This is a genomic window from Rhizobium leguminosarum (assembly GCF_004123835.1).
Lineage (GTDB): Bacteria > Pseudomonadota > Alphaproteobacteria > Rhizobiales > Rhizobiaceae > Rhizobium > Rhizobium leguminosarum_M.
This window is the reverse complement of the sequence record NZ_MZMU01000003.1, coordinates 902,624-957,508: the sequence shown is the minus strand read 5'-3', so window position 1 is coordinate 957,508 and position 54,885 is coordinate 902,624. Positions and strand designations below refer to the sequence as shown.

Annotated in this window: 56 protein-coding genes, 1 tRNA gene and 5 pseudogenes (1 of these 62 running past the window's edge); 28 read left to right on the top strand and 34 right to left on the bottom strand. The window is 62.0% G+C overall.

What is annotated here, in order from left to right; all coding sequences use genetic code 11:
• Positions 1–173 precede the first annotated feature (173 nt).
• Together B5P46_RS35515 and B5P46_RS34320 are read left to right on the top strand one after the other, a co-directional pair.
• Positions 174–491, top strand: a pseudogene (locus tag B5P46_RS35515) (aldehyde dehydrogenase family protein); the annotation flags it as partial.
• Positions 476–645, top strand: a pseudogene (locus tag B5P46_RS34320) (IS481 family transposase); the annotation flags it as partial. The pseudogenes B5P46_RS35515 and B5P46_RS34320, both read left to right, overlap by 16 nt.
• 227 nt (positions 646–872) lie before the next feature.
• Here the strand turns inward: B5P46_RS34320 and B5P46_RS08420 are convergent.
• The gene (locus B5P46_RS08420) at positions 873–1,466 is read right to left on the bottom strand and encodes a TetR/AcrR family transcriptional regulator (protein WP_129418274.1); all 594 of its coding nucleotides are present in this window, start codon (positions 1,464–1,466) and stop codon (positions 873–875) included.
• A 155-nt stretch (positions 1,467–1,621) separates the two neighbouring features.
• Between B5P46_RS08420 and B5P46_RS08415 the strand changes: the two genes are divergently transcribed.
• The 3 genes from B5P46_RS08415 to B5P46_RS08405 all read left to right on the top strand — a co-directional run bounded on the left by B5P46_RS08415 (position 1,622) and on the right by B5P46_RS08405 (position 3,287).
• Positions 1,622–2,020 carry a RidA family protein gene (locus tag B5P46_RS08415; protein WP_129418273.1) on the top strand — a complete coding sequence of 133 codons (399 nt, stop codon included), beginning with the start codon at positions 1,622–1,624 and terminating at the stop codon, positions 2,018–2,020.
• A gap of 335 nt (positions 2,021–2,355) precedes the next feature.
• On the top strand, positions 2,356–2,673 hold the full coding sequence (locus tag B5P46_RS08410) for a PepSY domain-containing protein (RefSeq protein WP_129418272.1): 318 nt from the start codon (positions 2,356–2,358) through the stop codon (positions 2,671–2,673).
• 17 nt (positions 2,674–2,690) lie between these two features.
• Positions 2,691–3,287 carry a general stress protein gene (locus tag B5P46_RS08405; RefSeq protein ID WP_129418862.1) on the top strand — a complete coding sequence of 199 codons (597 nt, stop codon included), beginning with the start codon at positions 2,691–2,693 and terminating at the stop codon, positions 3,285–3,287.
• A gap of 122 nt (positions 3,288–3,409) precedes the next feature.
• On the opposite strand, the gene B5P46_RS08400 is transcribed toward B5P46_RS08405, so the two are convergent.
• Positions 3,410–4,273: a ferritin-like domain-containing protein gene (locus B5P46_RS08400; protein WP_432431468.1), complete on the bottom strand. Its 864-nt coding sequence runs from the start codon at positions 4,271–4,273 to the stop codon at positions 3,410–3,412.
• A 158-nt stretch (positions 4,274–4,431) separates the two neighbouring features.
• Complete coding sequence (locus B5P46_RS08395) at positions 4,432–5,154, bottom strand: RNA polymerase sigma factor (protein ID WP_129418271.1); 723 nt, start codon at positions 5,152–5,154, stop codon at positions 4,432–4,434.
• 766 nt (positions 5,155–5,920) lie between these two features.
• On the opposite strand from B5P46_RS08395, the gene B5P46_RS08390 reads away from it, so the two are divergent.
• The 5 genes from B5P46_RS08390 (at position 5,921) to B5P46_RS08370 (ending at position 9,816) form a co-directional block, all read left to right on the top strand.
• The gene (locus B5P46_RS08390; RefSeq protein ID WP_129418270.1) at positions 5,921–6,970 is read left to right on the top strand and encodes a sensor histidine kinase; all 1,050 of its coding nucleotides are present in this window, start codon (positions 5,921–5,923) and stop codon (positions 6,968–6,970) included.
• 73 nt (positions 6,971–7,043) lie between these two features.
• Entirely contained in the window at positions 7,044–7,430 is a 387-nt protein-coding gene (locus tag B5P46_RS08385) for a response regulator (RefSeq protein ID WP_129418269.1), read from the top strand.
• Positions 7,431–7,524: 94 nt separating this feature from the next.
• Complete coding sequence (locus tag B5P46_RS08380) at positions 7,525–7,929, top strand: hypothetical protein (RefSeq protein WP_245456117.1); 405 nt, start codon at positions 7,525–7,527, stop codon at positions 7,927–7,929.
• A gap of 168 nt (positions 7,930–8,097) precedes the next feature.
• Complete coding sequence (locus tag B5P46_RS08375; protein WP_129418268.1) at positions 8,098–8,748, top strand: pyridoxamine 5'-phosphate oxidase family protein; 651 nt, start codon at positions 8,098–8,100, stop codon at positions 8,746–8,748.
• Positions 8,749–9,024: 276 nt separating this feature from the next.
• Entirely contained in the window at positions 9,025–9,816 is a 792-nt protein-coding gene (locus tag B5P46_RS08370) for an aldolase (protein WP_129418267.1), read from the top strand.
• Between the two features lie 15 nt (positions 9,817–9,831).
• On the opposite strand, the gene B5P46_RS08365 is transcribed toward B5P46_RS08370, so the two are convergent.
• The gene (locus B5P46_RS08365; protein WP_129418266.1) at positions 9,832–10,182 is read right to left on the bottom strand and encodes an AraC family ligand binding domain-containing protein; all 351 of its coding nucleotides are present in this window, start codon (positions 10,180–10,182) and stop codon (positions 9,832–9,834) included.
• A 233-nt stretch (positions 10,183–10,415) separates the two neighbouring features.
• Entirely contained in the window at positions 10,416–10,868 is a 453-nt protein-coding gene (locus B5P46_RS08360) for a hypothetical protein (RefSeq protein ID WP_129418265.1), read from the bottom strand.
• A 200-nt stretch (positions 10,869–11,068) separates the two neighbouring features.
• Here B5P46_RS08360 and B5P46_RS08355 point away from each other — a divergent pair.
• Together B5P46_RS08355 and B5P46_RS08350 are read left to right on the top strand one after the other, a co-directional pair.
• Positions 11,069–11,747 (top strand): annotated as a pseudogene (locus B5P46_RS08355) (winged helix-turn-helix domain-containing protein).
• A gap of 69 nt (positions 11,748–11,816) precedes the next feature.
• Positions 11,817–13,217 (top strand): sensor histidine kinase, encoded by a 1,401-nt coding sequence (locus B5P46_RS08350; RefSeq protein WP_129418264.1) that lies wholly within the window; start codon positions 11,817–11,819, stop codon positions 13,215–13,217.
• Here B5P46_RS08350 and B5P46_RS08345 read toward each other — a convergent pair.
• Complete coding sequence (locus B5P46_RS08345; RefSeq protein WP_129418263.1) at positions 13,214–14,017, bottom strand: glycosyltransferase family 25 protein; 804 nt, start codon at positions 14,015–14,017, stop codon at positions 13,214–13,216. The genes B5P46_RS08350 and B5P46_RS08345 overlap by 4 nt on opposite strands.
• A gap of 552 nt (positions 14,018–14,569) precedes the next feature.
• Between B5P46_RS08345 and B5P46_RS08340 the strand changes: the two genes are divergently transcribed.
• Both B5P46_RS08340 and B5P46_RS34840 read left to right on the top strand, forming a co-directional pair.
• Positions 14,570–14,884, top strand: coding sequence for a hypothetical protein (locus B5P46_RS08340; RefSeq protein WP_129418262.1), 315 nt, complete (start codon positions 14,570–14,572; stop codon positions 14,882–14,884).
• Between the two features lie 28 nt (positions 14,885–14,912).
• Positions 14,913–15,064: pseudogene (locus B5P46_RS34840) on the top strand (copper resistance protein); the annotation flags it as partial.
• A 7-nt stretch (positions 15,065–15,071) separates the two neighbouring features.
• On the opposite strand, the gene B5P46_RS34315 reads toward B5P46_RS34840, so the two are convergent.
• Positions 15,072–15,236 carry a hypothetical protein gene (locus tag B5P46_RS34315; RefSeq protein WP_164986461.1) on the bottom strand — a complete coding sequence of 55 codons (165 nt, stop codon included), beginning with the start codon at positions 15,234–15,236 and terminating at the stop codon, positions 15,072–15,074.
• Between B5P46_RS34315 and B5P46_RS08330 the strand changes: the two are divergent.
• The 3 genes and pseudogenes from B5P46_RS08330 to B5P46_RS08320 all read left to right on the top strand — a co-directional run bounded on the left by B5P46_RS08330 (position 15,235) and on the right by B5P46_RS08320 (position 18,736).
• Positions 15,235–16,228, top strand: a pseudogene (locus B5P46_RS08330) (LacI family DNA-binding transcriptional regulator). The gene B5P46_RS34315 and the pseudogene B5P46_RS08330 sit on opposite strands and share 2 nt — an antisense overlap.
• Before the next feature lie 366 nt (positions 16,229–16,594).
• Entirely contained in the window at positions 16,595–17,944 is a 1,350-nt protein-coding gene (locus tag B5P46_RS08325) for an NfeD family protein (RefSeq protein WP_129418261.1), read from the top strand.
• Between the two features lie 27 nt (positions 17,945–17,971).
• Positions 17,972–18,736, top strand: coding sequence for a slipin family protein (locus tag B5P46_RS08320; protein WP_129418260.1), 765 nt, complete (start codon positions 17,972–17,974; stop codon positions 18,734–18,736).
• A 204-nt stretch (positions 18,737–18,940) separates the two neighbouring features.
• Here B5P46_RS08320 and B5P46_RS08315 read toward each other — a convergent pair whose 3' ends face one another.
• The 4 genes from B5P46_RS08315 to B5P46_RS08300 form a co-directional block, all read right to left on the bottom strand.
• Positions 18,941–20,515 carry a carboxylesterase/lipase family protein gene (locus tag B5P46_RS08315; RefSeq protein WP_129418859.1) on the bottom strand — a complete coding sequence of 525 codons (1,575 nt, stop codon included), beginning with the start codon at positions 20,513–20,515 and terminating at the stop codon, positions 18,941–18,943.
• Between the two features lie 1,127 nt (positions 20,516–21,642).
• Complete coding sequence (locus tag B5P46_RS08310) at positions 21,643–22,266, bottom strand: ATP-dependent Clp protease proteolytic subunit (protein ID WP_129418259.1); 624 nt, start codon at positions 22,264–22,266, stop codon at positions 21,643–21,645.
• 45 nt (positions 22,267–22,311) lie between these two features.
• Complete coding sequence (locus B5P46_RS08305) at positions 22,312–22,671, bottom strand: SRPBCC family protein (protein ID WP_129418258.1); 360 nt, start codon at positions 22,669–22,671, stop codon at positions 22,312–22,314.
• Complete coding sequence (locus tag B5P46_RS08300; protein ID WP_129418257.1) at positions 22,668–22,982, bottom strand: ArsR/SmtB family transcription factor; 315 nt, start codon at positions 22,980–22,982, stop codon at positions 22,668–22,670. The genes B5P46_RS08305 and B5P46_RS08300 overlap by 4 nt, the downstream gene beginning before the upstream one ends.
• A 535-nt stretch (positions 22,983–23,517) precedes the next feature.
• Between B5P46_RS08300 and B5P46_RS08295 the strand changes: the two genes are divergently transcribed.
• Positions 23,518–24,339 carry a phosphotransferase gene (locus B5P46_RS08295; protein ID WP_129418256.1) on the top strand — a complete coding sequence of 274 codons (822 nt, stop codon included), beginning with the start codon at positions 23,518–23,520 and terminating at the stop codon, positions 24,337–24,339.
• A gap of 1,044 nt (positions 24,340–25,383) precedes the next feature.
• On the opposite strand, the gene B5P46_RS08290 is transcribed toward B5P46_RS08295, so the two are convergent.
• The 6 genes from B5P46_RS08290 to B5P46_RS08265 are packed head-to-tail and all read right to left on the bottom strand — an operon-like array spanning position 25,384 to position 27,521.
• Positions 25,384–25,977 carry a hypothetical protein gene (locus B5P46_RS08290; protein ID WP_129418255.1) on the bottom strand — a complete coding sequence of 198 codons (594 nt, stop codon included), beginning with the start codon at positions 25,975–25,977 and terminating at the stop codon, positions 25,384–25,386.
• Positions 25,978–25,990: 13 nt separating this feature from the next.
• Complete coding sequence (locus tag B5P46_RS08285) at positions 25,991–26,188, bottom strand: response regulator transcription factor (protein WP_129418254.1); 198 nt, start codon at positions 26,186–26,188, stop codon at positions 25,991–25,993.
• The gene (locus tag B5P46_RS08280) at positions 26,185–26,484 is read right to left on the bottom strand and encodes a GcrA family cell cycle regulator (protein WP_129418253.1); all 300 of its coding nucleotides are present in this window, start codon (positions 26,482–26,484) and stop codon (positions 26,185–26,187) included. The genes B5P46_RS08285 and B5P46_RS08280 overlap by 4 nt, the downstream gene beginning before the upstream one ends.
• Positions 26,481–26,879, bottom strand: coding sequence for a hypothetical protein (locus B5P46_RS08275; RefSeq protein WP_129418252.1), 399 nt, complete (start codon positions 26,877–26,879; stop codon positions 26,481–26,483). The genes B5P46_RS08280 and B5P46_RS08275 overlap by 4 nt, the downstream gene beginning before the upstream one ends.
• Complete coding sequence (locus B5P46_RS08270; RefSeq protein WP_129418251.1) at positions 26,845–27,210, bottom strand: hypothetical protein; 366 nt, start codon at positions 27,208–27,210, stop codon at positions 26,845–26,847. The genes B5P46_RS08275 and B5P46_RS08270 overlap by 35 nt, the downstream gene beginning before the upstream one ends.
• Positions 27,211–27,242: 32 nt before the next feature.
• Positions 27,243–27,521, bottom strand: coding sequence for a sigma-70 family RNA polymerase sigma factor (locus B5P46_RS08265; RefSeq protein ID WP_129418250.1), 279 nt, complete (start codon positions 27,519–27,521; stop codon positions 27,243–27,245).
• Between the two features lie 3 nt (positions 27,522–27,524).
• On the opposite strand from B5P46_RS08265, the gene B5P46_RS08260 reads away from it, so the two are divergent.
• Entirely contained in the window at positions 27,525–27,740 is a 216-nt protein-coding gene (locus tag B5P46_RS08260) for a hypothetical protein (RefSeq protein ID WP_129418249.1), read from the top strand.
• A 3-nt stretch (positions 27,741–27,743) separates the two neighbouring features.
• Here the strand turns inward: B5P46_RS08260 and B5P46_RS08255 are convergent, their stop codons facing one another.
• Both B5P46_RS08255 and B5P46_RS08250 read right to left on the bottom strand, forming a co-directional pair.
• Positions 27,744–27,962: a hypothetical protein gene (locus B5P46_RS08255; RefSeq protein WP_129418248.1), complete on the bottom strand. Its 219-nt coding sequence runs from the start codon at positions 27,960–27,962 to the stop codon at positions 27,744–27,746.
• Positions 27,959–28,150, bottom strand: coding sequence for a hypothetical protein (locus B5P46_RS08250; protein ID WP_018240998.1), 192 nt, complete (start codon positions 28,148–28,150; stop codon positions 27,959–27,961). The genes B5P46_RS08255 and B5P46_RS08250 overlap by 4 nt, the downstream gene beginning before the upstream one ends.
• A 142-nt stretch (positions 28,151–28,292) precedes the next feature.
• Between B5P46_RS08250 and B5P46_RS08245 the strand changes: the two genes are divergently transcribed.
• Positions 28,293–28,940 (top strand): S24 family peptidase, encoded by a 648-nt coding sequence (locus B5P46_RS08245; protein ID WP_011650846.1) that lies wholly within the window; start codon positions 28,293–28,295, stop codon positions 28,938–28,940.
• Positions 28,941–29,223: 283 nt separating this feature from the next.
• Here B5P46_RS08245 and B5P46_RS34310 read toward each other — a convergent pair whose 3' ends face one another.
• On the bottom strand, positions 29,224–29,382 hold the full coding sequence (locus B5P46_RS34310; protein WP_164986449.1) for a hypothetical protein: 159 nt from the start codon (positions 29,380–29,382) through the stop codon (positions 29,224–29,226).
• A 415-nt stretch (positions 29,383–29,797) separates the two neighbouring features.
• Between B5P46_RS34310 and B5P46_RS08240 the strand changes: the two genes are divergently transcribed.
• Genes B5P46_RS08240 through B5P46_RS08230 form a run of 3 tightly spaced genes read left to right on the top strand, consistent with a single transcriptional unit; the run spans position 29,798 to position 30,530 of the window.
• Entirely contained in the window at positions 29,798–30,061 is a 264-nt protein-coding gene (locus B5P46_RS08240; protein WP_129418247.1) for a hypothetical protein, read from the top strand.
• 11 nt (positions 30,062–30,072) lie between these two features.
• A complete protein-coding gene (locus B5P46_RS08235) occupies positions 30,073–30,309 on the top strand; it encodes a hypothetical protein (RefSeq protein ID WP_129418246.1) in 237 nt (78 codons plus the stop codon).
• Entirely contained in the window at positions 30,306–30,530 is a 225-nt protein-coding gene (locus B5P46_RS08230) for a hypothetical protein (RefSeq protein ID WP_129418245.1), read from the top strand. Before B5P46_RS08235 ends, B5P46_RS08230 begins: the two co-directional genes overlap by 4 nt.
• 26 nt (positions 30,531–30,556) lie before the next feature.
• On the opposite strand, the gene B5P46_RS08225 is transcribed toward B5P46_RS08230, so the two are convergent.
• Positions 30,557–30,796: a DUF982 domain-containing protein gene (locus B5P46_RS08225; RefSeq protein WP_012756410.1), complete on the bottom strand. Its 240-nt coding sequence runs from the start codon at positions 30,794–30,796 to the stop codon at positions 30,557–30,559.
• A 247-nt stretch (positions 30,797–31,043) separates the two neighbouring features.
• On the opposite strand from B5P46_RS08225, the gene B5P46_RS08220 reads away from it, so the two are divergent.
• Positions 31,044–32,165 carry a nucleotidyltransferase family protein gene (locus B5P46_RS08220; protein WP_245456140.1) on the top strand — a complete coding sequence of 374 codons (1,122 nt, stop codon included), beginning with the start codon at positions 31,044–31,046 and terminating at the stop codon, positions 32,163–32,165.
• A gap of 450 nt (positions 32,166–32,615) precedes the next feature.
• Here the strand turns inward: B5P46_RS08220 and B5P46_RS08215 are convergent.
• Positions 32,616–32,692, bottom strand: a tRNA-Pro gene (locus tag B5P46_RS08215).
• A gap of 262 nt (positions 32,693–32,954) precedes the next feature.
• Between B5P46_RS08215 and B5P46_RS08210 the strand changes: the two genes are divergently transcribed.
• Positions 32,955–33,362: a hypothetical protein gene (locus B5P46_RS08210; RefSeq protein WP_129418244.1), complete on the top strand. Its 408-nt coding sequence runs from the start codon at positions 32,955–32,957 to the stop codon at positions 33,360–33,362.
• A gap of 232 nt (positions 33,363–33,594) precedes the next feature.
• Here B5P46_RS08210 and B5P46_RS08200 read toward each other — a convergent pair whose 3' ends face one another.
• The 9 genes from B5P46_RS08200 to B5P46_RS08160 form a co-directional block, all read right to left on the bottom strand.
• On the bottom strand, positions 33,595–35,673 hold the full coding sequence (locus tag B5P46_RS08200) for a hypothetical protein (RefSeq protein WP_129418242.1): 2,079 nt from the start codon (positions 35,671–35,673) through the stop codon (positions 33,595–33,597).
• Entirely contained in the window at positions 35,670–36,830 is a 1,161-nt protein-coding gene (locus tag B5P46_RS08195) for a VWA domain-containing protein (RefSeq protein WP_129418241.1), read from the bottom strand. Before B5P46_RS08195 ends, B5P46_RS08200 begins: the two co-directional genes overlap by 4 nt.
• On the bottom strand, positions 36,827–39,346 hold the full coding sequence (locus B5P46_RS08190) for a DUF5682 family protein (RefSeq protein ID WP_129418240.1): 2,520 nt from the start codon (positions 39,344–39,346) through the stop codon (positions 36,827–36,829). Before B5P46_RS08190 ends, B5P46_RS08195 begins: the two co-directional genes overlap by 4 nt.
• Entirely contained in the window at positions 39,347–40,438 is a 1,092-nt protein-coding gene (locus B5P46_RS08185; protein WP_245456116.1) for an ATP-binding protein, read from the bottom strand.
• A gap of 11 nt (positions 40,439–40,449) precedes the next feature.
• Positions 40,450–44,310 (bottom strand): DUF4132 domain-containing protein, encoded by a 3,861-nt coding sequence (locus B5P46_RS08180; protein ID WP_129418238.1) that lies wholly within the window; start codon positions 44,308–44,310, stop codon positions 40,450–40,452.
• Positions 44,311–44,632: 322 nt separating this feature from the next.
• The gene (locus tag B5P46_RS08175) at positions 44,633–45,697 is read right to left on the bottom strand and encodes a dipeptidase (protein WP_129418237.1); all 1,065 of its coding nucleotides are present in this window, start codon (positions 45,695–45,697) and stop codon (positions 44,633–44,635) included.
• 255 nt (positions 45,698–45,952) lie between these two features.
• Positions 45,953–49,348 carry an acyl-[ACP]--phospholipid O-acyltransferase gene (locus B5P46_RS08170; protein WP_129418236.1) on the bottom strand — a complete coding sequence of 1,132 codons (3,396 nt, stop codon included), beginning with the start codon at positions 49,346–49,348 and terminating at the stop codon, positions 45,953–45,955.
• A gap of 93 nt (positions 49,349–49,441) precedes the next feature.
• Complete coding sequence (locus B5P46_RS08165) at positions 49,442–49,723, bottom strand: YiaA/YiaB family inner membrane protein (RefSeq protein ID WP_003569708.1); 282 nt, start codon at positions 49,721–49,723, stop codon at positions 49,442–49,444.
• A gap of 49 nt (positions 49,724–49,772) precedes the next feature.
• Positions 49,773–50,459: a PspA/IM30 family protein gene (locus tag B5P46_RS08160; RefSeq protein WP_129418235.1), complete on the bottom strand. Its 687-nt coding sequence runs from the start codon at positions 50,457–50,459 to the stop codon at positions 49,773–49,775.
• A gap of 112 nt (positions 50,460–50,571) precedes the next feature.
• On the opposite strand from B5P46_RS08160, the gene B5P46_RS08155 reads away from it, so the two are divergent.
• Entirely contained in the window at positions 50,572–51,189 is a 618-nt protein-coding gene (locus B5P46_RS08155) for a TetR/AcrR family transcriptional regulator (protein ID WP_129418234.1), read from the top strand.
• A 521-nt stretch (positions 51,190–51,710) separates the two neighbouring features.
• A complete protein-coding gene (locus B5P46_RS08150) occupies positions 51,711–52,493 on the top strand; it encodes an SDR family NAD(P)-dependent oxidoreductase (RefSeq protein WP_129418233.1) in 783 nt (260 codons plus the stop codon).
• Between the two features lie 28 nt (positions 52,494–52,521).
• Here B5P46_RS08150 and B5P46_RS08145 read toward each other — a convergent pair whose 3' ends face one another.
• Positions 52,522–53,145, bottom strand: coding sequence for a hypothetical protein (locus B5P46_RS08145; protein ID WP_129418232.1), 624 nt, complete (start codon positions 53,143–53,145; stop codon positions 52,522–52,524).
• A 139-nt stretch (positions 53,146–53,284) separates the two neighbouring features.
• Between B5P46_RS08145 and B5P46_RS08140 the strand changes: the two genes are divergently transcribed.
• Positions 53,285–53,530: a hypothetical protein gene (locus B5P46_RS08140; RefSeq protein WP_129418231.1), complete on the top strand. Its 246-nt coding sequence runs from the start codon at positions 53,285–53,287 to the stop codon at positions 53,528–53,530.
• On the opposite strand, the gene B5P46_RS35510 is transcribed toward B5P46_RS08140, so the two are convergent.
• A complete protein-coding gene (locus tag B5P46_RS35510; RefSeq protein ID WP_164986460.1) occupies positions 53,522–54,628 on the bottom strand; it encodes a DNA (cytosine-5-)-methyltransferase in 1,107 nt (368 codons plus the stop codon). The genes B5P46_RS08140 and B5P46_RS35510 overlap by 9 nt on opposite strands.
• Positions 54,628–54,885: the end of a hypothetical protein gene (locus B5P46_RS08130; protein ID WP_129418229.1), read on the bottom strand. 447 nt of this gene lie beyond the right edge of the window; the window shows 258 of its 705 coding nt (coding positions 448–705); the start codon falls outside the window, past its right edge — the gene reads right to left on this strand; it ends in the stop codon at positions 54,628–54,630. The genes B5P46_RS35510 and B5P46_RS08130 overlap by 1 nt, the downstream gene beginning before the upstream one ends.

Sequence of the window (54,885 nt, the reverse complement as noted above, 5' to 3'; positions counted from 1 at the left end):
TAGAGCAGAAAGAACTGGAAGAACTAGGAGGTGTAGGTTCCCCGAGGTTTAGATGGATGCGGCGGCATCTTCTTCTCCAGTCGCGCGGCGAACTCGATCTCTTCGGGTGCGATCAGGTCATCTATCGGTCTGACATTCTTCAGGAGTTCCGGATGCTGACGGATCCAGCCATGCTGACCTGCAAGGTGGCCGCCGCGCTGGACCGGGTGCACGATGGTGTTGAAGCCCTGAAGCATCGCCCTTCTCGGTGACGATCTTTACCGAGATCATGTACGACTCCGGGGTGCCGCCGGTGTGTTCAACCTGGCGCACGGCGATAGAAATGGTGTTGGTAACGCGCTGACCGGCCATCCTAATGTTGACCTCGTCTCGTTTACCGGTTCGACACCAGCGGCATTCAGATGGCGCGCAATGCGGCGCTGACGGTGAAACGCGTCCATCAGAAACTGGGCGGCAAGTCACCCAACATCCTGCTGCCAAGCGCCGATCTCATCTTGCCGACTTCATCGACGCCTACAACTCGGGCGAAGATTGAAGACATTCAAGGGCCTTACGCCCTACAAGTTCATCTGCAAGCAGTGGACATCCGAGCCAAAACGATTCAGGTTAAATTCAATCCATGAAATGCCGGGACTGAACACCTAGCAGGTATGTTCCGGCGGTGTTTTGCGCGCCGCCGGAATCCCCCGGGAGCAATCAGGCGGCGCACTGCTCACGAGTCCATGGCTCCCTCGACTGGGTCGGAGGGCGGGTGAGCTTTGGAGCAAATGCAGCAACGGCGGATGGGATATGGGTGAATTTCGCTTCCGTCCCTTTATGGAGTCATTCGAAGTCAAAGACTTCACCATAAGGCTTGCAATCCAGCTCCCGGATCACAAAGGCTCCACCAGCAGACCTGCCGCCAGGGCATGGAAAGCCTCGACCGCCTTCGGCAGCACGCCCTGCGGATCTTCGCTGGCGGCGATCCAGAGGGCGGCATTGAGAGCGGCGCCACTCAGCAATCGGGCGGCCGCCTCTGCGTCAAGCGGCTTGAGGATGCCTTGTGCGATCAGGCGCTCCACCGTGCCCTTGGTCACCTGCAGACAGTTGTTCTGGCTCGGCCACTGCGAGGGATCACCCAGCACCGCAGGTCCGTCGAGCAGGACGATGCGCTGGACTTCCGGATTGAGCGCCATCTCGATATAGGCCGCCCCCTCGGCAAGCAGGCCCTGCCAATCGTTGCCCGCGCGCGCCCCGATCTCTTGCGCGCGCACCGCCATTTCCGTGTCGATCTGATCGACCACCGCCGCCAGCAGCCCGCGCTTGTCTTGGAAGTTGTGGTAAAGCGCGCCCCGTGTCAGACCGACGTCAGCCGTCAGTTCGTCCATCGATGCCGCGGAATACCCCTTTTCCGCAAAGGTCTTGCGCGCCGCCGCGATCAGCTTGACGCGGTTTTCCTGCATCGTTTCGCTGCGTTTCCTAGCCATTCAATCCCTCAATTTCATATACGAGGCGTATATGGACTTGACATGCGCGACGCATGCCATACATTTCATATACGAACCGTATATCAAATTGGGCGCAAGATGTGAAGCGAAACGCCGCGCTCAACGGTCGTTGTCAACAATGAAGAGAGACCAGAATGACCCAACGCGAAGCAATCTTTCCTGCCAACCGGCACGCTCTTTACGAGGAGCACGGCTATTCCGCCGCCATCCGATCCGGTGATCTGTTGTTTGTGTCTGGGCAGGTCGGCAGCCGTCCGGACGGAACACCCGAACCCGATTTCGAGAGCCAGGTGCGGCTGGCCTTTGAAAACCTGAAGGCCACGCTGAGTGCCGCGGGCTGCACGCTGGATGATATCGTCGATGTCACCAGCTTCCACACGGACCCTGAAAACCAGTTCGGAACGATCATGGCGGTCAAGCAGGAGATGTTCAGCAAGCCACCCTACCCGAATTGGACTGCCATCGGCGTAAACTGGCTCGCCGGCTTCGACTTCGAGATCAAGGTTATCGCCCGCATTCCGGGAAGTCACTGACATTGCCGGGGCCGCGTCTGTCACCGCATGAAGTGCCGGCAGGAGTGCGGCCCCGCGCTACCACCCCCTGGAGTTTTAAACGGCAGTACAACCTTAGGAGTTAAAGGTCCGACCTCACTCCGAGAGGCTTCCTTGAAGCGCGCCCGCGGATCATCGGTTACCCTCTGTTATTGTCTGCTTACATTGGCCCTGGCGCCGCAGAGAATAACCCCGCAACGCGCCGCGGTGCCATATATTTAGAAAAATCAACCGCATAATCTTGGGGAACAAAGATCTCCTCTGCGTGTTTTGACCGCATGGATCGTCATCTGATCCGCAAAATGGAGAAAACACCTATGAAGAAGATCGTCTTTGCGGCGGCAATTCTCGGCGCATCTGCCTTTGCAGCCCTTGCTCAAACAACACCGGCTCCATCTCCGGATGGAAATACACCTGCGGTTGCAACCCCAGACACCAAAAATCCGACTGCGCCCGTTGAGGGCGCCAACAGCTTTACCGAAGCTCAGGCGAAGGATCGCATTGCGGAAGCGGGTTACACCGACGTCAAGGATCTCAAGCTCGACGACAAGGGGATCTGGATGGCCGCCGGCATGAAGGACGGCAAAGCCGTCTCCATCGCCCTCGATTATCAAGGCAACATCGTCGCCAAGTAACCCCAAGGAGAAGCATGATGAAAACTGTAACCGGACTATTCGACGACTATTCGGACGCTCGCTCCGCCGTCAGCAAATTGGAAGCGGCAGGCATTCCCTCAAACGACATCAGTATCGTCTCCAACAAGGCTGGCCGCATCGATCGCGACAATGACGTTGCCGAGGATGCAGCGACGGGGGCTGGCATTGGCGCCGCCGTCGGCGGCGCTGGCGGCCTGCTTACCGGACTGGGCCTGATGGCTATTCCCGGTGTCGGGCCGGTGGTTGCCGCAGGCTGGCTTGCCGCGACTGCGGCGGGGGCTGTCGCCGGCGCCGTCGCTGGCGGTGCCGCTGGTGGCCTGATCGGTGCACTGACCGACTCCGGCGTCCCGGAAGATGATGCTCACCTTTATGCCGAAGGTGTCCGCCGCGGCGGCAGCCTGGTCACGGCCAAGGTCGACGACGCCCGTGCCTCCGAGGCGCAGGCTATTCTCCAGGGTTCAAACTGGGTCGACCCGGTCGAACGTCGGCGTGCCTATAACGAGCAGGGCTGGACCCGCTTCGACGACACGCTCGATCCGTACGCCCCCGAGCAGATCGAGCAGGAGCGCGACCGGTATCGCCGGACGATCTAACCGGCCTTGAGTTCAACCCTCCTTGCACGTCGCAAGGAGGGTTGAAGCGTTGATCTCACACAGAGCAGCGGATACCAATCCGCTCAGTTTCCGGTGGCCAATCGTCACTCGTCGCAACTGGCTCAGGTGGTCTTGAGCGTGCCGTTCATCCCTTCCGGATAGAAGCCGCCCTTGCTCACTCCGTCCTTGTCAGTGAGGTAGACGATCCGGAGCACCTCCTGCGGCGTTCTGGTGAACGCGATCGCATCGGGCGTCGAGGGAACGATGTTGGCTTTTCCGTCCCCCTGGATCCCCTGGTCCTTATCGTCTGATCCGTCGATTTTGTCTCGGGCATCGGAGACAGCGTTGGCGGCCTTCCAGGCTTCCTCTCCCTTTCGGTAGAGCGTAGATCGCGCCATTCCCATGTGATAGGCCTCGACCGCCAGGATGCCTGCGGCTGCGGCGAGGAAGTCCTTGTTTTTCAGAACTGTCGCCGCACCGGCATAGGCGGTGACGCCGACATCCTCGAACACCATCCCGCCGAGAACGAAGTTCGTCTCGTTGCCGAAGGGGTCGAAGTCCGGCCCGAGGCCCGCTGCTTCCGCGACGGCTTTGAAGCCCGCACCGAAATCGATGGCCGGCCTGTCAACCGCGTTGGTTCCAAGCGTCTTGCGGTAGAAGCGGACGTGCGCGAGTTCGTTTTCCGCGACTTCCTGCATGAATTCGCCGATGGCCGGCGTCTCGAACGAGACTTGCTTTCCACCAACGACGTCGCCGGGTTTCGAACCGGCATCGGCTGCGTCGATGCCCATTCCGGTGGTGCCGCGGAGGTAGTATTCAGCCTCCATATATTCGAGGTTGAGCGCAAAGCGGAAAATGTCCTCGTCCGATATGTCCTGTGCCAATACCGGCGAAGGCCGCGTAATTCCGCTGAGTGCCACTCCGGCACCGAGTACGATAAGTCCCTGAAGCGACTGACGCCGGGATAGGTGAAGTGCGCCCTGCATGGCGGTCTCCTATGTTTGTTGATTCAACACCGCTGTCAGCACCGCGGCACCGAATGCATTTGCCTGACGATTAGATGGTCCGGGCCGCCAAAATATTCCCGTGTCCCGCTACAAAGGCCCTGCGAAAGGAGCCGGCGTAATCTCGGCGTGGACGGCGTCTAGGCGCGCTCAGTCGCCGCGTTCAACAGATGAGTAGCCTTTCGAACCAGGCGAATTGCGAGCCGATCGAGGACTGATTGCGCGAGGCGGTCACAACGAGCGCCAGCGAAGAGAAACGTATCCGTGAACACGGTGGCGAGCTTGTCCCGCAGCGTTTCGCGGAGCAGCCGGCGTGCGCGATAAAGACGGGTGCTCACTGTCTGAGGTCGCAATGCCAAAAGAAAAGCCGTTTCCTCAATGCTCATTTCCTCGACGTCCCGCAAGACAAAGACGATGCGAAAGGGCTCTGGCAAGTCACTGACGGCTCGCTCCAGCAGGCCGCGGATTTCAGCGAGAGCGGCCGCCTCTTCGGGATCAGGCTTGTGTGCGCTGAACGGAGCGACCATGCCTTCGATGGCTTTCGCGTCTACGGTGGGTCGCCTTTTCCGGCGGCGTCCCAGCGCCTCGTTCAGCGCGATCCGGGTGAGCCAGGTCGACAGCCGCGCCTCCGCGCGGAATTCGGCCAGATGGGTGAAGGCGTGGATGTAGGTTTCCTGAAGTACGTCCTCCGCCTCGGTGTCGTCATTCAGGACGGCGCGGGCGACCCGGTGAAGCCGCTGATTGTGACGCTTGATGATTAGCCAGAATGCGGCGGGGTCAAGCTGTCGCGCGTGTTCAACCAACCCCGCGTCGTCAAGGTCCTCGATCCTCACTGCCTCGGTGGATCCGCTCGGCTTCATCATGGGCGCTCCAGATGCATCAGCTTACTATGAGATGGGCGTTTTCCGGCTTTTCGGTCTGCGGCCAGGTGGAGACTTGGGACTCTACCGGACCAGAGGTCTGCTGACCAAGTAAATCGGACTTGTTACGAAGCAGTTCTATCTTCCGGTTTTGGTGCAACTGAGACTTCCAGCGTGGTCGCCGGCGATGCCTGCTTTCAGGAAGCGGCAAAGATGATCTCTACGGCCGACATGAGGGCGCAAAGCAGCCTTATCCTTCGATAACCAAAAAAGTCCGCTCTTAGGGCTGAAGGCGGACCGACAGTTTTCGCCTCCGAGGCGCAGCCTATTCTCCAGGGGTCAAACTGGGGCGACCCGGTCGAACGTCGCCGTGCCTATAACGAGCAGGGCTGGACCCGCTTCGACGACACGCTCGATCCATACGCCCCTGAGCAGATCGCGCAGGAGCGCGACCGGTATCGGCGGACGGATCTAACCGGCCTTGAGACCAACCCTCCTTGCACGTGGCGAGGAGGGTTGAGGTGTTGCCCCCCGCATCAATCGAGGCTGGGATCCACGGGGACAAGATCCTTTCAGAGACTCGCTCCCAAACAATGAATATTCGTCATCATCGGCTCATCGCCTCGACATGGCAGCCGCGATATTTAGCGTGAAGGGATTACCTGTCAGGCGTGTTACAGTCTCTTTGTCCAGTTGAGCCTCCGGCCGGTTGGCGTTGTTGCCGAGTGATGACTTGCTCCGTGAGTCTCCGGCCCATGAGGGCCTCCCTATGCAAACGATCCCCATCGTACATTTCGAAGCTGCGAGCACTCTTGCCGTGGTGGTATCATCCAACGAGCCGCTGCTGTTCCTATCCGACGACCTGAAGGTCATCGCGGCGAGCGCGTCGTTCTGCCGGGCCTTCGACATCGACCCCAAGACCGTTTGCGGCCAACGCCTCAGCGAAATTGGCAACGGCGAATGGGCGATGCCCAAGCTTGCATCACTGCTGAGGGCTACGGCCTCTGGAAGTGCCAACATCGAAGCCTACGAAATCGACTTTCAACGGCCGAACCAGAAAACACGGCACTTGGTCGTCAATGCGCGCACGCTCGATGACGGCGATATCGATCATATTCGCCTGCTTCTGGCCATCACCGACGTGACCGATGTTCGCGCCGAGGCTCGGCTGAAAGATGATCTCGTTCGCGATAATGCGATCCTGCTGCAGGAGGTCCAGCACAGGGTCGCCAACAGTCTCCAGATCATTGCCAGCGTTCTCATGCAGAGCGCCCGCCGGGTCCAGTCGGAAGAAGCGCGCGGGCACCTCCACAACGCCCATCACCGGGTCATGTCGATTGCAACCCTGCAACGCCAACTCTCGACGTCCAACGGCGGCAAGGTCGAACTCCGCACCTATCTGACTCAGCTTTGCCAAAGCCTCGGCGCATCGATGATCGCTGACCCGGACAGGCTCTCGATTCAGGTGACGGCCGACGACAGCGCCGTGGACGCGGACGTTTCCGTTCGCTTGGGGCTTATTGTGACCGAGCTTGCAATCAACGCCCTCAAGCACGCCTTTCCCGATGAGCGAACGGGCACAATCGTCATCGACTATCGATCATCCGGCGACGACTGGGCCCTCTCCGTTACCGACAACGGCATCGGCATGCCTGCGGGTCGCGAAGCACCAAAGGCCGGCCTGGGGACTGGCATTGTGGAGGCGCTGGTAAAGACCCTGAATGGCGAAATTCAGCTGAGCGATGCGGGTCCCGGCACCGCCGTCACCATCAGCAACCAGGAAAGCGCCGGTTCCCGCGAGATTTCTACGGCCGCGTAGGAACCGAATGGCTTCCTACACGCTATCCCATCGGAGCCTGCGAGGCTCACACCTCCAATGGACCGAGTGAGCGATGAGAAATGGCAAGGCGGTCGTCCTGGTCGTCGAAGACAGCACGATCATTCGGATGGGTGCCGTCGATCTGGTGCTCTCTGCGGGATACGAAGCGCTTGAGGCCTGCGATGCGGACGAGGCAATCGGCATCCTCGAGTCCCGAGACGACGTCGATCTGGTTTTCACCGATGTTCAGATGCCTGGCACGATGGACGGCATCAAGCTCTCCCATTACATCAGGGATCGGTGGCCACCTGTCAGGTTGATTGTTGCATCCGGCGAAGCAATCCTCGAAGAGAGCAATCTCCCCACGGGAAGCCGGTTCTTCTCGAAACCCTACGACGACCACGCGATTACTGATGCAATGGCCCATCTGCTGTCGATCGGGAATAGGACTGGCTGGTAAGCTAAGGGTCTTTCGGCTGTGGGGCTCTGGGCGCGTAGCGTCCTTCTCGAGGAGTACGGCGCGCCGTCTGAAACGTAACCGCAGGAACCGAACATTGACACAACCCGCAGCCGATAAGGTCCGCTTCAAATTTGTGACGCAATGTCCAAGGGATGATGGCTGCGGCGTTTTCGTCCTGCAGATGCTGACGGGCAAACCCTACGACCAGATTGCCAGCATGATCGATTGGGGCGTTCAGACCAATCATTACACGACGTGGAAAGAACTGCGCGACGTGCTGACCGAGTTGGGCTGGCGGACTGGCGGATTACGCAAGGCAGACAGCTGGGGCGATGTTCGCGGGGTAGCGGTCGTCCATGTCGAAGGAGACCACTTCATCCTCTATGACGCCGATAACGGCGTCTTCTATGATCCGGGGCAACCCGATGGCCCCGATCTGCATAGCCGCCTCGTTCCTATGAGCTACATTGCAGTGCAATCGCCGGAGAACGGTGTGTAAATCAAGAGGCGGTCCTATTCCGCGCTATCGGATCTTGACAGGACGTGACATTTTGAGGTACGTACATCATCATACCGACCAAGCCAAGACCTGCGCTGCACCAACAATCAAGCCGAACCCTCAAGCGGGGCTGATCAAGCCAACAACAGAGCTTCGAAAGGCAATGGAATGAAGGAGTTCAAGGTCAATCCAGACTTCGCCATAACAGATGAACAATCTCTTCGAAGTCTGTTTGACGCGACACATGCGCTGGCCATACAGAAGTGTCAGGACACGCTTAGCAAGCATGCGCAAGCCTTTATCCGGCGTTCGCCATTCCTGTGTATCGGCACCCAGAATCTGGATGGACAGGCCGACGTCAGTCCCCGCGGCGACCCTGCCGGCTTTGTCAAAATTCTCGATGAGCGCACGCTGGCGATACCGGATCGACCCGGCAATAACCGCCTCGATACGCTGGTCAATATTCTCGCCAATCCCACCGTTGGACTATTGTTCATCATTCCGGGATTTGACGACACATTGCGGGTGAATGGGCGCGCCACTCTGACGACCGACCCCGAACTTCTCGGGAGCATGAGTGTCAATGACCGCGCTCCCAAGCTCGCAATCGTGGTCAAGGTGAGCGAGGTCTTCATGCACTGCGCCAAGGCATTTCGGCGCTCTCACTTGTGGAACCCAGATCATTTCCAGGATCGCACTCAGATGCCGTCAATTGTAAAGATCATTCTGGATCAGACAACCGGCGCGCCAAGCGACGAGGATGCGATGCGCAAAATCGATGACGATCTCGAAGATGAATACAAGAGGACGCTTTACTAGAGCAATTCCAGGAAAAGTGCGAAGCGGTTTTCCGTCCGGAATTGCGTAAAAACAAAAGGATAGAGCGGTTCTGCGCTTCCGTTAAAAGCTGAACCGCTCTAACTCAACGGCCGACCTCGACCGCCAACCATCTCACCCTCAGAGCAGCCTACCCACCCCAAATATGCAAATGAAGCGAACCTTGTTTGCCTCCAGCCGGCTTGATGCGAAGCTGATCCGGGCGTAGTTCAGGATACATAGCCACCCTCTCCTTCGACACCGATCTGAAACGAACCCATGGCGCACTCCCTCAATACAGCCCCCTCGCCCGCCGGCGGCCCCAACCAGCCCAAACTCGATACGGACGACATCTGGCAGGCCCGCGTCGATCTTGCCGCCTGCTTCCGGATGGCGGCAAGGCTCGGCATGGAGGAAGGGATCTGCAACCACTTCTCTGCCGTCGTCCCTGGATATGACGACCTGTTCATCGTCAACCCTTACGGCTACGCTTTTGCCGAACTGACGGCCTCGATGTTGTTGATCTGCGATTTTCACGGCAACGTCGTGTCGGGCAGCGGGCAGCCCGAGGCCACCGCTTTTTACATCCACGCCAGGATTCACAAGAACATTCCCCGCGCCAAGGCGGCGTTCCACACCCATATGCCCTATGCCACCGCCCTTTCGATGACGGAGGGCGATCCGCTGATCTTTGCCGGGCAGACCGCCTTGAAATTCTATGGACGCACGGCCGTCGACCGCAACTATAACGGCTTGGCGCTCGACGCGCGCGAGGGCGATCGCATCGCGGCGGCGATCGGCGATGCCGACATCGTCTTCATGAAGCACCACGGCGTGATGGTCTGCGCACCGAATATCGCCGAGGCCTGGGACGACCTCTATTACCTCGAGCGCGCCTGCGAAGTGCAGACGCTCGCCCTGTCGACCGGACGCGAAGTCCTTGCCGTCGCGCCTGAGATTGCGGAAGCGGCGTACCGGCAAATGCGCGAAGGAGACCCGGAGTCGGCCCGGCTCCATCTGGAGTCCGTGAAGCGCGCGCTTGATCGCAGCGAGCCCGAATACAAGCGCTGAGCCGCAGACCGCGGTTTAGGCGTGTGCCGGCCGCCAATGCGGATAGGTGACATAAGCGGTGAGCGCGCCCTCCTCATGCGAACGGATGGTCACCGCCTCGCCCTTGGGCATGTAAACGATCTCGCCTGGCCCGGCGGTGACCGTTCCCCCGTCCGTCGAGACCGAAAGCCGTCCTTCCAGAACGATCATCACATCGTCAACCGCCATCGTCTCGGTAAGGCTCTGGCCGGGCGCGTAGCGTCCATAGCCGATAGTGATCGGCCCTCCATGCCGCTCGTCGACCAGATTGCCGACGGAGATGTCTGCCTCCTGTCCGGGGGAACGCTCCAACGACGCATCGGCGATCGTGAACTTACGCATCTTCATCGTCTTCCTCCATTGCCGCATGCAGAGGTAGCGCGGAAATTTCACACGCCAAGACGGATTGCAAACGCTCGAGGAGGAGGTTCCCGGTCTTGTGGTTTCCTCGCCATAGAGAACGGCGGGTGGAGCATGGCAACACGCTTCCCCCCACCCTCCGTCATCCCAGGCCTTGAGCCTGGGATCCATGCCCGTTGCCAATGGTTGGATCTAGGGCAAGCCAACTTCAACAGCAGAAATCATGTTTGGCAAAAGCTCATCTGATAATCTGGGAAGTCATCTGCCCGTTCCGGCTGAACAAACTCTACAACGAATGTCCGATCAGGAAATTGCCACCCAAGCTTGGCCATGTAGATTTCGCGCAGCCGTTCGCCCAGGATCGCCAGCTTGTCGCCCGCCATATCCGTGCATGCCGAGTGCTGAATGTCGGCGATGTGAAAATGGTTCATCACCCATTCGATAGACTGGCGCGTTGCCTCAGGATTTTGTTCGAACGATCGCAAACCCTCAATATTGAAACCATCAACGAGAACATATTTTTCAAACGCTACGAAGCGCGGCCAGAATATCTCTGAATAGCCTACGGCAAGTGAGAAATTTCCGCTGTTGGCGGTCCAGTCCCGGAGGCTGATCCCTCGACCATCATTCCAGGCTGCGAGTTCTGATTTCATACTATTTGGAATGTTTCCCAATCGTCCCCTCCTTGTCATCTAAGCTTGTCGAGACGAGAGAAGCCTAACGCATCACTTCTTTCCAAGGAACGGCGGAAACTCCTGGCGCCCGGTTGCGCCTGAAGCCACTCCCCGCCCGTCACCTTACGAATCCGTAAGTTGCGGCCAAGCCGTCCTCTCGGTTAGATCTCGCCCCAGCCATGCCGGGAACGATCGGGCTGATGCGAATCCTGCTTATCGAGGACGATACCAAGACGTCCGATTATATCGCCAAGGGCTTTTCCGAGGCCGGACATGTCTGTGACGTGGTTAGCGATGGCCGCGATGGGCTGTTTCAGGCGCAGCGCGAGGCCTATGACGTCATCGTCGTCGATCGCATGCTTCCGGGCCTCGATGGGCTGGCGATCGTGCGTTCACTGAGGGCTGCCAAGGTCGGCACATCGGCGCTGTTCCTGACGTCGATCGGCGGCGTCGACGATCGGGTCGAGGGGCTGGAGGCGGGCGGTGACGATTATCTCGTCAAACCCTTTTGCCTTCTCCGAGCTCATGGCGCGCGTCAATGCGCTTGGCCGGCGGCCGCCGGTGCAGGAGCAGAGGACGGTGCTGAAGGTTGCCGATCTCGAACTCGATCTGATCCGGCGCGAGGCCCGCCGCGCCGGCCAGGTGATCGAGCTGCAGCCGCGCGAATTCACCCTGCTCGAGGTGCTGATGCGCGGCGAAGGCCGGGTCATCACCAAGACGATGCTGTTGGAGCGGGTCTGGGATTTCCACTTCGATCCGAAGACCAGCGTCGTCGAGACCCATATCAGCCGGCTCAGGGCAAAAGTCGACAAGCCATTCCAGGTCCAGCTTCTGCATACGGTCCGCAACACCGGATACAGCCTGCATGCGCCTCGTTAGAACAGGATGATTTCAGGCCCCATCGGCCTGAAAATCTCAAATCCTGTTCGCAATTTAAAGAGTAAGAGCATGATGTCGTCCGAAAACCGCGCACACTTTTCGGCATCATGCTCTAGCCTGCGCAGGAGCACGCCGTTCCGGCTTGCCGTCACCTTCGGCGTGCTCTTCGTCGTCACCTTCATCTTGAGCGGCGCGATCATCTATCACATGCTGCGCTTCGGCCTTGCGCATGATCTCGAACAGTCGCTCAACGAGATGAATTCGCTGATCGTTTCGACCTACGAGCCCAACGATACCGAGGATCTGGTCAACACGCTGAACAATTATGCAAGCTTCCAGTCGACCTCCGATGGGCTCTATTCGCTGACGGATGCAGGCGGGCGCAAGCTTGCCGGCAATTTCGCCGCACCCCGCATCCCGAACGGCGTCTACACCGTCACCTCTAGGGATGTCGGGCTGAAGGGGCATGAACGCTACCGGATGGAGGTCTCGACCATCGGCCCCTACAGCCTGGTGGTGGCGGAAAACTTCAACGATGTCGACGAAATGCTGCGGATCGTGCTGGTGAGCTTCGAATGGGCGGCTGCGATCGTCGTCGCGACCGCGATCGGCGGCGGCGTCTTTCTCGCCGTTCGCGCCCAGGCGCGGCTGGACAGGGTCGCGCTGACCATGAACGACGTCTCGCACGGGGCGCTCGACGCCCGCATTCCGATCACCGGAAACGGCGACGATCTCGATACGGTGGCGATCCAGATCAACGCGGCGCTGGAGCGGCTGCAGAGATTGGTCGAGAGCATGCGGCAAGTGAGCGCCGATATCGCCCACGATCTGAAGACGCCGCTCAACAGGCTGCGCCTGACGCTGGATGCCGCGGTGGCTGGAAACGACCAGCAGGCGGATGTTTCGGCGCTGCTTGACGAAGCGAGACACGAGAGCGACCGGATCAACGCCACCTTCGAGGCGCTGCTGCGCATTTCCCAGATCGAGGCCGGCGCCCGCAAGGAGCGCTTCCAGGCAACCGATATCGACGCCGTGCTTGCTGTCATTTCCGAGGTCTATGTCGATGTCGCGGAAGACGCGCTGATGGCGTTGAGGATCGCGGAGCGCTGTCCCGCACTCATCCGGGGCGATCGCGATCTGCTGACGCAGATGATCGCCAACCTGGTGGAGAACGCGATCAACCACTGCCCGGCCGGAACCGGCATCACCGTTTCGCTGCGCTGTCAGGGCGGCCGCGCCATCGTCTCGGTCGCCGATACCGGTCCGGGTATTCCCGCCGATGAAAGGGACAAGGTCTTCCGACGTCTCTACCGGCTCGACAAGAGCCGCGCGACGCCGGGAAGCGGCCTCGGGCTCAGCCTCGTCAAGGCGATCGCCGACCTGCATTCGGCTGAGATCACCATGGCGGACAATCATCCCGGCCTCATTCTCTCGATCGCCTTTCCGCTCATCTCGGCTGAGAAATCCTAACCGCTCATTCGCCAGGCCGCGAGCCGGCGGAAGCGGCGAGCAAAGCGGCGCACTTCGGCCGCCGTGCGATAGGGCAGGACGCTCCACGGCCGGCGGCGGCCAAGCCGGTATGCCGACAGCCCTGCCTGGATCTGGGAACAGGGATCGGCCCTTTGGCTCACCGGCGCCGGATCGACGAAACAGGCGCTCAGCCCATCATCGAACTCCAGATCGAAGGCGAGATCATAGGGCAGGCGCATGGGGACAAGCGCACCGGCGATCCACCCCGCCGCCTTGCGGTTGATCAGATAAGCGCCGGACCCCTTCTCGCGGGTCAGCGCGATGGCAAGCGAGCGCGACGCGGTCAGCGGCTCCACCTTGTGCTTTCGCCCGGAATTGACCGTCGACAGCCGCAGGATGTCCCAGCGCGCCTGGTGCTCGAGGGCGGCATCGAGCAGCTCGGCCAGATCGTCATCGAAATCGAGATCGTCTTCCAGAATGAGCGCGAACTCGGCATGGCTGGCAAGGAAGCGCTTGGCGCATTCGACATGGCTGAGATAACAGCCGATCTCGAAAGGGTTCGGCCGGCGGCCGTGCCGGCTGAGATAGGCTGCTTCGTCAAAGCCCGGATGCGGCAGGCTTAGCCCCGCGCCATCGACCGCCGCCACGCGCTCGAAGGCCAGGCCGAGGCTTGCCAGCAGGCGCTCCATTCGAAACCGGCGCAATGGCGCTCGGTCGAGATTGATCAGGTAGGTGTTGACCCGCAGGCTGACCGGATGGATCGCCGGCATAAGGGCGGCAGGTGTGGCGCGCATGTTCATGAGAGCTGGCCTCGACTTGACAATGATGGCGCCAAGCCTGCGCTCCAAACCTCACGGGGACCTCGCCCCAACCATACATTTTGGTAAGCTGCGAGGGTCGAACGGCCGGGGCTGCATTCTTACGGATTGGTATGATCCCGGCAAAGTGCGCGCAAGAATGGCGCGCTACCAGCTCTCCTGCGGCATGCAGTGGACGCCTCCCTTCCCGCGATCGAAACCGACAACCAGCGCGCCTTCGATGACGACAGCGACCCACTGCGTGCCGCGCCGGATGACCCTTGGCAACGGAGTCCTGGGGATCCGGCTAAGACGGCCCCAACCTCCGTCATTCCAGGCCTTGAGCCTGGAATCCATGCCACGGCTGACGGAGGCGAGAGTGGATCCTCGGGTCAAGCCCGAGGAGGACGGAGCGGGGGGGTGAGCTTTTGGAGCAAGGACAGCGACGCATCCGGACATGATCGACGGGCATCGCCGATCCTTGCCTCGTAACTATCATCATCGTTGGTGTCTCGCCCAGTTGTGTCGGCAGCGTTTATCGAGAAAAGTTGCGACATGAGTGAACACATCAAGATCGACATTGACGCCCTCCGCAAAATTGGGTGGGATCATTGGGACCCTATCGGAATTCGTCAGCTCGATGATTCAGCTTGGCGAAACAACGCAGCCGATGAATACGACACCTATCTCCTTCAGGCCGCCCACATGATCCTGCAGGGCTCGACATGCGAAACAGTTGCTGCCTACCTCGATGACATCACTTCCGATTCGATGGCACTCGGACCTCCAAGCGAGGCCGTTCATCGCGCTTCCCTGCGTACCGCTGAAGCAATCTCGGCCTATTTGCAGGTCGATCGAGCAAGTTTTTGACGCGCAGGCTTCTTCGAACAGTCTTCGCAAAGGAGAAAATCTTGGGGAGGTTTCCGATCTGAAGCCAGGGGCCAGCGGCAAGCTGAATGCCAGGCTGGTCCTGGGACCTACCTGCTATTTTGCAATATGAAGGGACACTACGAAGCCGGGATGGAAGCCAAGCTGACGGTTACGCCGTAGGGGCGCCTCAAAGAAAGTGGGCGACCAGCCATTGGGCTACGGGGATCGCCAAAGTGAGATTGGAGAAGACGAACTTCGCGCGGGTGAAGATGCTCGCCGCACGCACGGTGGCGTCGGCGCGAGCGGGCAAGGCGCCGAGAACGCGCATCAGGAGGATGTTGGAGACGGTCATGCGCAAACGGGCGACAGCGAAAGAGATGGCGGAGGCTGCCGGCGTATCGAAGTGGACCGTTATCCGTGCATTCACACCCGGTGCCTCCATTACCGATGCCAGCCGACAAAAGGTGCTTCAGGCTGCCGAGGCCCTGAATTATTCGCCCAATCTTCTCGCCCGCAGCCTTGCGACCAACACCACCCATCAGGTCGCCGTCTTCGTCGACGACTTCGCCAATCCGCACAAGCTTCCGGTTCTGGAGATGTTGACCGAGCGCCTGCAGGCGGAGGGTCTGCTGACGGTACTGATCAACATAAACCGCCATTTCGATCACGTTCACGCGTTGATCAATGCCGGCCAACGACAATTCGACGCCGTGATCCTCTTCGGCACCGCCTTTCGCGAGGAAACGCTGGGCGATCGACGGCTTGGCCCAGGTTTCCCGCCGATGTTCGTTCTTGCAAGAGACAGCCAAATCCCTGGCGTTCCCGCGATTGCCTGCGATGCAGAATTCGCTCTCAGCGAGATCGTCGACTACCTGTTCGACAAGGGCTATCGCCGTCCCGGCTTTATGACGGGAGCGAGGACCCTGTCGACGGCGCTTGGCAGGCGCCATCACTATGCAAATTTCTGGCGACGGAAAGGCGTCGAAGGCGTCGCAGAACTGGCTGCGGAAAGATACAGCGCCCAGGCCGGGGCCGAAGCAGCACGGGCCTATTTGAGCGCGACTCCGCCCGTATCGCGCATCGACGTGTTGATGTGCGAGAATGATATTTTGGCGCTCGGAGCGATGGATATCGCCCGGAGCGAATTTGGGCTTGGGATTCCGCAAGACCTGGCAGTCGTAGGCTTCGACAATCGAACTCGGCGGGGCTCCGGCCTACCAACTGACCAGCTACGAACAGCCCACCGACGAGATGATAAACGCCATGGTCGCAATGATAACGGGCAAGCGCGACGCTGAAATGGTTGTCATGCAAGGGCGGCTTGTGCCGCGGTCATCGGCATGAAATGTCCCAAGGCTTGCCCGAGAAGCACCCTCACGTCGCATTTCCGACCACGATCGCATGGCGTCGAAAGGGTCGCCTTGAAAGGAGTTGAACCTCAGACCCCCTCGTCCGCCTTCCAGCGTCACTGAAAATTCCGCCTCTTGATCTTCAGCGTGTCGATATGAAGATCCGGCACGGCTGTCCCTTACGCCCGGCATGCGGCGGTTTGTTCTTTTGTCACCTCATTTAAAGCCGCGAATGTTTCCAGCCGCGCTCGACGCGGCGCAGAGAAAGGACTTGTCTCTTACCGTTTCGCAGTTCTGCCATATATTTCAAAATATGAGAGTCCGGCGGACGATTGTGTGGCGTTTGGAGCTTTGGCGGCGGATGCCGTCAATCCTTGCTTTGCTGCTGACGTTGTTCTCGGCTTTGGGCCTGGCGACGCCCGCATCCGAAGCTGAGCGTGTCGCTATAGTCCTGAAGATGAACGGGGCGATTGGCCCGGCGACGGCCGACTATGTAAGACGCGGCCTTCAACGGGCCAATGAACGTGGCGCCAGCCTAGTCGTCCTGCAGATCGATACGCCCGGCGGTCTCGACACGTCGATGCGCGACATCATTCGGGCGATTCTTGCCTCGTCGATACCGGTCGCGAGTTTCGTTGCACCCAGCGGAGCACGAGCCGCCAGCGCCGGCACCTATATTCTTTACGCAAGCCATATCGCGGCAATGGCCCCGGGCACCAATCTGGGTGCGGCGACGCCGATCGCACTTGGCGGCCGGCCATCCGATGGTGACCGAAACGACAGCCCTGATACGACCGGCAAGCAGCGGCAAGTGCCGCGCGATGCCGGCGAGGCGAAGGCGATCAACGATGCGGTGGCCTATATCCGCGGGCTTGCGGAACTGCGCAATCGCAACGCCGACTGGGCGGAGCGCGCCGTGCGCGAGGCCGCGAGCCTTTCCTCCGCCGCAGCTCTGCGTGAGAAGGTCATAGATTTCACGGCGGCCGATATAAACGATCTCCTGGCACAGGCGCAGGGCCGGGTCGTGCGGGTCGGTCAAACGGATGTCCGGCTCGAAGCATCGGGTCTCATCGTCCAGGAACTTGAACCGGACTGGCGAACCCGCCTGCTTTCGGTGATCACCGATCCGAACATCGCGCTGATCTTGATGATGGTCGGTATCTACGGCCTGATCTTTGAATTTCTGACGCCCGGGACGCTGGTGCCGGGAACGATCGGCGGCATCTGCCTGCTGCTTGGTCTCTATGCTCTGGCCTTACTGCCGGTGAGTTTTGCGGGCCTGGGGCTGATCGTTCTCGGCGTGGGTCTGACGGTGGTCGAGGCGCATTCGCCGTCCTTCGGCGCACTCGGCGTCGGCGGCGGCATCGCACTGGTGCTCGGCGCTACCATCTTGTTCGACACGGATATACCCGGGCTTAAGGTTTCCTGGCCGGTGCTTGGCGCAATCGCCGTCGCCTGCCTCGGTCTTAGCCTTATCATTGCCCGTCTCGCCTTCATCTCGCGCTCGCACGATGTCGTCACCGGCGGCGAGCAGATGATCGGAATTTCAGGCAAGGTCGATAGCTGGACGGGCATCTCGGGCTACGTCATCACTCATGGCGAGCGCTGGAAGGCCGTTTCAACTGAGCCGCTTGCCGCCGGTGACCGCGTGAAAGTGACCGGTCGGGATGGGTTGACGCTCGAAGTGGTCCGCAGTTCGCAGGAGGCCTAGCGGCCTTCAGATGCAGGAGGAAAAGTCATGGGCGTGTTTGCAGATCTCGCCTTCTATCTTGTGATCATCTTTATTCTGCTCGTCGTCGTCGCATCTGCGATCAAGATCCTGCGGGAATACGAACGCGGCGTGGTTTTCACGCTTGGCCGTTTCACCGGTGTCAAGGGGCCCGGCTTGATCCTGCTCATCCCCTATGTCCAGCAGATGATGCGGGTCGACCTGCGCACGCGGGTGCTCGACGTGCCCGGCCAGGATGTCATTTCGCATGACAATGTCTCGGTCCGCGTCAGCGCGGTGATCTATTTCAGGGTCGTCGATCCCGAGAGGTCGACGATCCAGGTCGAGGACTTCATGATGGCGACGAGCCAGCTCGCCCAGACGACACTGCGCTCGGTGCTCGGCAAGCATGACCTCGACGAGATGCTGGCGGAACGCGACAGGCTCAACATCGACATTCAGGAAATCCTCGACGCCCAGACCGATGCCTGGGGCATCAAGGTCGCCAATGTGGAGATCAAACATGTCGACATTAACGAATCGATGATCCGCGCAATTGCCCGTCAGGCGGAAGCCGAGCGCGAGCGGCGCGCCAAGATCATCAATGCCGAAGGCGAGCAGCAGGCTGCAGCCAAACTGCTTGAAGCAGCCGAAATCCTCGCCAGGCAACCCGAGGCCATGCAACTTCGTTATTTGAGTACATTGAACGTCATCGCCGGCGAAAAGACCTCGACGATCATATTTCCTTTTCCGATGGAGTTCGGCAATTTGATGCCGCCCAAACCGGACCGATGACGACGCCTTGAATGCGTGGTTTTTGCCGATGGAGCGATGGTCCTGCGGTCAAGGTGCCAGCTAAGAAGCGCGTTTGAAATCTTCATCCGGGTTCCTGTTCTTCTCGGCGGTGAAAGCCTGAGGACGTGGATGACGAGAGCCTGTCTGTTACGGCCGCGACCGCAGTCCTACGGATGGCGGGCTAAACGACAGGCGCCGACCCCGTCATTTCTTTTCCTGCCAATACCTTTGCCAAAGGTCGAGCCTCGGCTTCAGCGGATCTGCTCCGAACGTCACGCCCTGATTGGTGAAGTCGATGACCCTGTGGACGAAGGGGTCGTGGTGAGGCCATTTTGGCCGTGAGCCTCCATTGGGGTCACCCCTCGTTGCAAATTCGACCCAGTAAGCACTCGCCAATGTGGCCATGGCCCAGTCTGCAGGCGTAACCTTGTCTTTCACCAGTGCGTCTGGAATGTTGAGCGTATACGGAATTTCGAAGCCGTGCAGAGTGCCTTTCCATGCCGGATCGTTACGGAGGGCCTCGGCGACATAGGAGAAACGATACCACCACGTCGGCTGACCAGCGCGGATCATCTCGTCAGCGAGGTGGCGGGATGGTTCGACAAGTGTTTTGTCGGCCAGAACCTGCTGCTTCAGCTCATCGAGCGTCTGTTGGCCGGTCGGATCGTAGAGGGTGCGGGCTTCGGCAGCATGTTTCCCGAAGAGTGCGAAGAGATCGTCTTTCGTCGCGGCCTCACCAAGACCGAGATCTCGATTATTTGCCCCGACGATGACGGGAACCGGCGCCTGCCGGCCTGCCGCAAAAGCCGCTTCCGGCGTTTCGAGCAAAAACCGTCCGTCGATAATCGGGCCTGAGACGCCGATGACGGGCTTGCCCGTCGACATTCCCGCCAGCACGTCGTGTGCCGATGCACTTTCGGTCAGCTTTTCCGCAGGCAGCGCCCGAAGGGCGGTGAGAGCGTCAGCATCGCTCCCATTGATTCCCAGAGAAGCCGCATAGTCCAACGCGGTTTTCTCTGCCTCTTTCAAAGGTGACAAAGGCGTACTCTCAGCACGCGCGGTAGGCAGGCCCGGTGACTGTAGAATGGCGCCGCGGAAAAGCCCCCGTGACAACGGCGATATCATGTGCGCCATCACCGAGCCGCCACCGGCCGACTCTCCGAATAGGGTCACTTTCTTCGGATCGCCGCCGAAGGCTTCGATATTTTGCTGGACCCATTTCAAGGCTGCAAGCTGGTCCATGTAACCATAATTGCCGACGGGCTCGTCAGGGGATTCCTTCATCAGCGCCGGATGGGCAAAGTACCCCAATCGGCCTACACGGTAGTTCATGCTGACGAACACAACTCTCCGGGCGGCCAGCTGGTCACCGGGATATTGAAGGGTGTTTCCCTGGGCAAGAGCGCCGCCATAAATCCAAACCATCACCGGCAGGGCTGTCCGGGGACGCTTGGCGGGTGTCCAGACATTGAGGGTCAAACAATCCTCTGACTTCGGCAGGTCACCGGTCTGCATGCAGGACGGACCGAAATTGCGGGCATCCTTGATACCGCTCCATGTCTCCGTTGGTCTCGGATTGCGCCATCTCAGATCACCAACCGGCGGTGCCGCATAGGGTATGCCTTTGAAGCTGACGACCGTGCCGGACCTCTCACCCTTCAGCATTCCGCTGTCGATCGTAACGGTGTCGTCTGCCGCACCCAATCGTGGCGCCAACGTCAGCTGACACGATGCGACGGCCAAAAAGAGCAGCAACGTGCGACGGCCGTCCACAAACACTGCACTCTCCAGCGCCAAGTTGAGACAGTTTGAGAGTAAAATACTCCCATAGAGCGGCAACGAAAAGGGTCCGTCAGACGTCGACCAGAGTCCGCTATTGCTCCACGCCGGTTTCGGCCCGATCCGCTGGGAGTTTGGCGAAAACGCATCCCCAACCTCCGTCATCCCAGGCCTTGTTGTGCCTGGGATCCATGCCCGCGGCTAGCGGAGGCCAGCATGGATCCTCGGGTCAAGCCCGAGGACGACGGAGGGCGGGGTGAGCTCTGCGGCAAATACAGCGCCAACAACGGTGAAAATCCACATATCTTTCGGACTGGCCTCGCAGCCAACCGGCGGCAGGCAGGCGGCCAGCCTCGTCCTTCGAGGCCCCTTCGGGGCACCTCAGGATGAGGCTGGAGAGAGGTTGCAGCCTGGTTCAACGGGAAGGTAGCGGCACGGCACGCCGACCAGCCCTCATCCTGAGGTGCGCAGGCCAAAGGCCGGAGCCTCGAAGGACGAGGGCGGGTGGCTGGACGCCAATGGCAGCATTGGGTATCGAGGCAGGCGGGCGGCCAGCCCCGTCCTTCGAGGCCTCTTCGGGGCACTTCAGGATGAGGCTGGAGAGAGGTTGCAGCCCTGGTTTAACGGGAAGCGCAACGGCACGGCACACCGACCAGCCCTCATCCTGAGGTGCGCAGGCCAAAGGCCGGAGCCTCGAAGGACGAGGGCGGGTGGCTGGACGCCAATGGCAGCATTGGCTATCGAGGCAGGCGGGCGGCCAGCCCCGTCCTTCGAGGCCCCTTCGGGGCACCTCAGGATGAGGCTGGAGAGAGGTTGCAGCCCTGGTTTAACGGGAAGCGCAACGGCACGACACACCGACCAGCCCTCATCCTGAGGTGCGCAGGCCAAAGGCCGGAGCCTCGAAGGACGAGGGCGGGTGTTGTCGGGGTAGCGTCTTGAACCTGGGAGGGAATGGAATCTCATCCATGGCAAGAGCTTATCCCGCCGAAGCATCCACCCCATCGCCCTCGCCCCCGCAACGCCGTCAACCCCCTGCGCAGCCACAGCAATTGCCGCATACCGTTTCGGCTTCGGTCAGGAAGTAGAGGCCATCGCGTCGGTTGCCGCGTGAGTTTCCCAACGCGCGGTCACGCGGTGATTTCCGGCGCTGAAACGATGTCGCGTTCTGTCAGGATGCGATCAATCAGACCCCACTCCAACGCTTCCTCGGCCGTCATGAAGCGGTCGCGGTCCATCGCCTGCTCGAACTCTTCATAGGTGCGTTTGCAATGCTCGGCGTAGAGCCGCGTCATGCGCTGCTTGGTTTTCAGGATTTCCTCGGCATGGATCTGCATGTCCGATGCCTGTCCTTGGAATCCGCCTGACGGTTGATGAATGAGAATGCTGGTGTTCGGCAATGCGGCGCGCTCGCCGGGTTCGCCCGCCATCAGCAGGAACGACCCCATCGAACGGGCCGTTCCCATACAGAGCGTATGAACCGGCGCGCGGATGTATCGCATGGTGTCATACATGGCGAGGCCGCTAGTGACGACGCCACCGGGGGAATTGATGTAGAGTTGAATCGGCTTCTTGGGATTCTCGGCCTCCAGAAACAACAACTGCGCGCAGACGAGCGCGGAAACGGTGTCGTTGACCTCACCGTTCAGGAAAATGATCCTCTCGCGCAGAAGGCGGGAATAAATGTCGAAAGAGCGTTCGCCGCGGCTGGATTGCTCGATGACCATAGGGACGAGTTGCATCGCTTCGCGCATGGGCGAACTCCTGTAGGTTGCAATTTCGGGTGACTGGCTAAAGCCTCAGGCGGCCAGCATCATCCACGGCGCATTGCTGTTCGCCGCTGGCGGCATCTGCGGGGCCAGCCTCGTATCCGTCAGCCCGTGAACGATCGTGAGTATCGTCCCGCCGTTGGCATCGGGTCTGACCTGAAACGTGACGATGCTCTCAAGGAAGGGCGGCTCATCGTCCCGCATCCTGTAGCTTATTTCCTCGCCCGGTGCCGTGGAGACCGGCTCGGCCTCCGCTAACTCCTGCTTGGGCAGCCATTTCTCCCGAAAGGCGGGAATGCTGACCGCCCGCCAAACCTTCTCCGGCGGTGCGTCCAGTTCGTATTCAAACACCAGATCTTTTTGCTGCCTTTCGGCCTTCGTATCGCTCATTGGTCCATGTCCTTCAGCAAAGCCTTCAACGCATCAATCCGCGCCGGCCAGTAAGCTCGATACTTCGCCAGCCATCCGGCTATGAGCGCGAGTCCGTCTGGATCGACCTCGTAGTTCACGAAGCGCCCCTGCCGTTCCTCGCGCACCAGCTGCGCATTGCGAAGCACGGAAAGGTGCTGGGACATCGCCGGCTGGCTGATATCCATGCCGTCACGCAGGGCGCTGGCGTTCATGCTGCCGCTCGCCAGCTTCTCGAAGATCGCGCGGCGTGTCGGGTCGGCCAGAGCTTTGAAAATCTCGTTCTCGATCATGCCGTCAGATAAGCACACACTTATCTGATTTGCAACGCTGTTGTCAGTCTGCGGATGCACAAACCGCCTAAGCTGTTCCTGCGATGGTTGATCGGACGAAAAACCGCGTACAATATCGAAAATCTGCGGCCAACCGGTGCGAGAGGCGGGCGGCCAGCTCCGTCCTTCGAGGCCCCTTCGGGGCACCTCAGGATGAGGCTGGAGAGAGATCGTAGCCCTGGTTCAACCGGAAGCGAAGCGGCACGGCACACCGACCAGCCCTCATCCTGAGGTGCGCAGGCCAAAGGCCGGAGCCTCGAAGGACGAGGGCGGGTGACCGGACGCCAATGGCAGCATTGGCATATCGAGGCAGGAGGGAGGCCAGCCCCGTCCTTCGAGGCCCCTTCGGGGCACCTCAGGATGAGGCTGGAGATAGATCGCAGCCCTGGATACCAGACTGAGCCTTGCCCCACCCCATCAACCGCTCCTCGCCCCCCGCAGCTTTGCGGGCATCTTGTCCGTTGACCCGTCAGTTCACCCTCGCCTAAGCTAGGGTATGGACCAGCCAGAAATTCCTCTTATCGGCGGCAAGGATTCGAACGTCGTGCGCATAGGCGAAACGGTGCGTCGTGGCGGACGTGCGTGGTCTCCCGCGGTTCTCGACTTGCTGCGGCACGTCGAGCGCCAGGGATATGATGGGTCCCCGCGTGCGCTGGGCCTCGATGATCAGGGACGGGAAGTCCTCACCTATATCGAAGGTGAAGTCGGCAATGGCGAAGGCTTCCTTCCCGTTAAAGGCGGTCGCTTCGACCTCCGTCTCCCGGATTATGTCTGGCGCGACAGCGTCCTCGAGCGCCTGGGACAATTGCTGCGATCCTACCACGATGCTGCAGCCAGCTTCTTATGGAAAGATCGCGAATGGCGTCTTGACGCCCGCCAGCCTGTTGAAACGGTCTGCCACAATGACTTGACGCCATGGAATACGGTCTTTCAAGCAGGGCTCCCCGTGGCTTTCATCGATTGGGACGCGGCAGCGCCGGGACCGCGCTCCTGGGACCTTGGCTTTGTTGCCTGGCGTTGGGTGCCGTTCTGGCGTGACGAAAAATGCGAGGCGCATGGCCTGCAAACGGGCGTCCGCGAGAAAGCCCGGCGCTTTCAATTGTTGCTCGATGCCTACGGGATAGCGCCGGAGATCGGCATCATGCAGGCCGGAATCGAACGGGTTCGGCAAATGCAGCAACATATGCGCAACCTTGCTGCAGCGGGTTCCGCATGGGAGACGGAATTGGCCAGCCGCGGTGTGCTTGACGAGGGGATGCTTGAGGTCGCCTGGATGGAAGACCATGCGATGGACCTTATTCAGCGCCCATGCGGATGAGCGTCAGGCCCAGCAGCTCCGGCGTCAACCGGCCCTTGCCCCCGCGGTGGCGTGAGCCCCCTGCACGGCCGCGAGAGCAGCAGCGGCGGCATCCGGTGCAGGTGTTCGGCTAGATTGGCACGGAGTCTGGCGAAAACACCTGCCCCACCCTCCGTCATCCCAGGCCTTGAGCCATCGTTGTCCGGTTCGCAATGGCTGCCCCACCCTAGCCTTACCGGGATCGAGCCACTGGCTCTACCGTCCTGAGGCCGATGGGAACGGAGACGCTGCCGCAAGTCTCTTCTCCCCTCGGGGAGAAGGGTGCCGGCAGGCGGATGAGGGGGCCACCCGGCACACCCTCCCGTAGAACCTGTCCTGCAACGCCGTGCCCCATCACCCTGAACACAGTCGAGACAATGCCGTCGCGGCCGAAGCCCGCATGGACGTTGTTGAAAGACCGGTTTCCGCGGCCCCCTCATCCGCCCTACGGGCACCTTTGCCTGGGTTGAGCCACCGGTCTCAACCCGTCCTTCGGACCCCCGCTGGGGAGAAGAGGGAATCGAGATGTCGCAGCATGCCCCCTCGCCCGCTCCCGCCCGTGTCTCCAGGCCGCAGCGCGGAGGCCGGCGTGGATCCTCGGGTCAAGCCCGAGGAAGACGGAGGGTGGGGTGAGCTCTGCGGCAAGTACAGAGCCAACAACTGTGAAAATCCACATATCTTTCGGACTGGCTTCGCAGCCAACCGGCGCGAAAGGCGGGCGGCCAGCCCCGTCCTTCGAGGCCCCTTCGGGGCACCTCAGGATGAGGCTGGAGAGAGGTCGCGGGCCTCGGTTCAACGGGAAGCGAAGCGGCACGGCACACCGACCAGCCCTCATCCTGAGGTGCGTAGGCCGAAGGCCGGAGCCTCGAAGGACGAGGGCGGGTGGCTGGACGCCAATGGCAGCATTGGCATATCGAGGCAGGCGGGAGGCCAGCCCCGTCCTTCGATGCCCCTTCGGGGCACCTCAGGATGAGGCTGGAGAGAGATCGCAGCCCTGGATACCAGACTGAGCCTTGCCCCACTCCATCAACCGCTCCTCGCCCCCCGCAACGCCGTCAATCCCCTCCGCAGCCACAGCAATTGCTGCGGCGGCATCTGGCGCAAATGGTCGTAATCCATCACCGTGACGTTATAGACCGTGCTCCTGACCTGCGGCCCGTCGGGGCAGCGCAGCAGGATGCCCTGCAGCGCCATCATGCGGTTGCTGGCCTTGCGGGCGCGGTCGGCGAAGGTTTCGGTCTGCTCGCCTTCATGGCCTTTGACTGAGAACAGCGATTGCGCCCTCGGGCTCGGGGCCGGGATGCCTGTCGTCTTGTGGTAGCGGGCGATCGCCTCGGCATAGTCGTCGCCGGCCTGGCGCTGCTCGGCGGTGATGAGGCCGTCGAGGAACATGCGGCCGAGGGTGTAACCGGCAAAGGGGCTCTTGACCGTCTCGTCGGCAACCGTGCGGCCGAAGCCGTGGATGCGCCTGCGGGCGGCGACCGCGACGCTGATATTGTCCTTCTCGGTTTCGAAGGGCTTGATCTTGCCGCAGGGAAAACGCTCGACATTTTCCTTGCGCGGCCGGCCGGCGCGCTTGTTTGCCCGTCCTGTCTTCACCTTGGTGGCTTTGCCGCCCATGCTGATCGTCCTTCTATCGAATGATGCCGTTTCTGAGTGCCGCTGCGACCAGCGCCGTTTCCTTGAAGACGCCGAGCTTCATCTTGGCGTTGGCGATGTGCGTATTCACGGTGATCGGCGAGATGCCGAGAATGGTGCCGATCTCGGCGGCGGTCTTGCCCTCCGCCATCCAGCGGATCACTTCGGTTTCGCGTGGGGTGACCTGGCTCATGGCTCCGCAGGCCCATCGATGCTGGGCACGCGCGGCATCGTCACATGCGCGCCCGACCGGGTCACCCGCGTCACCCGGTCCGGGTGGCGGATCGGCTGGACGGGCGGGCCTGCCTTCGGATGCGGATGCCAGGTGTCCTGCCTGGAGGGGAACCTGTCGCGGTTGCGGTGCGCCATGTTGATGACGGTGTTCTTCTTCGAGCCGAACAGGTTGGCGATTTCTCTGGCCGACAGCCCTTCCCTCCAAAGCTTTTCCGCCTTGACGATCTTGTCTTCCGTCCAAAAGGTGATGGTCACTTGGTGGCCTCCTGTGCATCTAGCGCGGCGCGGGCGATGATCGGATTGTCGGGAAACATGCGGGCGAGCTCCCGCTTGGCGTTGCGGCTGCCATTGGCTGCATCGCGCAGCAGCTGCATCTTGTAGGCCGGCACTTTCGGCTGCAGCACCTCGGGCTCTGCTTCCAGGCGCGGGCGGCGCTCCACCTCGATCGCCGCCTGCTGATGCCGACACTCCTCGGCAAAGCTGGCACTGCTCGGGGCAAAGGCGCGGTTATGGTCCCTGACCTGGCCGGAGATGAAGCGTTTGGCGGCCCGCCAGACCGCCTCTGCCGGAAGGCCCTCGACGGCGACGAGATAGGCGCGGATCTGCATGTCGGGATCAGTGCCTGCGGATGCCGGGAAGCCAGAAAGCATCCCCGAAATGACCTTCACCAGAGGGGAAATCTCGTGCGGCATCCACTGCTGTCCTTCTCGTGCTGCTGTTGATCGACCCGGCCTCCCTCGCCTTCTCCTTGAGGTACCAGTCGCATTTGATCGCCTGCCAGCCGCGGAAGATCTGCATCTCGGCGGCGCCGACCGGATCGCCGGTCATCAGATATTCCCTGGCCTGCATCCGCGCGGCATAAGCCGTCAGCGGCTTCTTCAGCGTGCGCTTGCGATGCTCGATGACGGCTGCCGCCAGCTCCTCCCCCAGCACCGGGCTGAGGATGTCCATGATGTCCTTGGTCACTGTTTCCTTACCCATGCGATGTCGCTTTCCCGATTGAGATGGCCTCTTCAAACCCGCAGCCTCCGTCGCCCGCCGGCAAAGTTCACCGGGGCGCCAGGCCTCGCGGCGCGGCGGGTAAACCGCCGGATCTCTGAGCCGGCATGGTCCTGCTGGGCGGTGTCGCCCTTCTCGGCGCTTCGAAGCCGGTGGATCTCGGTTTCCACCGACGGCACCGACACCCCGAGGTGGGCCGCGATCTCGATATAGTCCCGGCCGGTGCGGAAGAGTTCGAGCGCGTTCATGTGGGCGCCTTGCTGCGCCGGGGTGGCCTTGAGCTGGATGCTCATCGCTTGATCCTTCTTTCCGATTTCGAACGCGGCCCGCCGTTCCCGCCCGAAGCGGGTGCCAACAACGTCTTTGATTTTTCACGGATGACAACCGGAGCCCCGGCTCTGGGAGCAAAGGCTCCGGTCGTCTGCCAGGCCGCCGCCTGGGTCGGGCACGACATCGTCGCGCCGGGGATGCTGGCGTCGCCGAGGGAGGGCGACGACGCCAGCCACCGATAGCCGTCAGGGAGGGGCTGGGCTATCGGAGTTGGTGATCGGCTGAGAGCCGGGCGGGATCATCGTCTCGCTGATCTCTTTCGGGCGCGTCGGCCGGTCGCAATTTTCGCAGTGGCGCTCGATCACCTCGGCGATCGACAGCGCCTTGCCGCAGATCGGGCAGCCGGTGTAGCGGGCTCCGCGGCGCTGGAACTCGCCGGCGGGTGTTGTGGTGGAGATGGTCATAGCGATTCCACCTCCCGGTTGGCGTTCAGCACCTGCTGCAGGGCCTTGGCGAGGAAGGGGATATCCTCGTTGCGAACGGGGATCACAGACATCCGCCCGCCCCTTGGCCCTTGCGGCCGGTGAATGACGACGCCGGTCGGCATGACGTCCATGGCGAGCTTCTCCTCCGAGGAAATGGTGAACCTCATGGCGTCGGCTCCCCAGTCCGAAAGGCTGGACCGTTGTTGATGATGTCGGTGTTTGTCATGGCGATTAGGGTACAATTAATACCCGATATGTCAAGCACATTAGGGCATGACATGTACCTTAATTTAGGGTATTTTTTATATCATGTTGAAAGATCAGGAACAATTTGAGCGCGAAGAACGCGCAAAGCGCCTCGTCATGGCCAGGAAGAATGCCGGCTTTGCCGGGCCGAAGGCGATCGTCGATCGGTTCGGCTGGAATGCCAATGTCTACAAGGCGCATGAATCCGGTCGCAACGGCTTCGGCATTGCCGACGCGAAGAAGTATGCCCGCGCGTTCAAGGTCAATCTCAACTGGCTGCAGTTCGGCACCGGCAACGCGCTCGATCCGGATGAGCTGCCCGCCTCCGTCGCCGATGTGCCGAAGATCTCCTGGGTCAGTGCCGGCCAGCTGAGCGAGCAGGCGCCGATCACCGATTTTTCGGAATTCCCGACGGTCGCCGCCCTCGACCTGCCCGATGGCGAATGGATCGCGCTCGAGGTCGAAGGCAATTCGATGAACAAGATCTCCCCGCCGGGCTCGATCATTTTCGTCAATCTGCGCGACAAGCGCCTGGCGCCGAACGCGCTTTATGTCGTCGCCGACGAGACGGGAGCTGCAACCTACAAGCGCTATCGCCCGAACGACGACCCGCCCTTCCAGCCGGCGTCCTACGAAGACGTGCCGCCACCGGAATTCCAGGGCGCCGTCACCATCGTCGGCCGCGTCCGCCGATCGATCATCGAGATGTAAGGACGAGAGCTCAAGGCTCGGAAATAACGCCGCGAACAAACCATATTTCAATAGGAAACAGGATGATCCGCCCTTCCTCACGCGCCGGCCGAATCTGGTTCTATATCGTCACACTAGCGGTATTGCTCCTGGCGTACAGCGCCGCGCGCGAGATGTACGGCCTGTAGGATTTCGCTCCGAAGCTCGCCGATCCCCCGCTGGGATCACGAGGGGTATCGAGACGATTCACCCTCTGAAACCACAAATTGTGGAAGCTCCGGATGCCGTTCGCGCACCACTCTCGTCATCGCCACCAGGATGGAGCGAATGGCCACGGGGAGAACATATCCTTCGGCAGCTCTTCTCCCATGGTGGCGCGGCATCCATCCGCCTCGATCACCTCGTCGGTGATTTCGATTTCGTGCCGGCGACCTCCTTTTTTGCTTTCATCATCATACTTCAACTTCAGCTCTCACTCCTATCTCTCAGGCTTAGGAGGAGAAGGTTCCTGAAGGCTGGTGAGGGAGGGTTCCGGCCAAAGCTTCCCCCTACCCCATGAGCAAAGCCCATGAAGCCGGGAGAGCATTGGCCAAGTCCTGAAGGCCGGAGCCGGGATGGGACACGTGCCAGAGGGGCCATTCGCTTCGCCCTCGTCCTGATTTTCTGACAGCGCACTTAAGGACTTTCGCTTCCCGCGCCGCTGGGCTTCGTCAGCTCGGGAGTTGCACCCGGTCGCCCAATCACTTGTCCCAGACATAGACCTATGATTCGTACCCCGTCAATCAGAGAGGTATTTTTTATACCTTTTGATGTTGACGCAATAGGGTATGATATATACCTTTTCTCTTAGCCGATCAAACGGGCGAGAGGACAGGGCGATGCAGCACATTCGCAAGATCGAGACCGAGGAAAGCAAGCGGGATGCCCGCTGGAATGGCGCGCAGACGATCGGCGACTGCCGCGCCTACATGGCGATCGAGGCCCAGCGCATGGGCGCGCTTGGCTTTGCCTTTCTGCGCCGACCCGAACATTCGATCCGCGGTCCGTCCTGGCTGCGCGGCGCAAGCGCGTCCGTCGCGGAGCATTACCGCTATGCCCGCGAGATCATGGGCATCGCCAACAATGATCAATTCTACGCCTGAGGAAAACGGAGATGTCTGCCGCCAATCCGACACCGGCTTCAACCGAGAGCCCTTCCCTTCCTGCCGCCCGACAGGCCGGGACAGTCGAAAACACCCGCGCCAAGGCCCGCTTCACCGCCGGGGCACCCGATCTCCTGCAGGCGCTGGTGGAGGCCGAACGCTTTTTCGACGGCAGCGACGATCACGGCTGCCCGCTTCACCGGAAGATCCTCGCCGCCATCGACACGGTGAAAGGCGACCCAGCATGAGCGATTGCCTGATCAAGGCCTTTTCCGGCTGCGCCTGCCCGCCCGGCGAATGCGCGCAAAAGCCCGTCAGCCCACCGCCGGTCACCTTCGTCTCGTGGCGGATCCAGGCCATCGCCTGCCTCACCTTCGGCTTCCTCGCCGCCATCGTCTCGGCCGCCTGGATGGAGACGCAGTTCAAAACCCGGGATCTGCGAAACCAGGAGCACGTGTCATGGAAGTGAGCCAGGGCTTTGCCAGACACCGCCGATCAGGAGCTGAACTTGATGTCGCTGGCCTTGGCCGCCGTAATGAATGCGCGGCGCACCTGCTCGGGCCCAGCGGCATCATTGAACACATCAAGCACAAGCCGCTCGGCCACCTTGGCCGCCGGCGTCTGTTCGGGCCAATCGTTCAGCAAAGTGTTGCCGGCCTGAACGACATTATAGACCGTCCTCACCTTGCCATTGATGGTGATCTTCACCGGCTTGAACCTTCGTCGCCTGCTCATGGCGCCGCCCCCTCACACTGGACACGCGACTCAACGAATCACTTGGGGACTCGTTCCGGTTGATTCGAAAGCGCGGGCCATCGAACTCGATTCATGCGATGCCAATGCACCGCTCCCGTTCAACCGCACCTCCGTTATAACTTTCCTGCAGAAAAATTATAACCAGAGGAAGGATGGGCTTCGGTCGGTTGAACGCGGTGTTATAATCTTTTTACAAGAAAGTTATAACCGGAGAAAATCCGTGCCCATCCGTGAGATCGATTTGATGTACCAGACCATGCTGGCGGAGCTCGGCCAGCGTGCGCTGGACGGAAGTTTTGTCGCCGAGTTCCCGCTGGAGGGTCGGTTCGTCTCCGTCCCCGTGAAGGGCAAGGAATACTGGTATTTCGATCATCCGGGCCAAGACGGCGTCAAGCGGTCTTATGTCGGACCAAAGAATGACGAGGAGCTTACGAAAAGAGTGACGGACTTCGGCGCGATCAAGGATGATCTCCGAAACCGCCGGCGAATGGTGGCCACTCTTACGAGAGAAGGCGGCATGAACGCACCGCCCAGGTTTACCGGCGACGTCATCGAGGCGCTTGCCAATGCAGGGCTCTTCCGTCTGCACGCGGTTCTCGTCGGAACCGTGGCATTCCAGACCTATTCCGGCATTCTCGGCGTTCGGCTGCCGGCGTCGCTTATGCAGACGAGCGATGCCGACTTCGCCCAATTCCATTCGATCTCGACGGCGGTCAACGACAGCATCCCTCCCTTAGGCGAGGTTCTCGAAAAACTGGACCCGACGTTCCGAGAGGTCCCGCATCTCAACCACCCCACGCGCTCGACCCAGTTCGTGAACGCGAAGAACTACAAGGTCGAATTTCTGACGCCGAATACGGGCAGCGACGACAATCAGCACAAACCCGCCGATATGCCGGCCCTTGGAGGAATTTCCGCAGAACCGCTCAGATTCCTCGATTATCTCATCTACAACCCGATCAGGACCGTGATCCTTCACAAGAGCGGCATTACGGTCAATGTTCCCACTCCGGAGCGCTATGCAGTTCACAAGCTGATCGTCGCCTCGCGGCGTGAGAATGACGACAATGGCGTGCTCAAGCGCGAAAAGGACGTGCAGCAGGCCTCCCATCTTTTCGAAGCGATGGGCGCGACACGCCGCCATTCCGATCTTGCGCTGGCCTATTGCGAGGCGTGGGAACGCGGTCAGTCGTGGCGTGACGCAATTGCACGCGGATTGTCGTTCATGCGACCGGACCGCCGTCTACAGCTCATGTCCGTTCTCGCCGAAGGCATGGCGGAAATTGGCGAAGTCGCCGTTCATTACGGGGTTCAAACGGACCATGACAGCGTCGAGGGAACTTCATGATGAAGACAATGAGAGGGCAGCCTGAACTGGCGGCCAATGCCAATGGCGCCGTCCCGCCGCGCTCAGTTAGCCGGAGCGCTCGTCAACCCAGTGATGCGTGCCACGTCGACCGTCGTTTAATACCAGCGTCCCCGGCCGTACCAGCCGCCGCCGCCTAGTAAAAGAAGTATCACAACGATGATGAGAAGGGTTGTGAGATCCATGTGCGTTCTCCTGGGAGTACCATCACCATCTCGTTTGCGCCTGACGGGCGTTGCTCATGGTGGGACTCCCTCGCGTACAACGGCGCTGGCCGGGGTTAGTTCCATTCGATGGCCCCTGCCGGCCGGCGGCGACCCGGCGGAGTTTACGCGCCTTAGAGATGATCGATCGTTGCCGTAAGCATTGCCGTGCAAAAATCGGCATAGCAGCGCCAGAAACGAAAAACCCCGCCGGAGCGGGGCTTCAGACTGGTCGGAGTGGAGTGATTCGAACACTCGACCCCCACGTCCCGAACGTGGTGCGCTACCAGACTGCGCTACACTCCGTGACCAGCGGCGCTTCTATAGAACAGCCTATATGGTTGCACAAGCACCAAATTCCAAAAAGCCGGCGGAAATTTTGACGGGGTTGTGACAGGTCGGGAGGTCGGCGGCTGCAGCAAAAAGCCACACCTGCCGCAAATCGAACGGAAGTCTCAAAGGGGCAATTTTCTTTTGCCGGGTTCCGCGCTAAAGGGCACGACAGGACAGGCGAAACCGCTCACGAGGGCGGCTTCGCAGCCATGCGCTAGAGATCAGGGACGACACGATGAATTTCCGCATCATGACCGCGGCCGGGCTTGCCATTGCGCTTGCCGGATGCACCACCATACCTTCCGCCGGCAATCCGATCGAGGCCCGCTGGGTCGGCAAATCGGCCGGCATCTTCTTTGCCGCCTACGGGCCGCCGATCAGCGACAGCGAGCAAGGCTCGAGCACCATCTATACCTGGCGCGGCGGCTACAAGACCGTGCGCATTCCGGCGAAATATGCCGAAGGCGCCGATGGCAAGCGCGGCAAGCAGATCGCATCGGCCCGCACCGCCTATCTGCGCTGCCAGGCCGAAATCACCACCAGCTCCGATTACACGATCCGCGACATCCGCACCGTCGCCGATATCCCCGGCGTCGACGGCCCGTCCTATTGCGCAGAGTTCCTGGCGCCCGAACAGAAGTAACGGACGGTTTGTCCAAGACGTGAAGACAGGCCGCAACTCCTCTTTCGTCATGCTCGGGCTTGTCCCGGGCATCTACTGCCGGTTGATACGTAGCAGATCCTCGGCACAGGGCCGAGGATGACGCCGAGGAGTGAGCGAGCTCAACAAACGCAGGCGGCCGATTACCGCCCGGTTTTGTTTGACAAATATTGCTTTCGCTGAGAAACGCCCTTTTACACAACCGCTTCGCACCTCAAGGCACAAGGCGCACGAACGGCAAATGCGGATCGATGCGGGCGAGCAGATTGAGAGCGTAGGCGGCGCGCAGCAGGCGGTCGGGGCGCGTCTGGCCGGAGGCGGCGGCGAGCTGGCCGACGAGGCTGCCGGGAAGCGCCAGGCCGGCCTCGTCGAGCGTGCGCCCCAGGCGTTGCATGCGCTGCAGCCGCTCCGGATCCTCCATGCGGCCGCCGAGTTCGGCGAGCGCCAGGGTTTCGTCGAAGGCGGCGGAGATCAGCCGCCGGCTGGCGGCCTGCGGGCGGGCCAGCGCTTCGAAGCGCATCGGTTTGCGCTCCGGCACGCCGGGCAGCGTCAGGCTTTTGGCCAGGCGGGAGAGCAGGCTCGGCTTTTGCCCGGTTGCCATTGGCGCCGGCGGCGGCAGGTCGAGGAGGGTCAGGCTGTCGGTTCCGAAAGCGAGCGGCGAGAGCACGATGTCGGCGCCGCGGGCTTCGGCGAGGACGGTGAGCAGCGGCGGCTGACGGTCGCCGATCGTGCCAAGCAGCGCGAAATGGGTCTCCAACCGTTCGTCGCCTTCGATCTCCAGTTCCAGCCAGGCCCCCTCGCGGTCCCGCACCGGCCAGCGCCCGACCTGCGCAACCCCGTCGAAGCGCAGCGAGCCGAAAGCGGTCGGGCGCAGGATCAGCGGCAGGGCGCGGCGCGGCGGTGTCGCGAGCTTCGGCCGGAAGGCACTCGCAAGACGGATGGCGCATTGTTTCCAGTCATCGATGACAGCGCCTTCGATCCCCTGCACCGCCGCGCTCCAGCCGGGCTGGAGAAGCTCGGCGCGGCCGTTGCCGGTCTGCAGCCGGCCGTCCCCGGTGGCGGAGGCGCCCTCGAGGCGGAAGGCGCTGCCGGCGATCGCCGCGAGCGAACGGCCGAAGACCGGCTCGGCGGTGGCCGCCTGGCGCGGCACAAAGCCCGGATCGCTGCCGGCCCCGCGCGCCAGCGTCGCGCTGAAGCTTCGCCCGTCCATGGAGAGATAATAGCCGGTCACCCCGCGCGCGCCGCTGTCGGCCTGCCACACGCGCAGGCCGCAGCCGACGAGGTCGATCGCCGGCAGCGGCTGTGGCGCCTCGGCAGCCACGCCGGTGAGCAAAGGTTCATCGGGCGAGGCCCGAAGCGCCTCCGTCAAGGCATAGGCGCGCGCCAGCATGACGAGAAGCTCGGCAGGATCGGCCGCATCCAGCCGCTCGCGTCTTCGCCGGATCATCGCGGCGATGGTGCGAAGCTCGGCGGCAAGCCGCGGCATCGCTTCAGTGCGCGAGGAAAGCACAAGATCGCCGATCCGCTCTTCGAGACCGGCAGGCGCCTTCGAGAGCGCCTGGCGCGCGGCATCGCGGAGCAGTGCGACCGCCTCTTCGAGGAGGCCGGATGCGGCTTTGCCGGGCTCAGTCGGCGCTTGCCCCACGCGAGCGATCGTCTCCTTGGGGCCACGCACGGCCAGAAGCGCTGCCGCATGCAGCACGGCACGCTGCGACGTTGCAGCCTTCGAGATCATGCCGGCAGGACCGCCGCCGGCGGGATAAAGCACCTGATGGTGGGCGCCGAGCGCGATGCGGACGGCATTCGGGCTCGTTTCGATCCGGATCGCGCCCGGTTCCAGTTCCGCCAGCAGCGTTTGCGCCTGAATAAAAGCGGCGCGGCCGAAGGCGCGGATGATGACGTCTTCCTCGAGCGAAAGGATTTCCGCATGTGGATCCGGAATGGCTTCAAATCGGACCGGCTCCGCCGTCTCGGCTGCGCCCAACTCCTCGGCCGGCCTTACCTCCTCCGCCTCGCGGATGAAAATGATGCCGGCGAGAATATGCCGGCAAAGGCCGGTTGCCGGGCAGCTGCAGCGCGCGGCAGTCAGCGGACCGGCGGTGAGCCGCACGCTCTCGCCGTCGGCTTCGGCCAACGCCGTTCCGCCATCCCAGCCGGACAGGCGCACGAGCCCGGCCTCCACATCCCGGTGGGCGCGGCGCAACAGGCCTTTGGAGGCGGCTGCTTCCAGCACCTCGTCGCTGAGGGCTGCGGCGTCGAAACGCTCCGAATTCTCCGTCTTGCCCCGCTTCACCTTATATGCCCCGCAACCCAATCGGCAAAATGCTCCGGCGTCAGTGCTGCAATCTCCATGCCGGCATCGACGAGCCGCGCGGCGGTATCGCGATCATAGGCCGGCCGGGCGGCCTCATCGAGAGCGGCAAGCCCGAGCAGCTTCACCCGGGCGCCGGCAAGCCGCCGCACCGCGGCAAAGAGCGGGGCGGCGGGCGCACCTTCGCAAAAGTCCGAAACCAGCACGAAGATCGTCCGCTGCGGCTCGGCGATATGCGTCGCCTCGCAATAGGCGACGGCCCGGCCGATATCGGTTCCGCCGCCGAGCTGGACCGACATCAGCACGTCGACCGGATCGCCGACCTCGTCGCTGAGGTCGACCACCGATGTGTCGAACAGCACCAGCTTCACCGTCACCGCCGGCAGCGTCGCAAGGATCGAGGCCATCACGGCGCTGTAGATCAGCGAGGTCGCCATCGAGCCCGATTGGTCGATGCAGAGCACGATCCGCCAGGGCAGGTGCCGGCGGGCGGCGGCGTGGAAATGCAGATGTTCGGCGATCAGCACACGCCGCTCCTGGTCCCAGTTCTTCAGGTTCTTGCGGATCGTCTGGTTCCAGGCGATGTCGCGGGCGCTGGAGCGGCGCGCGGTGGTCTCGCCGCGCCGTCTTGCGCCGGAGAGCGCCCGGCTCGTCTGCAGGCGCAGCTTCTTCGTCAGCTCCTCGACGACGCGCTTGGCGACCTGGCGGATTTTTCCTGCGATCACAGGATCGGAGCGGCCGCGATGGGCAAGCAGCGCCGCAAGCAGCGACGGGTCGGGGTCAAGTTCGGCGAGCGCTTTCGGATCGTCGAGGATCTCGGTCATGCCGAACCGGCCGAGCGCATCCTTCTCGACCCGCTCCAGCACCGATCTCGGAAACAGCGAGCGCATCTCGCCAAACCATTCCGGCAGCGTCATCTGCGGCGGCTCCGCACCGCCCTTGGGGTTCTTCCTGTTGCCTTCGGGCGCGCCGGTGCGGATGCCGCGCCGGCGGTAGGATTCGCCGTAGATGCGGTCGAGCGCAGCATCGCGGCGGGCGTCGGCGCCGCTGCAGCAGTTCGAAAGCTGGCGCTCGGCAAAGCGGCCAAGCACCAGGCGCCAGCGGCGAAGACTTTCCTCGGGCTTGTTGTCGTTGCTCATGGCGCCCGCTCCTCCAGCCAGGACCCGAGACCATCGGCCCGCATCAGTTCGGCAAAGCTGGCATTGAGGCGGGCATTGGCGAGCATTTCGGCCTCCGTCAGGCCGCCGGAGAAACGTGGCGCCAGATCGAGATCGGTGCCCTTTGCTTGCGCGATCACGGCGGCGAGCGCATCGGTCTCATCAGGCGCAAGGGCGGTGAAGGCAAGGCGCAGCGCCGGCAGCACCTCGATGAAATCAGCCTCGTCGAAGCCGGCGAGCACCAGATCCAGCCGTTCCAGCAGCGCCGGCGTGCGCTTGAGCAGGGCCGGCTGCACCGCCAGCAGGCCGGCCAGCGCCTCCACCCGGGCGGGCGTTTCGCCGACGCTGAATTGCAGCGGGCCGATGACGCGGGTGGCCAGCGCCCCCGCACTCAGCCTGCCCGACATATGCCCGATCGCGGCAACCGCGCCTGCCGCCCGCGGCGCCAGATCGGCGTCGATGAGGGCGGCGACGCCCTCGTCGAGCAGATCGAGATCGAGCGGTTGCTCGCCTTCTCCAGCCTGCGCGCCGGCTTCGGCGATCTCGTTCAGCGTTGCCAGCGCATCGACATAACGCGGCACGTCCTCGTCCCTGGCGGTTTCGAGGTCCGGCAGCAGGTCGATCGCCCGGCGATAGGCGATGAGGCGCAGTTCGTCCGGCCCCGCCATGCCGGCAAAACCCAGCGCCTTTCGGCCGCGCTGAAGATTGTCGAGCATCGACAGGCAGACCGCGACCCGGCCGAAATCCGGATCGGTGGCAACGGCCGGGCCGATCGCGGCAATCAGCGCGCCGCAGGACCTGGCAAGCCCCGCCTGGGCTGCGATCATCAGCAGGCGGATGGCCGCATGGGCGTTTTTCGCCTGTCCTTCCTCGCCGAGCGCCTGGACCCGGCGGGCGAGAACGGCGTCGGCGGCGCGCTCCACCGTATCGCCATCGATCGACAGCGCCACCAGCCGGCTTTCGACGGCCGGCGACCATCGATAGGTCCATTCCTCGAAGAGCACGTCGGTGGCAACGCCGCCTGCCCAATCCGGACCTCTGAGACAACGGCCAAAGCCGGTGCCGAGCAAGGTCATCACATGCAGGAAGCGGCTGGCGGCAAGGTGCCGGGGCTTGCGATGAATATCGAGCAGGCGGTTGCGCTCGGTGCCGTCCTCGATGCGGAAACCGAGCGCCCGGGCCCGCCGGCGCACGGCCTCGACCAGCGGCGGAACGCCGGCGCCGCTGGGCACCTCGCCGATGCCTTCGCCGGTGAGCTCGGCAAGCAGCGCCTCCATCAGCGGCGAACCGCTGTGGGGATCTTCCCCCTTCATGAGGCAGGAGCGCGCCGCATCAAGAATTTCAGCCCGCCCCGGGCCTTGCAATCCGCGCAAATCGGCCAGCGCCTGCGCCTGGGCGACGGTTGCAGCAAGCGAGGGCAGCGGCGGGGTGAAATTCGGCCGGTCGCGGCGCAGGCGCTGGGTGAGGTCGAGAACCACATCGGTCGCCGCCTCGGTGAACGGATCGTCATGGCCGTCGGCAACCCGCTGCTGCAGCCGCTCATACCAGCGCGGCGACGGCATGCCGGCGCCGTAGCCGTTGATCCGGTCGAGATGGTCGTGGGTGTAGCGGATCAGATAGGATTTCGTCTGGATGCCCGGCCTCGCCTCCGGCTGTACCTTCGCCTCGTCAGCCCGGGGATCGATCATCACAGGTGTATGAAATCCGCCGGTGATGACGGCGATCGGCCCGTCGCCGGAAAGCGCCTCAGCCTTTGCCATCGCCGCCCGCATGCAGGCCTCGCGGGCCAGCGTGTCGTCGGCGGCGATCTCCTCGGCCGGTGTGGCAAGGCGCGACAGCGCGCAGTGAATGCCGACGTCGCGGAAGAAACCGCGCCAATCCTTTTCGGCGGCGCGGGATTCGAACAGCCGATCCCAGGCCTCGTTGAAATCGCGCACGCCGAGGCGCTTCACCAGGCCCTCGGCATAATCCGAATAGGCAAGCTGGCCCTCATCGGTCAAAAGGGCCGGCGCGGTCTCGTCCTGTCTCGGCTCACCCTGTCTCGGCGCTTCCTCGCCGTCTTCCCCGGTCTCGCCCTTCTTCTCCGCCCGAGCGGCGGCAAGGCGGGCGCCGCTCTCCCGGTCGGCAAGAATGACCGCACTTCCGAATTCGCCCGCCAGTCGCAGGGCCGCCCATTCCGGCGAGGTCGCCGAAAACGGCCAGTATCCAACAGGAAGGCGCTCGTCGGATGCATGTTCGCCGTCGGCGACGGAGACGATGGCGATCGGCAGCCTTATATCGGGATGCGAGAGCAGCGGCAGGAGGGGCGCAAAATCCGCCGGCATTTCCAGCACGATGGCGCGCGGGCGGATTTCGCCCAGGGCTGCGGCAAGATGCAGCGCGCAGGCGGGGCTGTGGTGGCGGATCGGAAAGAAGAAAAACCCGCCCTCGCCCGAGGTCAGCCGCTGCCCGTAGGCGAGAAAGCCCTGACGTTCCGCCGCTGCCGCCGCCGCCTCCATTCAGTCGAGCCTCAAGGCGCGCGCCGCCTCGTAGAAGGAGCGCCAGTCGCTTCCCGAACGGGCGCGGTCCTTGACGATGTGATCGACATAGGACTTGAACTTGCGGCCGTCCTCCGGATCGTCCTTCATCACGATGCCGCCGATCTGGCGGGCGAGATGGGCGCCCGTCACCCTGCCGTCGCCGAGATAGGCTGCTTCGAGGGCGGCGGCATGGGCGACATTGACCGCTTCGGCGGTGGACATGACGGCGGTCGGCTTTTGCAGCGTCACCCCTTCGGCCGTACGGCCGGCCCTGAGATCCTGGAAGCAGGAGACGAGGATGCCAAGGGCTGCCTCCGACATATCGGGCTTGATGCCGGATGGCGCCAGGCGGTCGGCAAGACGGCGCTCGATCAATTCGCGTTCGAAGGCCGGGTCGGTGATCGGATGCACCGTCTCGAAATTGAAGCGGCGCTTCAAGGCGCTCGACATTTCGCTGACGCCGCGGTCGCGAAGGTTCGCCGTGCCGATGATGTTGAAGCCGGGTGCGGCGCGCACGATCGCGCCATCGCCGAGTTCGGGAATGGCGATCATTTTTTCCGACAGGATGGAGATCAGCCCGTCCTGGATCTCCGGCGGGCAGCGCGTCAGCTCCTCGATGCGCATGACGAGGCCACCCCGCATCGCCTGCAGCACCGGCGATGGCACCAGCGCCTTTTCGCTCGGGCCTTCGGCGATCAGCAGCGCGTAGTTCCAGCCATAGCGCAAATGCTCTTCCATGGTGCCGGCCGAGCCCTGCACGACCAGACGGGTCGAGCCGGTGACGGCGGCCGCCAGAAGCTCGCTCAGCATCGATTTCGCCGTGCCCGGTTCGCCGACGAGCAGCAGTCCCTGCTCGCCCATCAGGCTGACGATCGCCCGCTCGACCAGCGCATCGTCGCCATAGAATTTGCGCGAGATGCCGAGCGCGGGATCGCCAAGCACGAAGGAGCGCACCGCGCGCGCCGAAAGCCGCCAGCCCGGCGGGCGCCGCCCCTTGTCGGCCTGCTCGAGCTTGGCGAGTTCGGCGGCATGCAGGGTTTCCGTCGCCGGGCGAAGTGCTGTCTGATCCATGCTTACCATCTTCACCATCCGGCCTTTTTCTGCCATTCGCTATCGAAGCCGGTGCCCTTGTCGGCAATGGCGTGCAGGTCGTTCCATGTTTCGCTGAGCAGCACCGGCGGCACCTTGGAGAGCGTCGTCTCGCCGCCATAGATCACCCGGCCGCCCGGCAGAATTTTCGCAAAGCGCATTTCCGTCAGCGCCTTCGGCACACGTTCATTCTCGCCGATATAACTGCCGGTGAATTCGATGACGGCGGCAAAACCGCAATCGCCGAAGGCTTTCTCATAGGTGTAGAAGCCGGCGCCGTCCTCGACCGGCCCTCTGACATAGCCGAGCGCCTCGGCGGCCGAACGCAGCGTCAGATTGTCGATCATCCAGCCCTTGCGGTCGTCGATATGCTTGGCATTTGGTTCGCCCTCGGAAAGCACCGGCCGGTCGAGCTGCTCGAACAGCGGCTGGACCTCGTAATCGTCGAGATGGGTCTTCCAGGCCTTGGCGCCCGCCTCGCCGAGGCTGACGCGGTGGGCGATCGAGATGCCGGCGAAGGTGTCGAGCTTGACCGGCTCGTCCTCGGCATTGGTGAAGCTGCCGTCGTCGAGCGCCCGGAAACTGGCGATGATCTTGCCCTTCTCGTCATGGCCGGCAAGAACCAGGCGGCGCAGCAGCCGGCCGACGATCGGATGGGCGAGCAGGAAGGTCTCGAAATCCTCGCGCGGCCAGATGCGGGCAGCGCACATCGCCTCATAGAGACGGCCGCTCTGCAGCTCCACCGTCTGCTTCAGCTCCTTCTTGGCGCTGGAGAGAAGCTTCTTGCCCTCCTTCGCCTCTTCTGCCTCTTCAGGATCGGTCGGGCTCGGCAGCGAAGCGATCGGCTTGCCGTCGGGATTTTCGAGAACAAGCTTCAGCTCCTGCGCGCCGTTCTTGCCCCGCTCCGCCACCAGCCGCGCCCGGTAAAGGCGCTCGCCGATCGGCAGTTCGAGAAGCCCGTCCTCGTCGATGCCGGCAGACGGGATGGTGCGGTCGCCGAGTTCGGCCGGCGTCCAGCCGCGGGCCTCGGCAAAAGCGGTGATGACCTCGCCGGCATATTTGCGCATACCCGGCTGCTTGTGGCGCTGTGAGGCGATCAGCACCAGCTGCAGCACTTGCGGAACCGGGTTTGCCATCAGCGCGTCAAGCAGTGCCCGGCACTGGTTCGGCCGTTTGCCGTGTTCGCGCAGGTACCGCTTGACGAGCAGCGTGGTTTCGGCCGGCGGCGCGAAACGGGCGAGCGCCAGCAGGCCGCGATGATCGAGCGCGCTGTTTAAATAAATGGCGAGCTTTTCGCGGCGCAGCTCGGCAAAGGCCAGCTCCTCGGTAAAATCCTTGCGCCATTTCTTGGTATAGTCGTAGCGCTGCTTGGCATTTGCCGCCGCATAGGCATTGGCCTCTTCGCTGGTCGGGCGCTGGGTGTCGTAGGAGATGAAGGCCGAGACGATCGCCGCCCCCAGCCGCTCGGCATCCCTGCGGTCGAGACGCTCGAGCGCCATGTGGATCATCGGATCGCCGCCGGCCATTTTCAGCTTGTGCGAGCGGGCAAACCACCACTTGACCAGCAGGGCCGAGACCTCGCGCCCATCCGCCCAATGCAGCACGGGAAGGTTTTCGGCATCGAAAAGCGGGGAATAATCGACCTTGGTCGAGGCCAGCCCCTTTTCGGCTTCGGCAAGCAGCGTGCCCTCGGCGAAGAGATCGGAGGTATCATCGCCGCAGGCGGCGAGCGCCGACATGGCGGCCGCCTTGACCGTCACCGATTTCTCCTTGGCAAGGGCTGCCCGCAGCGGCGCGATCGCATTGCCGTCCCGTCGTTCCGCCAGCCAGCGGGCGGCGGCAAGCCGTTTGGTTTCCGGCCCGGCCGTCAGCATCGGCGTGATCAGCGGCGTCAGATCGGCGACTTCGCGCAGGAGGTAACGGGCAAACTCGCGCTGGCGCACGCCGCCTTGCACGGCGCGGTCGGCCACCAGCGGGAAATAGCGGCGCGGCAGGCGCGGAAACATCCGCAGCCAGGAGAAAATGAAATCCTCGCTCCAGCGCTCCTTCAGGCCGTCGCCGGCAAGGGCGGCGTCGATCGCGGCAAAGTTCTCGGCCAGCAGCGGCCAGACATTGGCCGGCGCCGGCTCGTCGATCATCTCGGAAATATTGACATAGGCCTTGTCGGCGAGCGCATCGGTCATGGTCCCGAATGCCGGCGCCCCGGCCTGTGCGGCGATTTCGGCGAGGATGCGGATATCGGCGCCGGCCTTGATGCGGGCGAGGATTTCATTGTCGGGTCCGCGCATCCAATAATTCGTCGTTCCCAGCACAATACGCAGGATGTGCTGCCAATGCCGCCCGTCCGTCGCCTGGAACAGCAGCCGCGACAGCGCCTGAAGGGAGATATCCGTGCGGGAGAAGATCGCCTTCAGTCCGTTGCCCTGGAGCTGGCGCGTCTGCCGCATCCAATTATCGGTGCTCTTGTCGTCGACCGCCTTCCAGACGTCCCGGCGCTGCGCCTCGCTCAGGCGTTCACCCCGCATGGCGGCGATAATATGTTTTGCAATCGCCGGGTCGAAGGGTGGCGAAAACGGACGGGCCGGCCGCTGGTTCCAGTCCTTGCCCGGCGGCGTCTGGTCGTAATCGATGCGGGCCGCCGCATTGGCTTCGGTCAGAAGCTTGCGGAACGCCTCTTCCAGATCGGCCGGCAGCGGCTCCTCCTTGGCGGCCGGCGGCAGCGCGGCAACGAAGCTGCCGTCGAAGGCGAGATAACCCGCCTCGCCATCCCCCTCGCCCTCGCCTGCCTCGGCGCCGGCAACCGAGCCTGCCGCATAGGTCGCCCGGATCGTTGCGATCGCCGCCAGCACCGTATTGGATTTTTCCTCGCCGCCGTGCCGGTCGAGGATCGGCAAGGAGCGTTCGCGCAGCAGAGCGGCCAGAATATTGACGCCGGCCAGCCGCTCGTTGGCCTTGCGGGAGCCGAGAAATTCCTCGGCCTTTGCCTGCACCTTTGCCTCGTCGGCCACCTTCAGCGCATTCGAAGCCGCCTCCCGCACCGTCTTGGCGCCGTCGCTCGCCATCTGGAAGGCGAAGTCGAAGAAGTGGCGGTCGCGGTCGATCAGGCCGTTCTGGCCGAGGAAACTGACCATGACCTCGCGGCCGCCTGCCGCCAGCGTCCCGATCGTCCTGGTCGCTTCCTCGGGCATGGCGGCGATCGCATCGGCAAGGCCCGGCAGTTTCAGCATCCGCTGTGTCAGATATCCGTAGGGTACGTCCTTGTCCGAAAAGGCGCAGTCGATCAGCGGCGCGACCGAGGGGGCAAGCTCGGCAGCTTCCATCATCTCGAAAATGCGCGGCGCTGTGAGAAAGCCAAGGGGATTGCGGCCTTCCGGTGCCGAGGTGTCGAAGAGCAGGCTTGCCGTACGCAGCCAATGCGGCGATTGATCGCTGCCGGGAAAGCGCCACGCCCGGTTTTGCGCATTAAACTGGCTGTGGAGATGGAGGTAGCGATAGAGCGCCGCCGGATCGAAGCCTTCGAGTTCGAAGAGCACCCGCTCCCTGGCCTTGTGGCGCTTCTCGCGCTCGACCTTGTTATTCCAATCGTCGGCGACGGCGATGAACACATTGTGAAGCTTGGTACGGATATCACCCTGGGTGGTCTTCAACAGATTGCTCACATGAAGCACGCTCGCTTCGTCGGCACCCGTCAGGACATAGCGTGCAAGGGCCTTGCCAAGCCCCTTCTCGGCAGCATCGAAGGAGGCGAGGTCTGCCGTAATCGCCTCCCTGTCCCTCGCCGTCAGCGCGCTTCCTGCCGAAGTGTCCGTTTCCGAACGGCCACGGAAAAGCTTCTTCAAACCCTCTACGAACATCGTCAATCCCTCCTCACCAGGGCTAATTCTGCGCGGTCATGTCTTTTGGGTGATGCTGCGGCCAGGGACGATGGGAAAACAGTGTCAGCGCGCTGGCATCAAGCATGGGCGGCAATCCGAAATTTATTGAACGAGTAAAAACTAATCATGCAAATCAACGGTCGTATGACGATGCTTGCAGCTAGAGCACGTCCGACCGTTTTCAAGCATCACAATAGCTTCGGTGGCGCTGAATCGTCGCCGGTGAAGCGACCGATATTTACGGACTTCGACCGTAAATGCAACCAAAGGGTGTTTCTCGGCGCGACGAAATCGATCTGCTTCACGATGACGGGCCGTTCTTCCAGGTCAGAGCGAATACGCGCAGCCAGTTGTCGAAAGCGAATTTCGACAGGGTCTGCCTGTCGAAGCCGCTTTTGCGCATCGCGTCGAACAGATGCGGCAAGCCGCTGGCGTCGTTGATCCGGCGGGGGATCACCGCGCCGTCGAAATCCGATCCGAGGGCGACCCTGTCTTCGCCGACGCGGTTGACGAGATAGTCGATATGGCGGGCGACGGCATCGAGCGGCGTATCGTCATTCAGGTGGCCATCGGCGCGGATGTCATTGACCGAGAGGTTGAAGCCGACCACGCCGTCAGTATCGCGGATAGCGTCGAGCTGCCTGTCAGTGAGATTTCGGGTCGATGGGCAGATGGCATGGGCGCAGGCATGGGTGGCGACGAGAGGGGCTTGGCTCAATGCCGCCACATCCCAGAAACCCCGTTCGTTGAGATGCGCAAGGTCGATCATGATTCCGAGCCGATTGCAGGTCCTGACCAGGTCCTTGCCGATGTCGGTCAGCCCGGGACCCGTGTCCGGCGACCTCGGAAAGGCGAAGGGAACGCCGTAGCCGAACATGTTCGGGCGGCTCCAGACCGGTCCCAGCGACCGCAGGCCCGCCGCATGCAGCCGATGGAGATAGTCGAATTCGCCATCCACCGCTTCGGCCCCTTCCATATGAAGCACAACGGCAAAGGCCGCCTCGGCTCTGGCGGCCGCGATCTCATCGACATCAACCGCCATGCGCATCCGACCGCCGGAGCGGCGGATCAATGTTTCGAGCGCCAGACGCTGTGCATCGATCTGCTGGCGGGCATAGAGCGGATCGACGGTCTCGGCATAAATGACCTCGTAGCCATTTTCGGTGATGATCAGGTCATTTTCCGGCTGGCGCTCCGGAGCCGCATGCAGCGCAAACAAGCCCCCGACCAGGCCGCCCTCGCGTGCCCTTGGCAGATCGAGATGCCCGCTTTCCGACCTCACCAGAAAATCCCGGCCGGAGGATTTGTATTCCGCGATGAATTGCACCGCGTCATTGTGCCCGTCGAAGACATCGATCTCGGCCATGTCGGTTTCCTCTTGGAACTATCACCGGCGCCCGTCTCAAGACCCCTCCCCAACCCCTCCCCACAGGGGGGAGGGGCTAAGCTGTGGCACCCGCCTCACAAACAAATAGACCAGCCGCACAGTCGACGTTCAATAGGGCGCACGACGAGAGCCGCATGTTAAGCCCCTCCCCCTTGTGGGGAGGGGTTGGGGAGGGGTCTTGCAGCGCGCCTGCAACAATTCTCCGGTTTGCGCCTGACGCCTGCCAAGCCACGCTCACGCCGCCTCCCCCGCCTGCGCCACACTTTCCGCCAGCTTCCGCGCCGCGACGAAATCCACCTTGCCGGAGCCCAGCACCGGCACCTTGCCGATATTGACCTCGGCCGGCACCATCATGTCCATGGCGCCCTTGGATTTGGCGAAGGCGAGGAATTCGGCGCGGGTGGCGGTGGGGGCGTCGGTCAGGAGCACCAGGCGCTCGCCCTTCTTGGCGTCGGGCAGCGAGGAGACGACCGACAGCGCGCCCGGCCAGAGCTCGGCGGCCAGCGTCTCGACGGCGGCGAGCGAGATCATTTCGCCGCCGATCTTGGCGAAGCGTTTGGCGCGGCCGCGGATCTTGACGAAACCGTCCTCGTCGATGGTGACGATGTCGCCGGTGTCGTGCCAGCCGTCGACGAGCGGCTCGAGCACGCCGGGCTTTTCGGCGCGCAGGTAACCGGCCATGACATTGGCGCCGCGAACATGCAGCCGGCCGCCCTCATCGATGCCGGGCACCGGTTCGAGCTTCCATTCCATGCCCGGCAGGATTTTGCCGACCGTGCCCGACTTGTTGTACATCGGCGTGTTGATGGAAATGACAGGCGCCGTCTCGGTGACGCCGTAACCTTCGAGGATGCGCAGGCCGAATTTTTCCATATAGGTCTGGCGGGTCGAAGCCTTCACCGGCTCGGCACCGGAGAAGATGTAGCGGATCGAGCGGAAGTCGTAAGGATGCGCCGTCCTCGAATAGCCGTTGAGGAAAGTGTCGGTGCCGAAGATGATCGTGGCGTTGGAGGCATAGATCAGTTCCGGCACGATGCGGTAATGCAGCGGCGAGGGATAGAAATAGACCGGCACGCCCGAGATCAGCGGCAGCACCGTGCCGGCCGTCAGCCCGAAGGAGTGGAACACCGGCAGGATGTTGAACACCTTGTCGCCGCTGTGGAAATCGATGCGGGCAGCCGCCTGGGCGGCGTTCGACAGGATGTTGCGGTGGGTCAGCACCACGCCCTTCGGCGTGCCTTCGGAGCCCGAGGTGAAGAGGATGACGGCCGGATCATCCGGCTTACGCTTCACCAGCGGCCGCGCCTTCCTGAGAAACCCGAAAATCTTGTCCTTGAGTGAGATTTCGGTCCTGAGATCATCGAGCCAGACGATCTTCACCTGCTTTTCCATCTCCTCGATGACGGCACCGAGCTTGGCCTGGGTGACGAAGGCGCGCGAGGTCAACACATGCTTGACCTCGGCGGCCTTGCAGGCGGAGAGGATATTGGTGGCACCTGCGGTGAAGTTCAGCATCGCCGGCACCTTGCCCGCCGTCATCACGCCCAAAAGGGTGGCGGCAGCGCCATTGGCATTCGGCAGCATGACGCCGAGGTTCTTTTCCGGGAACATGGTGCGGAATTTTGCGCCGAGCACGGCTGCCCCGGTCAGGAGCTTGCCATAGGTCAGCCGGCCGGTGACCGGATCCTCGACGGCAAGCTTGCCCATGCCGAATTCATGGCCGGCCTGGATGACGCGGTCGAGCACGGTGGAGGAGGTATCGGCGGTCTGGAACAGCAGGTTCGACATCACCTGATAAAGTGCCGCCCCTGCCGCTGTGCGGCGCTTGCGGCCTTTCAGCTCCGGCGGCACTTCGAGCTTCACCGGCTCGAGAATGGTGACCTTGACCTTGGGGAACAGCCGGCGGCGGATCTTGCCGTTATCAAGATAGGAGAGATAGCTCTTCTCCAGCCCGTCGATCCTGACCGGCACGACCATCGAGCCTGTTTTGTCGGCGACCATGGCGGCACCATCATAGACCTTCATCAGCGTGCCGGTCACCGTCAGGCGGCCTTCGGGGAAGATGCCGATCGGGTTTCCGTCCTGCACCACCTTGATCAGCGACCGCGTCGCCATCGGCTTTGTCGGGTCGAGCGGCAGGAATTTGCACATCTTCAGGAAGGGGCGCACCCACCAAGCCTGGGCGATCTTGTAATCGACGGCAAAGGTCGGCTCTTCCTCGGTGATGGCAAGCGCCAAGGCACCGTCGAGCAGGCTGACATGGTTGAGCGCGATGATCGGCGCGCGGCCGGCCTTCTTGATATTCTCCAGCCCCTCGACCTCGAGGCGCATGAAGGCGCGGAACAGGATCGAGATGAAGTCGCGGAAGGGATTGGTCGGCAGCGTCTTCAGCATCAGCCAGGCGACGGCAAAATTGATGATTCCGAGGCCGATCAGGATCTCAGGAATGGAAGCGCCCATCGCCTGTACGGCGGCAACGAGGCCGAGGCCGACGGTGATGAACAGGGCAGACAGCACATTGGCGGCGCCGATGACGCGGGCGCGGCGGTCCTCATGCGCCCAGGTCTGCAGGGCGGCGAAGGTCGGCACGGCGATGAAGGCGCCTGCTATCGCCATGCCGGCAAGATCGATGGCGACGCGGATGGTATTCTCTCCGGCAAAGAAGGTGGCGATCGTCGTCGCATGGCTTGTGGATTGCAAGCCCCAGAGGTTCCAGGCGAGATCGAGGCTGAAGAGGCCGAGCAGCGCGGTGCCGACAGGGGCCGGCAGCAGCACGATGCGACCGGACGACATCCAGGCGGCAATCGCCGAACCGACGGCGACGGCGATGGCAAAGACGGTGAGATAGGCCGGCACGACGAGCTCGGAGCCGCCGAGCAGCTCGGTCACCATGGTCGGCAGGATGGAGAGAACGAAGGCGCCGACCAGCCAGAACCAGCAATTCATCAGCGCCGAACGCCACAGGCGCTTGTCCTGACGGATTTCCATGACGAGGGTGTAGCTGGAGCGGATGACATTGCGGTCGATCTGAAGATCCGGCGCCTTGGAGCCGGTGGGCGGGATCATGCGGCTCGCCAGCCAGCAGAGCAGCGAAAGCCCCATCATCATCGTGCCGAAGAGCAGCACATTATCGCCGCTGGAAAAGGCAAGTGCGGCGATGATCGTGCCGGAAAGGATGGCGATGAAGGTGCCGCCCTCGATCCAGGCATTGGCCTTCGGCAGATCGCGGCGTTCGAGGTGATCGGGCAGGATGCCGTATTTGATCGGCCCGAACAGGGCCGAGACGACGCCGAAGCCGAACAGCGCCGCCATCAGCACGAAGATCGAGGAGAAGGCGAGACCGACAACGGCAAGCGCGGCAACCGCGATCTCGCAGCGTTTCAAGAGCTCGGCGATCTTCGCCTTGTCATGCTTGTCGGCGAGTTCGCCGCCGAGTGCGGAGAGCAGCAGGAAGGGCACGATCAGGATGACGCCGGCAAGCGTCACCAGGGCGGCCCCCTCGCTTGCCGACATTTTGAAGAGAATGAGGAACACCAGGGTGTTCTTGAGGAAATTGTCGTTGAAGGCGGTCAGGAACTGGGTCCAGAACAGCGGCGCGAATTTCCTTGAGGTCATCAGATTGTGTTGCACGGCAGGGTTCCTCTTTCGGCTCGCAGAGAAGGCCACAGAGTTGTTACGCAAAAGTTGAATGCGTCAACAACTCTGCGCTGTGGTTAAGGAAGGTCAATCTTCATCGCTACGATTGAACTTGACGAGCAGCTTCTCGGTGCGCGCATCCTCGACCTTGCGGATCAGCTTCTCGGATTCAGCGTTGTCGCGCAGCGTCTTGGTGATATTCACCGTGGTCTGCACCAGCATCAGAATGCCCATTGCGAGATAGCCTTTTCCCCAGAGATCGAGCGGCATCATGTAGAGGCCGAGCGCCAGCATGAAGGCGGCCGAGCCGAAGGAGATGTAGGAGAAGCTGACCCAGCTTGCGGAATGTTTCTGGAAACTGTCGTTCATTGTCGTAGTCCTTGATGTTCGATGGATGAATGGTTGGATGGATGCAATCTTAAGCGGCGGGCGTGATGCGGCTCTTCAGCCGCGCCAGCACATCATCGGCGGAGGTGCGCAGCGGCGCGCCGAAGCCGGCATTGGCAAGCTTTTCGATGATGCCGGCCGGACGGATGGCGCCCTCCATGTCCTTCAGGGCGACGGCCGTCAGCTCATTCTGGCTCTGGCGCAGGCGAAGGCGGGCGAGCGTCTCCTCGGCATCGTCGAGCGTGGCAAAGCCTGGGCCGCTGACTGCGACATCGAGCTTCTGCGCCTCCTGAGTGGCACGCGCCAGCCGCTCGCCACGCTGCAGCTCCTGCAGCCGCGCCTCGGAGGCACGCACGATCCCTTTCAGCTTGTCGATCGCCCCGGTGAATTGCGCTTGCGCCTTTTCCGATGCATCGCGCTCGGCTTCGAGATAGGCGATCGCCTCGGCCGCCTCACGGGCCAGGCCCTCATTGCCCTTCGCCAATGCGGCGGAGGCGCGGGTCTCGAGATCGGCGATGCGGGCAACGATCGTCGCGTGCTGCCCCTTCTCCTGCTCGTTCTGGGCGATGGCGACCGCCACACTGCGGCGGGCCGACTGGATCGACTGGGCGGCGTCGCGGATCTGCTGGGAAAGCAGCGGCACGGCGTGGCAGTCGGCGAAAGCCTGTTCGGCATCATGCGCCCTGCCCCGCAACAAAATGGAAATCAGTTTGAACATTTCCTTCCTCCGGTTTATGAACGTTGTTCACGAGAGGTGTTATGCCAGAATAATGAACGTCGTTCAAGATAAATTTTGAACGACGTTCAAAAAAATCGAAGTGGAATGGTGAATGGCCGGCAGACGAGAAGAAAAACGCGAGGACCTGAAGGCCCGGCTGATCGAGGCGGCGCGCGAGCGGATCGCCAAAGACGGGCTGACGAACCTCCGGGCCCGCGACATCACCCAGGATGCCGGCTGCGCGCTCGGCGGCCTCTACACGGTCTTTTCAGACCTCGCCGAGCTCGTCATCCACGTCAACTCCGCCACGCTGAAGGCGCTGGAGGCGAGGCTCACCCTGCCCGAGGCCAAGGACAGGCCGCCGACCGACCGGCTGCGCAACCTGGCGCAGGGTTACTTGAGCTTCGCCGTCGAACACCGAAACCTCTGGAAGGCGCTGTTCGACCATTTCCCGCCCGAAACCAGCCCGACGCCGCAATGGCATCTTAACGAGCACCTCTTCCTGATGGATGTGATCGCCGAGCCGCTGGCCGAACTGCAGCCCGACATGCCCCCCGAAGACCGCGCCATCCGCGCCCGCACCCTCTTCGGCGCGGTGCACGGCGTCGTCAGCATCAGCCTGGAGGGTCGCTTCGTGGGGTTGCCGCTGGAGAGGTTGGCGCGCGAGGTGGATGAGCTGGTGCAGACGATCGCGGCGGGAGCGGAGCGGCGGCGGGAAGCGGGCGTGTGAGTGCGACCGGCGGAGGGTTCGGCAGGAACCTTCCCCCTCTCCGTCTTCCTCGGCCTTGAGCCGAGGATCCATGCCCGCTGCTGATGAATGGAGGTCAGCATGAATGGCTGCCCCTCACCCTAACCCTCTCCCCGTTCTGACGGGGAGAGGGGACGTGCCATGCGAGACATCGAGGGGAACGGAGAGGCTGCGGCACATCCCCTTCGCCCCGCGCGCGGGGGTCCGCAGGACGGGTCGAGACCCGTGGCTCGACCCAGGTACGGGTGGCGGCAGCCGGATGAGGGGCTGACCTCACAGATCTCTAGCCCGATGTGTCTGAAGCGCCCAACCCACCATCCATATTACCGAGCGGGAAAATTCATTAGCCTCAACCCTGCTCCACATCCCGAAATATCCCGATCGGTAAATTCCCATGGATCCTCATCTGGGAGCACGGGAACCCACACCCCAACTCCCGCATTGAGCAGCCCAACGAAAGCTGCTTGACTGACGCCCTCCACGCCACCGCGAAAGGAAACCCCATGAGCCGTATTTTCATCACCGGTTCCACCGATGGCCTCGGCCTTGCCGCCGCCCGCACCCTGATGAAGGAGGGCCATGACGTCGTGCTGCATGCCCGCTCCCGCGAGCGCGCCTCCGCCATCGCAGAGACATCAGCCGCCGCCCTCGGCCTCGTCATCGGCGATCTCGCCAGCGCCACGGAAACGCAATCGATTGCCGAGCAGGTCAACGCCATCGGCCGCATGGACGCCGTCATCCACAATGCCGGCATCTACCTCGAGCGGAGCCGGGGCGAAACGCCGGAGGGCCACGCAAAGACGCTGGCAGTGAATGTGCTTGCCCCCTACCTTCTCACCGCATGGATCACCCGCCCCGATCGCCTGGTTTATCTCAGCAGCGGCATGCACCGCAGCGGCAGCAGCGCCCTTGACGATATCGACTGGAAGAAGCGGCCGTGGAGCGCCAGCCAGGCCTATTCGGAAAGCAAGCTCTACATCGCCACCCTCGCCGCCGCCGTCGCCCGCCATTGGCCGGATGTTTTCAGCAACGCGGTGGACCCCGGCTGGGTGCCGACGAAGATGGGCGGCGCCGGCGCGCCCGATGATCTTGAGATGGGGCATCTCACCCAGACATGGCTTGCGGCAAGCGATGAAGGGGCTGCGAAGGTCGGCGGTGGGTATTGGTATCATCGGCAGCGGCGGGAGGCGGCGGTGGAGGTTGGGGATCCTGGGTTTCAGGATGCGCTGGTGGGGAGGCTGGCGGAGTTGACGGGTGTTCGTTTGCAGAGAGTGGGTGATGCTTGAGAACCCGAGATGAGGACTAATCAGCGAGCTACAACGTTGTTCTGGCCACGATCTCAGAGAGCAGTCTGTCGACATTCCCAGCCGACGTGGAAAAGCGTCCGTCGATCAAGTGAGGAATTCGTATTTTTTCCTCATAATCATAGCTCGCTCGAAAGTTCTCAACTGCGTCGCCTGCCAACGGAATGCCAGCTTTCACAAGACGTTCATAGGCCAGTACGACGAAGTTAAAAATACAGGGATTTATATTTACCACTGACCCATACCAGTGGAATAAATCTTGGCATGCCCGTCGCGCGGCATCTTTGTGGCGGGGCATTGTCTCCTCGATCGCCGCCTCCACGGAGGTGCGTGGCACCACGCACATGTACATGAGGTCCGTGACGATTGGATAGTCGCCAAGGGGCACCAAACTTACGAGATGTCTCAATTCCTGATGGTGATGGAAATAATTCCTGAGGCATTTGAGCGCGGCGAACTGGTTAACGTCAAAAAAATCGAGATCGGCACCAATCTTCAAGCGGTCATTGAGGCTGTGGCTCGCCTCCAAAAAGGAGAACAGCGTGTCTTCGTCTGGTTCACCGCAATGACGTTCATATAACCGGAAGAAGCGCTCTGAAGCAGCCGCTGTGTTTACGAAATCGGCGTTTGACATACTTGCTCTTTCGGTGTTGCAATCAGCGCGAGATGATTAATGGGCTGCGGCGGGGAGCCATCCGGTGGCAACTGCTTCCACAAAAGCCAGCGCAATCGATCGGCATCTTGTTCGAATACGATTATGAAGGAGGGGCAACTTGAACGAGATCATGGGAACGACTTTTCTTGAAAACGGTAAGTGGCTTCTTCGGCACGAAGGGGGAGCTGGGAACAAGGTGCCCTTATTGAGCCCCAAGGAGGTGCTCGTTCAGTTGAAGCACGGTCAGGCACAGATCTTCGAGGGTTCTTACGGTCGGGATCATCGCGGTGTCGAGATTGCGGCCCATGTCGTTTCTATAAAGACTTTTGAAAAAGCAAGCACCGATCCGGTGCAATCACCGTAATCGGGCCTCAAGACGCTCTAAAAAGCCTTCGGGATAGCGCAATCGGCTTTCGCGGGCCCTGTTCACAAAGCCGGCAAGGGCGCGATCTGATAAATCGGTCCACGTATAATTCCCATAGGATATTCGCCCCAGGTCAAGAGAACTGGGAGCTTCTTGGACCTTGACAGCGAGACGTAAACCTCGCCCGTCTCCCCAAGCCGCCAACGGCCACATAGGTCGGTCGGGCATAGGCGAAGAAAGATTACGATCCCAAACTGCCGGAGAATTCATCCGATCAGAAACCCATCGCACTACCGGAACACTCACTGCGTTACCAACCAATCCCCACCGAAGGCGCGGCGGTGCGGCTCCCGTCCAGCCCTCTGGAAACCCCTGAAATCTTTCAGCCGTTTCGATTGTCGGAATCTTGACGCCCCCATCTGGGAACAAGACGGCGGGCGGCGAGGGTATCCCGATTGACGAGCCGGTCTTCAACGGCGGTATCGCGTCGGCCGTCAGGCCGTGGCCGCTTCTGCCCTCCGTCCAATAGAAGCCGACTGGTAGCGATAGATCCAAAGAATTGGCAGGAATGGTACTGCCAACATCCGAAAGGAGCACTTCGCCAGGATCGGAATCTCGTGAGGCTAGGAAGTAAAAGCGTCGGCGTCGCTGGGGAAGCCCGAATGCTCTGCTGTCCAACGTGCGATATGCCCACGAGTAGCCGAGTTGTTCCGCTGCGTGCATAAGGTAGAGAAGAACTCGGCCACCATGAACGAAGCGAATCGACTGGACATTTTCAAGCAATATATGGGACGGACGGGTCGCTCTCGCGAGACGAAATACGTGTTCAACCAAAGCAGAGCGAGTACCTGCCAAACCACGTTGTCCGCCCACGATCGAGACGTCTTGGCACGGGAACCCCGCGACCAACACATCGGCGGAGTTGATGTCGTCCGGTTGAACGTTTCGCACATCTTCTATCAGCGCCACGTCGGGAAATCGCTGCCGGAGCACATCGCGAGCACTCATGGCGACGTCGTTAACGAGTATTGTCCTATGTGTGTCGCCAAAACCCGCCTCAAAGCCACCGGCGCCACTAAAAAGGCTGACTATGCGCATCAGGCGATCTGCAAATCTGGCATATAGCAATTTTGGGTAGCCGAGACTGGCGTCAGCTTCGGCGAGGCTTCCCATTGTTTTTGCAGAGCTTCTGTTATGGCTATCAAACGAGTCCGTTGATTACTTCTAAGTGTCACTAAGCCGTGTGATCCAGCTTGAGATTTGGGCCATTCGAACGGAAAGAATTCCGCTAGTACCAGGTCAAAACAGTCTGTAGGCAAAATTGCAGTTATCGGAAAACGAGGTACGGCAATAGG

Excerpts from the sequence above, each read along its gene's own strand:
- B5P46_RS08365 (WP_129418266.1), bottom strand. The coding sequence starts at position 10,182 with ATGAAGATGCGTAAGTTCACGATCGCCGATGCGTCGTTGGAGCGTTCC.
- B5P46_RS08175 (WP_129418237.1), bottom strand. The coding sequence starts at position 45,697 with ATGGCCGAGATCGATGTCTTCGACGGGCACAATGACGCGGTGCAATTC.
- B5P46_RS08415 (WP_129418273.1), top strand. The coding sequence starts at position 1,622 with ATGACCCAACGCGAAGCAATCTTTCCTGCCAACCGGCACGCTCTTTAC.
- B5P46_RS08190 (WP_129418240.1), bottom strand. The coding sequence starts at position 39,346 with ATGGAGGCGGCGGCGGCAGCGGCGGAACGTCAGGGCTTTCTCGCCTAC.
- B5P46_RS08155 (WP_129418234.1), top strand. The coding sequence starts at position 50,572 with ATGGCCGGCAGACGAGAAGAAAAACGCGAGGACCTGAAGGCCCGGCTG.
- B5P46_RS08265 (WP_129418250.1), bottom strand. The coding sequence starts at position 27,521 with ATGAGCATCCAGCTCAAGGCCACCCCGGCGCAGCAAGGCGCCCACATG.
- B5P46_RS08340 (WP_129418262.1), top strand. The coding sequence starts at position 14,570 with ATGAGTGAACACATCAAGATCGACATTGACGCCCTCCGCAAAATTGGG.
- B5P46_RS08150 (WP_129418233.1), top strand. The coding sequence starts at position 51,711 with ATGAGCCGTATTTTCATCACCGGTTCCACCGATGGCCTCGGCCTTGCC.
- B5P46_RS08345 (WP_129418263.1), bottom strand. The coding sequence starts at position 14,017 with ATGAACATGCGCGCCACACCTGCCGCCCTTATGCCGGCGATCCATCCG.
- B5P46_RS35510 (WP_164986460.1), bottom strand. The coding sequence starts at position 54,628 with ATGCGCATAGTCAGCCTTTTTAGTGGCGCCGGTGGCTTTGAGGCGGGT.
- B5P46_RS08250 (WP_018240998.1), bottom strand. The coding sequence starts at position 28,150 with ATGAGGTTCACCATTTCCTCGGAGGAGAAGCTCGCCATGGACGTCATG.
- B5P46_RS08185 (WP_245456116.1), bottom strand. The coding sequence starts at position 40,438 with ATGGATCAGACAGCACTTCGCCCGGCGACGGAAACCCTGCATGCCGCC.
- B5P46_RS08235 (WP_129418246.1), top strand. The coding sequence starts at position 30,073 with ATGTCTGCCGCCAATCCGACACCGGCTTCAACCGAGAGCCCTTCCCTT.
- B5P46_RS08285 (WP_129418254.1), bottom strand. The coding sequence starts at position 26,188 with ATGAGCCAGGTCACCCCACGCGAAACCGAAGTGATCCGCTGGATGGCG.
- B5P46_RS08245 (WP_011650846.1), top strand. The coding sequence starts at position 28,293 with ATGTTGAAAGATCAGGAACAATTTGAGCGCGAAGAACGCGCAAAGCGC.
- B5P46_RS08145 (WP_129418232.1), bottom strand. The coding sequence starts at position 53,145 with ATGTCAAACGCCGATTTCGTAAACACAGCGGCTGCTTCAGAGCGCTTC.
- B5P46_RS08275 (WP_129418252.1), bottom strand. The coding sequence starts at position 26,879 with ATGCTTTCTGGCTTCCCGGCATCCGCAGGCACTGATCCCGACATGCAG.
- B5P46_RS08270 (WP_129418251.1), bottom strand. The coding sequence starts at position 27,210 with ATGGGTAAGGAAACAGTGACCAAGGACATCATGGACATCCTCAGCCCG.
- B5P46_RS08160 (WP_129418235.1), bottom strand. The coding sequence starts at position 50,459 with ATGTTCAAACTGATTTCCATTTTGTTGCGGGGCAGGGCGCATGATGCC.
- B5P46_RS08165 (WP_003569708.1), bottom strand. The coding sequence starts at position 49,723 with ATGAACGACAGTTTCCAGAAACATTCCGCAAGCTGGGTCAGCTTCTCC.
- B5P46_RS08375 (WP_129418268.1), top strand. The coding sequence starts at position 8,098 with ATGAAGGAGTTCAAGGTCAATCCAGACTTCGCCATAACAGATGAACAA.
- B5P46_RS08400 (WP_432431468.1), bottom strand. The coding sequence starts at position 4,273 with ATGCAGGGCGCACTTCACCTATCCCGGCGTCAGTCGCTTCAGGGACTT.
- B5P46_RS08180 (WP_129418238.1), bottom strand. The coding sequence starts at position 44,310 with ATGTTCGTAGAGGGTTTGAAGAAGCTTTTCCGTGGCCGTTCGGAAACG.
- B5P46_RS08290 (WP_129418255.1), bottom strand. The coding sequence starts at position 25,977 with ATGGGCGGCAAAGCCACCAAGGTGAAGACAGGACGGGCAAACAAGCGC.
- B5P46_RS08395 (WP_129418271.1), bottom strand. The coding sequence starts at position 5,154 with ATGATGAAGCCGAGCGGATCCACCGAGGCAGTGAGGATCGAGGACCTT.
- B5P46_RS08305 (WP_129418258.1), bottom strand. The coding sequence starts at position 22,671 with ATGAGCGATACGAAGGCCGAAAGGCAGCAAAAAGATCTGGTGTTTGAA.
- B5P46_RS08310 (WP_129418259.1), bottom strand. The coding sequence starts at position 22,266 with ATGCGCGAAGCGATGCAACTCGTCCCTATGGTCATCGAGCAATCCAGC.
- B5P46_RS08225 (WP_012756410.1), bottom strand. The coding sequence starts at position 30,796 with ATGAGCAGGCGACGAAGGTTCAAGCCGGTGAAGATCACCATCAATGGC.
- B5P46_RS08300 (WP_129418257.1), bottom strand. The coding sequence starts at position 22,982 with ATGATCGAGAACGAGATTTTCAAAGCTCTGGCCGACCCGACACGCCGC.
- B5P46_RS08385 (WP_129418269.1), top strand. The coding sequence starts at position 7,044 with ATGAGAAATGGCAAGGCGGTCGTCCTGGTCGTCGAAGACAGCACGATC.
- B5P46_RS08320 (WP_129418260.1), top strand. The coding sequence starts at position 17,972 with ATGGGCGTGTTTGCAGATCTCGCCTTCTATCTTGTGATCATCTTTATT.
- B5P46_RS08195 (WP_129418241.1), bottom strand. The coding sequence starts at position 36,830 with ATGAGCAACGACAACAAGCCCGAGGAAAGTCTTCGCCGCTGGCGCCTG.
- B5P46_RS08370 (WP_129418267.1), top strand. The coding sequence starts at position 9,025 with ATGGCGCACTCCCTCAATACAGCCCCCTCGCCCGCCGGCGGCCCCAAC.
- B5P46_RS08210 (WP_129418244.1), top strand. The coding sequence starts at position 32,955 with ATGAATTTCCGCATCATGACCGCGGCCGGGCTTGCCATTGCGCTTGCC.
- B5P46_RS08410 (WP_129418272.1), top strand. The coding sequence starts at position 2,356 with ATGAAGAAGATCGTCTTTGCGGCGGCAATTCTCGGCGCATCTGCCTTT.
- B5P46_RS34315 (WP_164986461.1), bottom strand. The coding sequence starts at position 15,236 with ATGACCGTCTCCAACATCCTCCTGATGCGCGTTCTCGGCGCCTTGCCC.
- B5P46_RS08255 (WP_129418248.1), bottom strand. The coding sequence starts at position 27,962 with ATGACCATCTCCACCACAACACCCGCCGGCGAGTTCCAGCGCCGCGGA.
- B5P46_RS08405 (WP_129418862.1), top strand. The coding sequence starts at position 2,691 with ATGAAAACTGTAACCGGACTATTCGACGACTATTCGGACGCTCGCTCC.
- B5P46_RS08420 (WP_129418274.1), bottom strand. The coding sequence starts at position 1,466 with ATGGCTAGGAAACGCAGCGAAACGATGCAGGAAAACCGCGTCAAGCTG.
- B5P46_RS08350 (WP_129418264.1), top strand. The coding sequence starts at position 11,817 with ATGATGTCGTCCGAAAACCGCGCACACTTTTCGGCATCATGCTCTAGC.
- B5P46_RS08390 (WP_129418270.1), top strand. The coding sequence starts at position 5,921 with ATGCAAACGATCCCCATCGTACATTTCGAAGCTGCGAGCACTCTTGCC.
- B5P46_RS08295 (WP_129418256.1), top strand. The coding sequence starts at position 23,518 with ATGGACCAGCCAGAAATTCCTCTTATCGGCGGCAAGGATTCGAACGTC.
- B5P46_RS08240 (WP_129418247.1), top strand. The coding sequence starts at position 29,798 with ATGCAGCACATTCGCAAGATCGAGACCGAGGAAAGCAAGCGGGATGCC.
- B5P46_RS08325 (WP_129418261.1), top strand. The coding sequence starts at position 16,595 with ATGCCGTCAATCCTTGCTTTGCTGCTGACGTTGTTCTCGGCTTTGGGC.
- B5P46_RS08230 (WP_129418245.1), top strand. The coding sequence starts at position 30,306 with ATGAGCGATTGCCTGATCAAGGCCTTTTCCGGCTGCGCCTGCCCGCCC.